Annotated in this window: 53 protein-coding genes, 1 pseudogene and 1 riboswitch (1 of these 55 running past the window's edge); of the genes and pseudogenes, 32 read left to right on the top strand and 22 right to left on the bottom strand. The window is 72.1% G+C overall.

Features of this window, described 5'->3' with window-relative positions:
* Positions 1–310: the final stretch of a WXG100 family type VII secretion target gene (locus tag BM127_RS12780; protein ID WP_091199056.1), read on the top strand. Its footprint begins 1,331 nt before the window's first position; the window shows 310 of its 1,641 coding nt (coding positions 1,332–1,641); its start codon lies beyond the left edge, outside the window; it ends in the stop codon at positions 308–310.
* 21 nt (positions 311–331) lie between these two features.
* On the opposite strand, the gene ppk2 is transcribed toward BM127_RS12780, so the two are convergent.
* Both ppk2 and BM127_RS12790 read right to left on the bottom strand, forming a co-directional pair.
* The gene (gene ppk2, locus BM127_RS12785; RefSeq protein WP_091199059.1) at positions 332–1,162 is read right to left on the bottom strand and encodes a polyphosphate kinase 2; all 831 of its coding nucleotides are present in this window, start codon (positions 1,160–1,162) and stop codon (positions 332–334) included.
* 123 nt (positions 1,163–1,285) lie between these two features.
* Positions 1,286–2,134, bottom strand: a complete 849-nt coding sequence (locus BM127_RS12790) for a mechanosensitive ion channel family protein (protein WP_091199061.1) — start codon at positions 2,132–2,134, stop codon at positions 1,286–1,288.
* Positions 2,135–2,324: 190 nt separating this feature from the next.
* Here BM127_RS12790 and BM127_RS12795 point away from each other — a divergent pair, with 190 nt between their 5' ends.
* The 5 genes from BM127_RS12795 to BM127_RS12815 all read left to right on the top strand — a co-directional run bounded on the left by BM127_RS12795 (position 2,325) and on the right by BM127_RS12815 (position 7,692).
* Positions 2,325–3,017: a GAF and ANTAR domain-containing protein gene (locus BM127_RS12795; protein ID WP_091199063.1), complete on the top strand. Its 693-nt coding sequence runs from the start codon at positions 2,325–2,327 to the stop codon at positions 3,015–3,017.
* A gap of 53 nt (positions 3,018–3,070) precedes the next feature.
* Positions 3,071–4,063, top strand: coding sequence for an aldo/keto reductase (locus BM127_RS12800; RefSeq protein ID WP_091199065.1), 993 nt, complete (start codon positions 3,071–3,073; stop codon positions 4,061–4,063).
* Positions 4,064–4,155: 92 nt separating this feature from the next.
* Entirely contained in the window at positions 4,156–4,833 is a 678-nt protein-coding gene (locus BM127_RS12805) for a response regulator transcription factor (protein WP_091199067.1), read from the top strand.
* 54 nt (positions 4,834–4,887) lie between these two features.
* Positions 4,888–7,185 carry an aminotransferase class III-fold pyridoxal phosphate-dependent enzyme gene (locus BM127_RS12810; protein ID WP_091199069.1) on the top strand — a complete coding sequence of 766 codons (2,298 nt, stop codon included), beginning with the start codon at positions 4,888–4,890 and terminating at the stop codon, positions 7,183–7,185.
* 36 nt (positions 7,186–7,221) lie between these two features.
* The gene (locus BM127_RS12815) at positions 7,222–7,692 is read left to right on the top strand and encodes a PPOX class F420-dependent oxidoreductase (RefSeq protein WP_091199073.1); all 471 of its coding nucleotides are present in this window, start codon (positions 7,222–7,224) and stop codon (positions 7,690–7,692) included.
* A 6-nt stretch (positions 7,693–7,698) separates the two neighbouring features.
* Here the strand turns inward: BM127_RS12815 and BM127_RS12820 are convergent, their stop codons facing one another.
* Together BM127_RS12820 and BM127_RS12825 are read right to left on the bottom strand one after the other, a co-directional pair.
* Positions 7,699–8,403 carry an ANTAR domain-containing protein gene (locus BM127_RS12820; protein WP_091199075.1) on the bottom strand — a complete coding sequence of 235 codons (705 nt, stop codon included), beginning with the start codon at positions 8,401–8,403 and terminating at the stop codon, positions 7,699–7,701.
* A 64-nt stretch (positions 8,404–8,467) separates the two neighbouring features.
* Positions 8,468–9,052, bottom strand: coding sequence for a sigma-70 family RNA polymerase sigma factor (locus tag BM127_RS12825; protein ID WP_091199077.1), 585 nt, complete (start codon positions 9,050–9,052; stop codon positions 8,468–8,470).
* A gap of 90 nt (positions 9,053–9,142) precedes the next feature.
* On the opposite strand from BM127_RS12825, the gene BM127_RS12830 reads away from it, so the two are divergent.
* From BM127_RS12830 to BM127_RS12850, 5 genes are all read left to right on the top strand, one after another.
* On the top strand, positions 9,143–9,574 hold the full coding sequence (locus tag BM127_RS12830) for a MarR family winged helix-turn-helix transcriptional regulator (protein ID WP_091199078.1): 432 nt from the start codon (positions 9,143–9,145) through the stop codon (positions 9,572–9,574).
* 200 nt (positions 9,575–9,774) lie between these two features.
* Positions 9,775–10,365, top strand: coding sequence for a rhomboid family intramembrane serine protease (locus BM127_RS12835; protein WP_198554374.1), 591 nt, complete (start codon positions 9,775–9,777; stop codon positions 10,363–10,365).
* A 51-nt stretch (positions 10,366–10,416) separates the two neighbouring features.
* Positions 10,417–10,920 (top strand): hypothetical protein, encoded by a 504-nt coding sequence (locus tag BM127_RS12840; RefSeq protein WP_091199080.1) that lies wholly within the window; start codon positions 10,417–10,419, stop codon positions 10,918–10,920.
* A gap of 70 nt (positions 10,921–10,990) precedes the next feature.
* On the top strand, positions 10,991–12,091 hold the full coding sequence (locus tag BM127_RS12845; protein ID WP_091199081.1) for a YihY/virulence factor BrkB family protein: 1,101 nt from the start codon (positions 10,991–10,993) through the stop codon (positions 12,089–12,091).
* Complete coding sequence (locus BM127_RS12850; protein ID WP_091199082.1) at positions 12,088–13,035, top strand: SDR family NAD(P)-dependent oxidoreductase; 948 nt, start codon at positions 12,088–12,090, stop codon at positions 13,033–13,035. The genes BM127_RS12845 and BM127_RS12850 overlap by 4 nt, the downstream gene beginning before the upstream one ends.
* A gap of 25 nt (positions 13,036–13,060) precedes the next feature.
* Here BM127_RS12850 and BM127_RS22285 read toward each other — a convergent pair whose 3' ends face one another.
* Positions 13,061–13,237 (bottom strand): hypothetical protein, encoded by a 177-nt coding sequence (locus tag BM127_RS22285; RefSeq protein WP_175507394.1) that lies wholly within the window; start codon positions 13,235–13,237, stop codon positions 13,061–13,063.
* 240 nt (positions 13,238–13,477) lie between these two features.
* Between BM127_RS22285 and BM127_RS12855 the strand changes: the two genes are divergently transcribed.
* Complete coding sequence (locus BM127_RS12855) at positions 13,478–14,089, top strand: flavodoxin family protein (protein WP_091199211.1); 612 nt, start codon at positions 13,478–13,480, stop codon at positions 14,087–14,089.
* A 22-nt stretch (positions 14,090–14,111) separates the two neighbouring features.
* Here BM127_RS12855 and BM127_RS12860 read toward each other — a convergent pair whose 3' ends face one another.
* On the bottom strand, positions 14,112–14,777 hold the full coding sequence (locus tag BM127_RS12860) for an HAD family hydrolase (protein ID WP_157829595.1): 666 nt from the start codon (positions 14,775–14,777) through the stop codon (positions 14,112–14,114).
* Between the two features lie 138 nt (positions 14,778–14,915).
* Here BM127_RS12860 and BM127_RS12865 point away from each other — a divergent pair, with 138 nt between their 5' ends.
* From BM127_RS12865 to BM127_RS12875, 3 genes are all read left to right on the top strand, one after another.
* Positions 14,916–15,584, top strand: a complete 669-nt coding sequence (locus tag BM127_RS12865) for a hypothetical protein (RefSeq protein ID WP_091199087.1) — start codon at positions 14,916–14,918, stop codon at positions 15,582–15,584.
* Between the two features lie 101 nt (positions 15,585–15,685).
* A complete protein-coding gene (locus tag BM127_RS12870) occupies positions 15,686–16,312 on the top strand; it encodes a helix-turn-helix transcriptional regulator (RefSeq protein ID WP_157829594.1) in 627 nt (208 codons plus the stop codon).
* Positions 16,309–17,274, top strand: coding sequence for a TIGR03557 family F420-dependent LLM class oxidoreductase (locus BM127_RS12875; protein ID WP_091199091.1), 966 nt, complete (start codon positions 16,309–16,311; stop codon positions 17,272–17,274). Before BM127_RS12870 ends, BM127_RS12875 begins: the two co-directional genes overlap by 4 nt.
* On the opposite strand, the gene BM127_RS12880 is transcribed toward BM127_RS12875, so the two are convergent.
* Positions 17,271–17,750 (bottom strand): hypothetical protein, encoded by a 480-nt coding sequence (locus BM127_RS12880; protein WP_091199092.1) that lies wholly within the window; start codon positions 17,748–17,750, stop codon positions 17,271–17,273. The two genes, BM127_RS12875 and BM127_RS12880, sit on opposite strands and share 4 nt — an antisense overlap.
* A gap of 110 nt (positions 17,751–17,860) precedes the next feature.
* Between BM127_RS12880 and BM127_RS12885 the strand changes: the two genes are divergently transcribed.
* Genes BM127_RS12885 through BM127_RS12895 form a run of 3 tightly spaced genes read left to right on the top strand, consistent with a single transcriptional unit; the run spans position 17,861 to position 20,201 of the window.
* Complete coding sequence (locus tag BM127_RS12885) at positions 17,861–19,042, top strand: zinc-dependent alcohol dehydrogenase (protein WP_091199094.1); 1,182 nt, start codon at positions 17,861–17,863, stop codon at positions 19,040–19,042.
* Between the two features lie 2 nt (positions 19,043–19,044).
* Entirely contained in the window at positions 19,045–19,998 is a 954-nt protein-coding gene (locus BM127_RS12890) for an iron-containing redox enzyme family protein (RefSeq protein WP_091199096.1), read from the top strand.
* Positions 19,995–20,201, top strand: coding sequence for a CDGSH iron-sulfur domain-containing protein (locus BM127_RS12895; RefSeq protein ID WP_231263170.1), 207 nt, complete (start codon positions 19,995–19,997; stop codon positions 20,199–20,201). The genes BM127_RS12890 and BM127_RS12895 overlap by 4 nt, the downstream gene beginning before the upstream one ends.
* On the opposite strand, the gene BM127_RS12900 is transcribed toward BM127_RS12895, so the two are convergent.
* The 4 genes from BM127_RS12900 to BM127_RS12915 form a co-directional block, all read right to left on the bottom strand.
* Positions 20,198–21,808 carry a phytoene desaturase family protein gene (locus BM127_RS12900; protein WP_091199099.1) on the bottom strand — a complete coding sequence of 537 codons (1,611 nt, stop codon included), beginning with the start codon at positions 21,806–21,808 and terminating at the stop codon, positions 20,198–20,200. The genes BM127_RS12895 and BM127_RS12900 overlap by 4 nt on opposite strands.
* Positions 21,805–22,242 carry an SRPBCC family protein gene (locus BM127_RS12905; RefSeq protein ID WP_091199101.1) on the bottom strand — a complete coding sequence of 146 codons (438 nt, stop codon included), beginning with the start codon at positions 22,240–22,242 and terminating at the stop codon, positions 21,805–21,807. Before BM127_RS12905 ends, BM127_RS12900 begins: the two co-directional genes overlap by 4 nt.
* Before the next feature lie 63 nt (positions 22,243–22,305).
* Positions 22,306–23,016, bottom strand: coding sequence for a GAF and ANTAR domain-containing protein (locus tag BM127_RS12910; RefSeq protein WP_091199104.1), 711 nt, complete (start codon positions 23,014–23,016; stop codon positions 22,306–22,308).
* The gene (locus tag BM127_RS12915) at positions 23,013–23,387 is read right to left on the bottom strand and encodes an ANTAR domain-containing protein (RefSeq protein ID WP_091199106.1); all 375 of its coding nucleotides are present in this window, start codon (positions 23,385–23,387) and stop codon (positions 23,013–23,015) included. Before BM127_RS12915 ends, BM127_RS12910 begins: the two co-directional genes overlap by 4 nt.
* A gap of 171 nt (positions 23,388–23,558) precedes the next feature.
* Here BM127_RS12915 and BM127_RS12920 point away from each other — a divergent pair, with 171 nt between their 5' ends.
* Positions 23,559–24,533 (top strand): helix-turn-helix transcriptional regulator, encoded by a 975-nt coding sequence (locus BM127_RS12920; protein WP_091199108.1) that lies wholly within the window; start codon positions 23,559–23,561, stop codon positions 24,531–24,533.
* A 206-nt stretch (positions 24,534–24,739) separates the two neighbouring features.
* Positions 24,740–25,471 carry a sigma-70 family RNA polymerase sigma factor gene (locus BM127_RS12925; RefSeq protein WP_157829593.1) on the top strand — a complete coding sequence of 244 codons (732 nt, stop codon included), beginning with the start codon at positions 24,740–24,742 and terminating at the stop codon, positions 25,469–25,471.
* A gap of 9 nt (positions 25,472–25,480) precedes the next feature.
* Here the strand turns inward: BM127_RS12925 and BM127_RS12930 are convergent, their stop codons facing one another.
* From BM127_RS12930 to BM127_RS12940, 3 genes are read right to left on the bottom strand one after another with little or no spacing between them, the layout of a single operon-like run.
* Positions 25,481–26,905, bottom strand: a complete 1,425-nt coding sequence (locus tag BM127_RS12930; RefSeq protein ID WP_091199111.1) for an NAD(P)/FAD-dependent oxidoreductase — start codon at positions 26,903–26,905, stop codon at positions 25,481–25,483.
* 7 nt (positions 26,906–26,912) lie between these two features.
* Positions 26,913–28,268: an aspartate aminotransferase family protein gene (locus tag BM127_RS12935; protein WP_091199113.1), complete on the bottom strand. Its 1,356-nt coding sequence runs from the start codon at positions 28,266–28,268 to the stop codon at positions 26,913–26,915.
* Positions 28,261–29,790 carry a CoA-acylating methylmalonate-semialdehyde dehydrogenase gene (locus BM127_RS12940; RefSeq protein WP_091199115.1) on the bottom strand — a complete coding sequence of 510 codons (1,530 nt, stop codon included), beginning with the start codon at positions 29,788–29,790 and terminating at the stop codon, positions 28,261–28,263. Before BM127_RS12940 ends, BM127_RS12935 begins: the two co-directional genes overlap by 8 nt.
* 106 nt (positions 29,791–29,896) lie before the next feature.
* Here BM127_RS12940 and BM127_RS12945 point away from each other — a divergent pair, with 106 nt between their 5' ends.
* Genes BM127_RS12945 through BM127_RS12955 form a run of 3 tightly spaced genes read left to right on the top strand, consistent with a single transcriptional unit; the run spans position 29,897 to position 33,352 of the window.
* Positions 29,897–31,525: a PucR family transcriptional regulator gene (locus tag BM127_RS12945; protein ID WP_231263171.1), complete on the top strand. Its 1,629-nt coding sequence runs from the start codon at positions 29,897–29,899 to the stop codon at positions 31,523–31,525.
* A 50-nt stretch (positions 31,526–31,575) separates the two neighbouring features.
* The gene (locus BM127_RS12950) at positions 31,576–31,899 is read left to right on the top strand and encodes a cupin domain-containing protein (protein ID WP_091199117.1); all 324 of its coding nucleotides are present in this window, start codon (positions 31,576–31,578) and stop codon (positions 31,897–31,899) included.
* A 25-nt stretch (positions 31,900–31,924) separates the two neighbouring features.
* Positions 31,925–33,352 (top strand): gamma-aminobutyraldehyde dehydrogenase, encoded by a 1,428-nt coding sequence (locus BM127_RS12955; protein ID WP_091199120.1) that lies wholly within the window; start codon positions 31,925–31,927, stop codon positions 33,350–33,352.
* A gap of 170 nt (positions 33,353–33,522) precedes the next feature.
* Here BM127_RS12955 and BM127_RS12960 read toward each other — a convergent pair whose 3' ends face one another.
* Positions 33,523–34,089 (bottom strand): carboxymuconolactone decarboxylase family protein, encoded by a 567-nt coding sequence (locus BM127_RS12960; RefSeq protein ID WP_091199122.1) that lies wholly within the window; start codon positions 34,087–34,089, stop codon positions 33,523–33,525.
* Positions 34,090–34,152: 63 nt separating this feature from the next.
* Positions 34,153–34,326, bottom strand: a complete 174-nt coding sequence (locus BM127_RS12965) for a CsbD family protein (protein WP_091199124.1) — start codon at positions 34,324–34,326, stop codon at positions 34,153–34,155.
* Positions 34,327–34,435: 109 nt separating this feature from the next.
* Between BM127_RS12965 and BM127_RS12970 the strand changes: the two genes are divergently transcribed.
* The 3 genes from BM127_RS12970 (at position 34,436) to BM127_RS12980 (ending at position 37,998) form a co-directional block, all read left to right on the top strand.
* Positions 34,436–34,825, top strand: a complete 390-nt coding sequence (locus BM127_RS12970) for a hypothetical protein (RefSeq protein WP_091199126.1) — start codon at positions 34,436–34,438, stop codon at positions 34,823–34,825.
* Between the two features lie 59 nt (positions 34,826–34,884).
* On the top strand, positions 34,885–35,679 hold the full coding sequence (locus BM127_RS12975; RefSeq protein ID WP_091199128.1) for a SurA N-terminal domain-containing protein: 795 nt from the start codon (positions 34,885–34,887) through the stop codon (positions 35,677–35,679).
* 150 nt (positions 35,680–35,829) lie between these two features.
* Positions 35,830–37,998 carry an ATP-binding protein gene (locus BM127_RS12980; RefSeq protein WP_175507395.1) on the top strand — a complete coding sequence of 723 codons (2,169 nt, stop codon included), beginning with the start codon at positions 35,830–35,832 and terminating at the stop codon, positions 37,996–37,998.
* A gap of 68 nt (positions 37,999–38,066) precedes the next feature.
* On the opposite strand, the gene icmF is transcribed toward BM127_RS12980, so the two are convergent.
* The 4 genes from icmF to BM127_RS13000 form a co-directional block, all read right to left on the bottom strand.
* Positions 38,067–41,324 carry a fused isobutyryl-CoA mutase/GTPase IcmF gene (gene icmF / locus BM127_RS12985; protein WP_091199132.1) on the bottom strand — a complete coding sequence of 1,086 codons (3,258 nt, stop codon included), beginning with the start codon at positions 41,322–41,324 and terminating at the stop codon, positions 38,067–38,069.
* Between the two features lie 75 nt (positions 41,325–41,399).
* Positions 41,400–41,891, bottom strand: a complete 492-nt coding sequence (locus tag BM127_RS12990) for a MarR family winged helix-turn-helix transcriptional regulator (RefSeq protein ID WP_091199134.1) — start codon at positions 41,889–41,891, stop codon at positions 41,400–41,402.
* 9 nt (positions 41,892–41,900) lie between these two features.
* The gene (locus BM127_RS12995; protein ID WP_091199136.1) at positions 41,901–42,656 is read right to left on the bottom strand and encodes a helical backbone metal receptor; all 756 of its coding nucleotides are present in this window, start codon (positions 42,654–42,656) and stop codon (positions 41,901–41,903) included.
* The gene (locus BM127_RS13000; RefSeq protein ID WP_091199138.1) at positions 42,649–43,872 is read right to left on the bottom strand and encodes an FAD-binding domain-containing protein; all 1,224 of its coding nucleotides are present in this window, start codon (positions 43,870–43,872) and stop codon (positions 42,649–42,651) included. Before BM127_RS13000 ends, BM127_RS12995 begins: the two co-directional genes overlap by 8 nt.
* Positions 43,873–44,003: 131 nt before the next feature.
* Here BM127_RS13000 and BM127_RS13005 point away from each other — a divergent pair, with 131 nt between their 5' ends.
* Positions 44,004–45,152, top strand: coding sequence for an aldehyde dehydrogenase family protein (locus BM127_RS13005; protein WP_091199140.1), 1,149 nt, complete (start codon positions 44,004–44,006; stop codon positions 45,150–45,152).
* Here BM127_RS13005 and BM127_RS13010 read toward each other — a convergent pair.
* Together BM127_RS13010 and BM127_RS13015 are read right to left on the bottom strand one after the other, a co-directional pair.
* Positions 45,106–45,555 (bottom strand): GNAT family N-acetyltransferase, encoded by a 450-nt coding sequence (locus BM127_RS13010; protein WP_091199142.1) that lies wholly within the window; start codon positions 45,553–45,555, stop codon positions 45,106–45,108. The genes BM127_RS13005 and BM127_RS13010 overlap by 47 nt on opposite strands.
* Positions 45,552–46,451, bottom strand: a complete 900-nt coding sequence (locus BM127_RS13015) for an alpha/beta hydrolase (protein WP_091199144.1) — start codon at positions 46,449–46,451, stop codon at positions 45,552–45,554. The genes BM127_RS13010 and BM127_RS13015 overlap by 4 nt, the downstream gene beginning before the upstream one ends.
* A gap of 40 nt (positions 46,452–46,491) precedes the next feature.
* Positions 46,492–46,601: riboswitch (TPP riboswitch) on the top strand.
* Here BM127_RS13015 and BM127_RS13020 point away from each other — a divergent pair.
* From BM127_RS13020 to BM127_RS22290, 5 genes and pseudogenes are all read left to right on the top strand, one after another.
* A complete protein-coding gene (locus BM127_RS13020) occupies positions 46,591–47,673 on the top strand; it encodes a thiamine ABC transporter substrate-binding protein (RefSeq protein WP_091199146.1) in 1,083 nt (360 codons plus the stop codon). (Overlaps the previous riboswitch by 11 nt.)
* A gap of 145 nt (positions 47,674–47,818) precedes the next feature.
* The gene (locus BM127_RS13025; protein ID WP_091199148.1) at positions 47,819–49,456 is read left to right on the top strand and encodes an ABC transporter permease; all 1,638 of its coding nucleotides are present in this window, start codon (positions 47,819–47,821) and stop codon (positions 49,454–49,456) included.
* A complete protein-coding gene (locus BM127_RS13030; RefSeq protein WP_231263172.1) occupies positions 49,453–50,472 on the top strand; it encodes an ABC transporter ATP-binding protein in 1,020 nt (339 codons plus the stop codon). Before BM127_RS13025 ends, BM127_RS13030 begins: the two co-directional genes overlap by 4 nt.
* Before the next feature lie 21 nt (positions 50,473–50,493).
* Positions 50,494–51,540, top strand: a complete 1,047-nt coding sequence (locus BM127_RS13035) for a phosphatase PAP2 family protein (RefSeq protein WP_231263173.1) — start codon at positions 50,494–50,496, stop codon at positions 51,538–51,540.
* Between the two features lie 470 nt (positions 51,541–52,010).
* Positions 52,011–53,047: pseudogene (locus tag BM127_RS22290) on the top strand (hypothetical protein); the annotation flags it as partial.

Below are 53,047 nucleotides of genomic sequence, written 5' to 3' on the forward strand. Positions count from 1 at the left end.
CGAGTTCTTCATCGGGCCGGAGTCGCTGGTGCTCGTCGCCGCCGAGCTCGAGGGCCCCGGGCGTCGGATGACCCGCACCTCCCATGACGTGGCGGCAGTACGCCTGTCCGCCGGCGATCTCGGCAAGGTCCCGCAGGCGCCCGACTTCGCCCAGGCCGTACGCCGGCTGGTCGCGAGCATCGGTGACGGCCTGCGCGCGAGCGGCACGGCGGTCGGCCACGCCGCCGACAGCCTCCGCGCCACCGCTCGCGACGCAGCGCGCACCGACGACGCGGTCCACTCCGGCTTCGACCGGGCTCGCCTCGACTGAGACGTCCGGGGCCAAGCCCTCCTAGAACACCCCCGGCACGAACGACTGCTCGTGCATCGGCGTACGCACGTAGGGCACGTCGCGGACCTCCGGCAGCACGACCGGATCCGGCGCAACGTCCTCGTAGTCGAACTGTGAGAGCAGGTGCGTGATGCAGTTGAGCCGCGCCGCCCGCTTGTCGTCCGACGGCACGACGAACCAGGGAGCCTGCTTGATGTCGGTGTGCTGGAAGGTGGTGTCCTTCGCCATCGAGTAGCGGACGTAGTGCTCGCGCTCGGCGAGGTCCATGTCGGAGAGCTTCCACCGCTTGAGCGGCTCGGCGTTGCGGGCCTCGAAGCGCCGCTGCTGCTCCTCGGCGCTGACGGAGAACCAGTACTTCAGCACCACGGTCCCGGACCGCACGAGCATCCGCTCGAACTCCGGGCAGCTGCGCAGGAACTCCTGGTGCTCGTCCTCGGTGCAGAAGCCCATCACCCACTCGACGTTGGACCGGTTGTACCAGCTGCGGTCGAACAGGACCATCTCGCCGGCGGCGGGAAGGTGCTCGACGTAGCGCTGGAAGTACCACTGGCTCCGCTCGCGGTCCGTCGGCTTGGGCAGCGCGACGATCCGCACGGTGCGCGGGCTGGTGCGCTCGGTGATCCGCTTGATCACGCCACCCTTGCCCGCGGACCCGCGGCCCTCGAAGATCACCAGGACCTTGAGGCCCTGCGACTGCACCCAGTACTGCAGCAGCACCAGCTGCTCCTGCAGGCGCTCCATCTCGGCGTCGTACGCCGACGCCCGCAGGCGGCCCTTGCTCGTGTAGCGGTCGTCGTCGGTGCGGTCGGGACTGTCCGGGGCGTCGCCCATGTCGTGCCTCCTGGAGTCGGCGCGCCCATCGTGATCCCAGGAGGCGTGTCCCTGCAAGCGACGAAGGACCGTCCGACCCCATGACGGCGTCGGACGGTCCTTCGGCGGGTGGTGCAGGTCGTGTCAGCGGTGCGGCGGCGCCGGGGGCGGCATGTGCTGGGTCGCCTCCGGGTCGTACGCCCGGTCGGTCGTCGTCCCGGCGGTGGCGCCGGAGTAGCCGGCCCCGGTCGTGGAGTAGCCCGTCGCTCTGTCGTGACTGCTCATCTCGGCCTGGGCACGTTCCTTGCCGAGCTGCGCGTCCTGCTTGGCCTGGCTGGCCGCCTGGGACCCCTTGTCGCGCGCCTGCCGGAGCAGGTCGGCCGCCAGGTCGCGACCACCGAGACCGAAGGCGAGGGCGAGCCCGAGAGCAAGCGCGAACATGATGGCGGTGAAGGCGATCCGCACGATCTCCGGGGCGATCTGCAGCTGCTCGAGGATCATGAAGAAGGCGATCGTCATGATGACGGCGGGGGCGACGGCGCCGACGATCTTGCCGGTGGGGGTGTCGCCCATGAAGCGGACGACCGCGGCTGCGACCGCGCCGGAGACCAGCGCTGCGACGACGAAGATGAGGATCGCCACGATCACGTTGGGCAGGTAGGCCAGCACGTCGTTCATGAAGCTCGTGGCCGCGGGGATGCCCAGCGCGCCGATGGCGGCCGTGATGAAGAAGATGAAGATGAACCAGAAGACGATGCGCGAGATGCCGTTGGCGGGCGAGGCACCCGGAAGCACCGCGTCGACGTACCTGCGAGCCGAGCTCTCATGGAGCCGGCGGTCGATGTGGGCCTTCTCGAGAAGCTTGCCGACCAGACCGGCGACGACTTTCGAGATGAGGTAGCCGACCAGCAGGATGAGCAGGAAGCCCACCAGGTGGGGCAGGAAGTCGAAGATCCCGTCCGTCGTGTTCTGGAAGCTTTCGCCGATGTCCATGGGAGTGTCCTTTCGTTCGGTTACTCCCGACTCTGACCCCCTACTTTGGTCGCAGAACACACCCCAGGGGTGCGGATAGTTCGTGGGAAATCGGGTAGGTAGAAGCCTCCTCGGGAGGTGGCCGCGAGCCTCGGTTCTTGGCTACGATCTCACCCGTTCGAGCGCGGCAGATGCGTCCTGGGAGGGAACGATGAGCGGCGTGGTGCACCGGATGGGCGTCTTCAAGGAGCTTGCCCAGGCACTGGGCGAGACCCCCGACGAGGAGCAGAAGGTCACGCTGGCCGTGCATGCTGCCACGTCCCTGGTGGAGCTCTGCTGCCATGCCGGCTTCACCGTCAACGACCAGGGCGGGTTGTCCACCCGGGCGAGCAGTGACGACGTGGTCCGACGCGCCAACGAGCTCCAGCAGGAGCTCGGTGAAGGTCCCTGCCTCGACGTGATGCGAGAGCTGGACACCGTGGTCGCACCGGACCTCGCCGCCGACCGGCGCTGGCCGGTGTGGGCCCCGCGGGTGCACGACGACCTCAAGGTCGGTTCGATGATCTCGGTGCTCGTCTACACCGGGACCCAGTCCTACGGGGCGCTGAGCATGTACGCCCACCGTGGCGGACGGTTCGATGCCGACGACGTCGCGATCGCACAGACCTTGGCCGTCCAGCTCGCCGCGGTCCTCACGACGAGCCGCGAGATCGACCAGCTCGGCATGGCGCTGCACAGCCGGACGATCATCGGCCAGGCGACCGGTCTCGTCATGGGGCGGTTCGGCGTCGACGCCAGCCAGGCCTTCGACTACCTGCGCCGCGTGTCCTCGCACTCCAACCAGAAGCTCGTCGAGGTCGCCCGCACGGTCGTGTCCACCGGCGATCTGCCTGACCTCGTCTGAACGGCCGTCAGGTCCCCGAGCGCCCCACCCAGCCTCCTGCAACACTCCCTCCCATGCAGCAGCGAACTCTTGGACGTACGAACCGGCCGGTCTCCGTCGTGGGCCTCGGCACCTGGCAGCTCGGCGCGGACTGGGGTGAGGTCACCGAGAGCGACGCGCGCGAGGTGCTGGAGGCCTCGGCCGAGGCCGGCGTGACGTTCTACGACACCGCGGACGTCTACGGCGACGGTCGCAGCGAGCAGCTCGTCGGCGCCTTCGTCGCCGCACACCCCGACGCCGGCTTCACCGTCGCGACCAAGATGGGTCGCCGCGAGGAGCAGGTGCCGGCCAACTACGTCGAGGCCAACTTCCGCGCCTGGCTCGACCGCTCGCGCCGCAACCTCGGCGTCGACACCATCGACCTCGTCCAACTGCACTGCCCGCCCAGCGCGGTCATCGACGACGACGCGACCTACGACGTCCTCGACCGGCTCGTCGAGGAGCAGGTCATCGCGGCCTACGGCGTCAGCGTCGAGACCGCCGACCAGGCGCTCAGCGCCATCGCTCGTCCCCACGTGGCGAGCATCCAGATCATCCTCAACGCCTTCCGGATGAAACCGCTCGACGCGGTGCTTCCCGCCGCCGAGGCCGCCGGGGTCGGCATCATCGCCCGCGTGCCGCTCGCCTCCGGCCTGCTGTCGGGCAAGTACGACCTCGACACCACGTTCGCCGCCGACGACCACCGCACCTACAACCGCGACGGCAGCGCCTTCGACGTCGGCGAGACCTTCTCCGGCGTCGACTACGCCACCGGGGTGGAGGCGGCGCAGGAGTTCACCCAGCTCGTCAAGGACAGCGGGCTCGACGTCACTCCGGCCCAGGCAGCCATCGCGTGGGCGTGGCAGCTCGCCGGCGTCTCGACCGTCATCCCCGGCGCCCGCAACGTCGCGCAAGCGCAGTCGAACGCGGCCGCCGGTGACGTCGTACAGCTGCCGCCGCCGTTGCTCACCGCGGTCGCCGACCTCTACGACCGGAAGATCCGCGCGCAGGTGCACGACCGCTGGTGACCCGGCCACCGCTGCCGCAGTGTGGCAAACGGTGGACCTCTCGTTGAGCTCCGTTGCGCGAGCCGTGCCCGACCGATCCCTACGGTGGACGGATGCACGTGCTGGTGGTCGAGGACGACGCCGACGTCGCTGCTCCACTGGCCCACTTCTTCACCGCCAGGGGCTACGACGCCGCGGTCGTCGCGCACGGCCGGGAGGCCCTCGCCCACGTCGAGCGGACCGTCACCGATCTGGTGCTCCTCGACCTGACCCTGCCCGACATGGACGGCCTTGATGTCTGCGGCGCCATGCGCGGCCACGGCTTCGACGGCGGCGTGATCATCCTCAGCGCCCGCAGCCAGGAGATGGACGTGGTGGCCGGCCTCGACGCCGGCGCCGACGACTACCTCGCCAAGCCGTGCTCCATCGCCGAGCTCCAGGCCCGGGTGGGGTCGGTGCTGCGCCGCATCGAGCGCTCCTACGTCCTGCCCCGCCCCCGCCGCTCGGTCGAGAACTTCCTCGAGGTGCGTGACCACGAGGTCGCCTACCGCGGCGTGCAGATCGCGACCAGCGGCCGGGAGTACGACGTCCTGGCGATCCTCCTCGCCCACCGCGACCGGGTCGTGACCCACGACGCCCTCATGGACGAGGTCTGGGGCAGCGACTGGTCCGGATCCCCGATGGTCCTCTCCAGCGCGATCGGCCGGATCCGTGAGCGGCTCGCGGCGGCGGGCGCCCCCGACCGGATCGTCAACGTGCGCGGCATCGGCTTCCGGCTCACCTCCTCCTGACGGCCTACTCTTCGCAGGACGCTGCCGGCGGTGGCGGCGAGCGGAAGGACGCCGATGGCCACGGACGTGCTGGACGAACAACCCCCTCGGTTCTCGCTCGAGCACCTCCGCCGCGTCGCTGCGGACCACTGGGGAGTCGAGTCCGACGACGTCGTCGGACTCTCCAGCGAGCGCGACCTCAACGCCCGCATCGGCGCCGGCCACGTCCTCAAGGTCTCCAACCCGGCGGAGTCGCGCGCGCTGGTCGACCTCGAGGTCGCGGCGATGCGCCACGTGGCGGCCACCGACCCCGACCTGCCGATCCCCGACGTCGTTCGCCTCCTCGACGGGACTGACGTGGCAGTGGTGCCGGACGAGGGCGGACGCCCGTGCCTCGTCCGCCTGATCACCACGGTGCCCGGGGCGCCGCTCGAAGGAGACGTGGTCACCGAGGACCTCGCCGAGCAGGTGGGTGCCGCGACGGCCCGGATCGCCCACGCACTGCGGGGTTTCTTCCACCCGGCGGCCGGGAGCCGGGTCCTCGACTGGGACGTACGCGCCCTGCCGCGCGTCGCGGCGAAGGCCCAGCAGGCCGGTGTCCTGCCCGAGGGGGATCCGTTGCGCGACGTCGTCGCGCGGGTCGCGACCAGCCTGGCTGCCCTGCCGCGGCTGCCCAGCGGGGTCCACCACGCCGACGTGACCCTCACCAACCTGCTGGCGACGAACGGCCGGATCACGGGGGTCATCGACTTCGGCGACCTGCACCACACCGCCGACGTGGTCGACCTCGCGATCGCGCTGACCGCGGTCGTGCGCAACACCAGCGACACCCAGGTCTGCTCCCTGTGGGAGCTCGCCGGCGCCGTCCTCCGCGGCTACCAGCGCCACCGCCGGCTCACGTGGGACGAGGTGGAGGTGCTCGGCGACCTGGTGCTGTCGCGGCTCGCGCTCAGCTCGATCATCTCGCGCGGTCGCGCCGCTGCACACCCCGACAACACGGCGTACATCACGCAGTACGACGACTCCAACGCCCGTACGACGCACGCGCTGGCGCAGCTCTCGCCCGGTGAGCTCGCCCGGCGGTTCCACCGCCTCGCCGGGACCGCCACCGCGAGCGCCGACGCGGCCGCGCTGGGGGAGCGGCGCGACGCCGTCATGGGCGGCCCGGTGGCACCGCTGTTCTACGACCAGCCGCTGCACCTCGTCAGCGGTGAGGGCGCGTGGCTCACCGACGCGTCGGGCCGTCGCTTCCTCGACGCCTACAACAACGTCGCCGTCGTCGGCCACGCCGACCCGACCGTCGTGTCCCGGGTCGGTCGCCAGCTCGGACGGCTCAACACCCACTCGCGCTACCTCCACCCGGAGGTCGTCGAGCTCGCCGAGCGGCTGGTGGCGACGATGCCGGCCGGGCTCGACACCGTCCTGTTCACCACGTCGGGCACCGAGGCCAACGAGCTCGCCTGGCGGCTGGCCACCGAGGTCACCGGCGGGTCGGGAGCGCTCATCGTCGAGCACTCCTACCACGGCTCGACGCGGTGGATGGCCGACCTCAGCTCCAACGAGTGGCCACCGGGACACCGTCCCGATGCCGTCGGCCTCTTCCGCGCGCCGCGCGCACACGGGGACCTCGGGCTGCAGGCCACCACGGACCTGGTGCGTGCTGCGGCAGGCGACGTCGCGACCCGCGGACACCGCCCCGCCCTGCTCCTGGCCGACTCCGGGTTCACCAGCGAGGGCGTGCACGACGCGCCGCCGTCCTACTTCGAGGGCCTGCGGGCGGGGGCCCACGCCGAGGGTGCGCTCTACCTCGCCGACGAGGTGCAGATCGGCTACGGCCGGACCGGTCCCGGGCTCTGGCGCTTCGCGCAGTCGGGCGTGGTGCCCGACCTCGTCACGCTCGGCAAGCCCATGGGAGCGGGCTATCCCATCGGTGCGGTGATCACGCGGCGCGACATCGTCGACCGGTTCGCCTCGCGCTACGAGTACTTCTCGACGTTCGCTGCCACCCCGGCCGCGGCCGCGGCCGGCAACGCCGTGCTGGACGTCCTCGAGGACCGAGGACTGCCGGAGCGCGCGCTCGTCACCGGTGCCCACCTCGGGGAGAGGCTTCGTGACCTCGCCGCGTCGACCGACCTGCTCGGGGAGGCGCGCGTCATGGGGCTCGTCGCGGGAGTCGACGTCACCGCCCCGCGCCCGACGGCGCAGCGCCTGCTGCAGCGCCTCGTCGCCCGCGGTGCACTCGCCGGCCTGACCGGGCCGCGCGGCGACGTGCTGAAGGTGCGACCGCCGCTGGTCTGGGACCACTCGCACGTCGACCACTTCGTCGGCTGCCTGGCCGCCGCCGTAGACGACGTACGACGCCGTGCGGGATGACCGCACCCGTTCGGGCGCAGGGCTAGCCTCGACGTCATGTCTCCCCAGATCGCGACCAACACCGACGTCGGCCTCGAGCAGCTGCTGGACTTCGTACGCACCCGCCACCACATGGTGCTGATCACCCGCCGTGCCGACGGCTCGCCGCAGTCGTCGCCGGTGACGGGCGGGGTCGACGACAGCGGCCGGATCGTCATCGCCACCTACCCGCAGCGGGCCAAGACGAGGAACGCCCGCAAGCGCCCGGATGTCTCGGTGCTCGTGCTCTCCGAGGAGTGGGACGACGCGTGGGTCCAGGTGGACGGGACGTGCGAGGTGCTCGACGCGGTCGACGGACCCGAGGCCCTCGACGGCTTCGTGGAGTACTTCCGCAACATCGCGGGCGAGCACTCCGACTGGGACGAGTACCGCGCGGCCATGGTGAAGCAGGACAAGTCGCTCCTGCGGATCACGCCGACCCGCTGGGGTCCTGTCGCGACCGGCGGCTTCCCGCCGCAGGACTCCTGAGACCGGTCAGCGGCCCTGGTTGTGCAGGTCGATGACCACGCGCGCGACCTTCGTGACGTGGATGCCTGCCCGTCGAGCGGCGTCGTCGAGCGCCCCGCGAGCGTCGTCCAGGCTGGTTCCGCGTCGTGCGGCGAGGATGCCGGTCGCGACCTCCACGCTCGTGTCGTTGCGCAACCGCCCGGGGGCGTCGCGTGCGTCGTCGCGCGTGGTGAACGCGAGGTCGGCGTTGGTCACCGCACCCGGCGCCCACGCCCTCAGCACGTCGGCGAGCGCCTGGTGCTTGCCGACGAAGGTGCCTTCCGAACGACCGTAGAGGTTGACGGTGCCGCTGATCTCGCCGGCGTTGCGGATCGGGAAGGTCAGCGTGCTGGACACACCGGCGGCCGCGCCGACCACAGCGAGGGCCTGCCACCTCTCCTCGCTGAACAGGCCTCCGTCGGAGGTGGCGATGCCGTGCCCCAGGTGGATGGCGGCCTCGCACGGGCCGGTGTCCAGGTACTGGACGGCGTCGAGCGCCGCGATCTCGGCATCGGTGGCCACCAGGGTGAACGTCAGCCCGTGCACGTGGGAGGCCACGCTGATCCCGGCCAGGTCCGGGGTGATGGTCTGGGCCCGCGCCGCCAGGTGGGTGAGCTGGTCGGACAGGCTGCCGTCGTCCAGCGCGGCGTCGAGCTCGCCGATCGCCTCCAACGTCTCGGGGATGAACTCCATGACCCACCAGTACCCGACAGCGGGCGGCCCATTCAAGCCACCAACGGGTGAGCCGCCACTCGGATCAGGCGATCTCGATGAGTGAGGCGTCGACCTTCTCCCGCAGCAGCCTGAGCGCGTTGCGGATCCGGGTCTTGGTCGTGCCCAGGGGGGCCTGCATCAGCTGCGCGACGTCCGCGTAGGTGTGGCCACCGAAGTAGGCCAGCTCGATCGCCCGTCGCTGGGTGGGCGGCAGCTCCATCAGCGCGGCGAAGATCGATCGCGTCCGGAAGTGCGAGCTGGCCTCCTGGAAGGTGCTGTCCGTGGTGCCCGCCTCGCTGCCCTCGCCGTGCCACGAGGTGTCGCGCCTCCGGGCCGCGCTGCTCGACCGGACCCGGTCGACCGCGCGGTGGTGCGCCATCGTCGAGATCCAGGCACCCGCCGAGCCGCGGGAGGGGTCGAAGCGCGAGCAGCTGCGCCACACCTCGATCATCGTCTCCTGGGCGACCTCCTCGGCCTGGTGGTGGTCGCGGACGACGCGCAGGGTGATGCCGTACACGCGCCCGCCGACCTCGTCGTAGACCTCGGTGAAGGCGTCCGTGTCGCCCGCCGCGGCGCGCAGCAGGGACGCGGTGAGCGGGTCGGGGTCGTGGTGGCGAGGTGTCGGCATCGTGGCTCTCCAGGAATGAGTCGTCCGAAGACGCCTTGTGCGCAAGTAACTTGGGAACAAGATAGCGGTGTTTCGTGAGAGAATGCACGAATGGCCGAGAACGAGGCACCTCCTCTGGTGGACCAGCTGTGCTTCGACCTCTACGCCGCCTCGCGCGCCGTCACCGCTGCCTACCGACCGGTCCTGGCCGAGCTCGGGCTCACCTACCCGCAGTACCTCGTCCTGATCGTGCTCTGGGAGCGGGAGAGCTGCACCGTGCGCGACATCGCCGACACCCTGCGCCTCGACCACGGCACCCTCACACCGCTGCTGCGTCGGATGGAGGGCGCCGGGCTGGTCGCGCGGCACCGCGACCACAACGACGAGCGCTTCGTGGTCATCTCGCTGGCGGAGAAGGGCAGCGCCCTGCGCGCGCACGCCAACCGCATCCACTGCGACATGAAGGACGCACTCGCGCTCAACGAGCAGGAGTTCAGCGACCTGCAGCTCACCCTGCGCACGCTGACGACGCGCGTCAGCTGACCGGCGGGTGCCCGGAAGTGCCGAGCCCGGTCGTCCTGTTGCACGACGACCGGGCCCGACACCGGCCGATCCGGCCGACTGTTTGACCGGACGGCCTCGACCTCGCGACTTGCGATCGGGAGGCCGTGCTCCCTCTGTACCCCGGGTATGCACTTTCAACGCTCGCGCGCGCCTTTGCCTCGTTTGCGACCATGGGAGGCATGCAGACCACCACCCGCGAGCCGGCCTGGCAGCAGGCGGCCGTGCTGACCGGCGCGTTCGTCGCGGTGCTGTGGGTGCTGGAGATCTTCGACGCGGCGACCGGCCACCCCCTCGATGCCTACGGCGTCCAGCCGCGCACCGAGGACGGCCTCGTCGGCATCGCCACCGCGCCGATGCTGCACTTCGGGTTCGACCACCTCATCAGCAACACGGTGCCGGTCCTGGTCCTCGGCTTCCTGGCCCTCGCGACCGGGATCGGACGCGGCCTGCTCGCGACCGCGATCATCTGGGTGGTGGGCGGCCTCGGCGTCTGGCTCTTCGCCCAGCCCGGGAGCAACCACGCGGGCGCCTCGATCCTGATCTTCGGGTGGATCGTCTTCCTCATCGTGCGCGGGTTCCTCAACCGGCGCTCGACCGAGATCCTCATCGGCGTCGCGGTCTTCCTGCTCTACAGCGGCGCGCTGCTCGGGGTCCTGCCCGGCCAGCCCGGTGTCTCGTGGCAGGGCCACCTCTTCGGTGCGATCGGCGGTTTCCTCGCCGCCCGTCTCCTGACGACCCGCGCCCGCGATGAGGCACGCGTCACGTACTGAGCAGTAACAAAACCCGGACGCGGCCTGATCGAGGCTCCTAGCCTGCTCCTCATGCGCGCCTCCTCCCGTCTCCCGGCCCTGCTCCCGGCCCTGCTCCCGGCCCTGCTCCCGGCCCTGCTCCCGGCCCTCCTCGTGGTCCTGCTCGGCCCCGCCCTCGCGGCCTGCGCCGGCGACACGGAGTCCGCGCCCGTCGAGGCGCAGTCGGTCGCGCAGCAGGAGGACGCGGCACTCGCGCAGTGGCGCGCGGAGGTCGAGGACGAGCTCGGCACGGACACGTTCGACCTCGCCACGCTGCAGCAGGACGCTGTCGTCGACTGCGGACGCACCGATGCGTCGTCGTGGACGGTCGCGCTGGCACTCAGCGGCGACGTGGCGACGTCGGCCCTGACTCGGATCGGGCTCGAGCACACCTGCCCCGACGTCGTACCCGTCTTCGACGAGGCGGTCGCCACCGTCGAGACCGCGGCCGACCCGCTGGACCTGGTCTGCGGCCCCGGCGTGGAGCTGAGCTCGGTGGACGCGATGACCGCCGACCTGGCCTGCGCCCACCGCTGATCCGTGCGTGCGTCCCGCCGCTGTTCGGTGTGACGCCGGGTGAAGACGGCGTCGGTGGGTACGGGGACGCATGGCACGCACCTCAGTCCCGACCCCGTCCCGCACCGACCCGGACCAGTCGGGCAAGCCCGACTCGCCGCGCGACCTCACCAAGCCCTCCTGGGGCTACGTGGCGCGCAAGACCTGGCGTGAGTTCTCCGACGACCAGTGCACAGATCTCGCTGCGGCCCTGACCTACTACGCCGTCCTGGCCCTCTTCCCGGCAGCGCTGGCGATGCTGTCGCTGGTGGGCCTCGTCGGGCAGGGGCCCGACACGGTCGATGCCCTCCTCCAGGTGCTGCGCAGCGTCGGGGCCGGTGGAGCGGCCGACACCCTCGAGCCCACTCTCGTCGAGCTCAGCAGGTCCTCGAGCGCGGGGTGGGGGCTCGTGCTCGGCCTGGCGGCGGCGCTCTGGTCGGCGTCCGGCTACGTCGGGGCGTTCGGTCGCGGGATGAACCGGGTGTACGAGGTGGAGGAAGGTCGACCGATCTGGAAGCTGCGGCCGATGATGCTCCTGGTCACGCTCGTGACAGTCGTGCTCACCGCGCTGGTCGCGCTCAGCCTCGTGCTCACCGGACCGGCCGCACAGGCGGTGGGTGACGTCGTCGGGCTCGGCTCGACCGCCGTCCTGGTGTGGAACATCGCCAAGTGGCCGGTGATGCTGCTGGTCGTCGTGCTGATCGTCGGTCTGCTCTACTACGCCACCCCCAACGTCAAGCAGCCGAAGTTCCGCTGGATCAGCGTCGGCGCGGCGCTGGCGATCCTGGTGTGGCTCGTGGCCTCGGCCGGCTTCGGCTTCTACGTCGCGAACATCAGCAGCTACGACAAGACCTACGGGTCGCTGGCGGGGGTCATCGTCTTCCTGCTCTGGCTCTGGATCACCAACCTCGCGCTGCTCTTCGGCGCCGAGCTGGATGCCGAGCTCGAGCGGGCGCGGGAGCTGCAGGCAGGGATGCCGGCCGAGCGGGAGATCCAGCTCCCCCCGCGCGACACCCGCAAGATCGACAAGGCGGCCGCGAAGCAGGAGGCGGACGAGCTCCGCGGGCGCCGGATCCGGGAGACGCACGGACGCGACGCCGACCCCGACGACGCCGGCAGCCGCCCCCGTGAGACCGACAGCTCCACCCGATGAGCCCCTCCTCCCGCGTCGTCCTGGTGACCGGTGCGTCGAGCGGCATCGGGGAAGCCGTCGCGCGACAGGCCGCGGCCCGCGGCGACCACGTCGTGCTGCTCGCCCGTGGGCGTGGCGCGCTGGAACGGGTGGCCGCGGACTGTGAGCGTCTCGGCGCTGCCACCACCCTCGTCACGGCCGCCGACGTCGGCGACGACCGGCAGGTGTCCGCCGCTGTCGCTGCCGCCGTCGCGGCCCACGGACGCCTGGACGTGGTGGTCAGCTGCGCCGGTGTCGTGGCCTACGGCCGCATCACCGACGTGCCGGTGGAGGTGTTCGACGGCGTCATCACGACCAACCTCCTCGGCCCGCTCAACCTGGCTCGGCACGTGCTCCCCGTGCTCCGCGACCAGGACTCCGGGAGCGTGGTGCTGGTCGGCTCCCTCATCGGCCACATCGGCGTGCCGGACATGGCGGCGTACGTCGTGAGCAAGTGGGGCCTGCGCGGCCTCGTCCGCCAGCTGCGGGTCGACAACCGCGACCGCCCGGGCGTGGGCTTCGGCTACGTGGCCCCCGGGGGAGTGGACACGCCCATCTACCGGCAGGCGGCGACGTACGGCGACGCGGTGGGCCGCCCGCCCTTCCCGGTGGCCTCGCCGGAGAAGGTCGCTGGACGCGTGCTCGCCGCGGCAGACCGTTCGTGGCGCGGCGGCCAGGTCGGCGTCGCCAACCAGCTCATCCGCTTCGGGTTCAGGACGCTCCCGTGGGCCTACGACCGGCTCGTCGGACCGCTCTTCGCGGTCGCGGCGCAGGACCAGGTCGCACCGGTGGTGCGGGGACCCGGCAACGTGCTGGAGTCCCGGCAGGAGGGCAACCGCCTGCGGGGCGACCAGGGCAATGCCCTGCTCGGGACGATCCTCAACGTCGTCGAGCTCGGTCGCCGTCGCCTGCGCCGCGGCCACTGACCGCGGCCGCGGCGCCGGGAGCGACTCACGTGTCGGTGGCCGGTCCAGACTCGGTCGCACCGCCCTCGGAGGTCCACCCCTCGTCCTCGCCCGTGTCGTGGGCGGGATCGTCCTCGGTCCCCGGGCTGTTGCTCGGGTCCGTGTCGAGGTGGGTCTGGGGGTCGTCCTGCGTCTCGGGAGCCGTGTCGTCAGGGGTGGTCATGGCGTCTCCTTCGTGGGGGGTGTGTGCGGTCAACCATCCTGTACCCCGAAGCCGTCGAAAAAAGTCCGGGCCGGTGCATGCGGCGCCGGTCGGTGGGTACCTCGGAGCACGTCGAGGTCGCCTCGCCGCGACCTCGACGGCCAGCAGCGAGACCCGTCGGGGACCTGACGCCGTACGCCGTGCGAGGGGAGCCGACGGGTCTCGCACATGCTCGGCCCCGCCCTCGGGTACGGGTGCGCCATGACCGACCTGACCCTCCTCGTCCTCAACTGCACCCTCAAGTCCTCGCCCGCCGAGTCGAGCTCCGAGCTCCTCGGGTCGCAGGTGCTGGCCGCCTTCGCCGAGCTCGGCGTCACCGGCGCGGTGGAGCGCGTCGTCGACCACGACGTGCGCTTCGGGGTCAGCACCGACGAGGGCGACGGAGACGGGTGGCCGGCGCTGCGTCAGCAGATGCTCGCCGCCGACATCCTCGTGATGGTCACCCCGATCTGGATGGGCCAGCCCGGATCCGTCTCGAAGATGGTGCTCGAGCGGCTGGACGCGGAGCTGTCGGAGACCGACGACGAGGGTCGCCCCCTGACCTTCGGCAAGGTGGCCGGGATCGGCGTCGTCGGCAACGAGGACGGCGCGCACCACGTGACCGCGGAGCTGGCCCAGGCACTCAACGACGTCGGCTTCACCCTTCCGGCGCAGGCGGCGACCTACTGGGTGGGCGAGGCGATGCAGTCGGTCGACTACAAGGACGTGACCCCGACGCCGGAGAAGACCGACGGGACCACCCACGTGCTGGCGCGCAACGCGACCCACCTGGCGACCCTGCTCGCCCGGTCGGGCTACCCCGCGGGCGGCTGAGCCGGCGCAGCCACGAGGGCGCTCAGCGGGTTCGGAGAGGGCTGTGCGCCAGCTGCGCCAGCAGGTCGTCCGGTCCGTCGTACACCCACGAGGCCCCGGCCGACACGAGGCGTTCGGCCGCGATGCCGCCGCTGCGCACGCCGATGCACGGGATGCCCGCCGCCTCGGCCGCGAGTGCGTCCCACGTCGCGTCGCCGACGGCCACCGCGCTGCTGCCACCGGCGCGAGCAGCGGCGGCCAGGACCAGGTCCGGCGCCGGCTTGCTCGCCAGGTCGTCGGACGCGGTGACGACGGCGGCGAGGTGACGTCGTACGTCGACGAGGTCGAGGAGCTCGTCGACGAGGTCCTTCTCGGACGAGCTGGCCAGTGCCAGCCGGTGCCCGCGCGACGCCAGGGCCTCGACGACCTCGGAGGCCCCGTCGAGCGGTGAGATCGTGCGGAGCGAGGCGCGGAAGTAGTGGTCGTGCAGCGCCCGGACGTCGTCGCCGACGGCTGCCTCCGCCGCGTCGCCGGCGACGTGTGCGACCAGGCGGTCCCCACCCATGCCGATGGCCTCGTGGATCCGCACGGCGCTGACGAACCGGCCGACGTCGTGGAAGGCCGCGTGCCACGCGGTCACGTGCTCGTAGACGGAGTCGACGAGCGTGCCGTCGAGGTCGAGGACGACTGTCTGCGGTTCGTGGGCCACGGGGTGGACGTACCCCCACGCGCGAGCTCGTATGCATCCCTCCGGTCGCACGCCCGGTCGGGTGTGGTGGTGCGGCACCGAGTGAAGGAGCATGGAAGACGTCCGGGGGGATCCCACCGCTTGTCGAGGGGGCACGTCATGGAACTACTGCCCCAGAGCAGAGAAGCGCTGGATGAGTACGTCGCGCTGTCGGTCGACGACGTCGAGGGCCTGCTGAGGGTCATCGAGGGCTGGGCGGTGAAGGCCGTCCCGGAGTGCGTCGCACTGAGCGTCACGCTGCTCGACGAGGACCTCACCTTCACCCTGGTCGATGCCGACAGCACTGCCGAGCGGTCCACGCCCTACCCGTCTGGCGCGTCCGAGCCGGTGTACGGCGAGTCCGGAGCGGCCTACGCCCTCGACGAGAGCGGGTGGGCCGACATGGCACGCGAGCGGGCCTTCGCCGGGATCGCCAGCACCGTCTGCCTGCCCGTGGTCGAGCAGGGTCGCGCCGTGCTCAACATCGACCTCTACGCGTCCACCGCTCACGCCTTCCGTGACCGGGTGGACGGGCTGGTGGCAGCTCTCGGCGCCTGGCAGGCGGGAGCAGTGACGAACGCGGACCTCGGCTTCGACACCCTGCGCCGCGCCGAGGCGGCCCCCGAGCGCCTGCGCGAGCAACGCCTCTTCGACGTCGCGGTGGGGCTGGTCGCGGCCCGGGTCGGCGTGACCACGGAGGACGCGCTCGACCTGCTGGCAGCGGCCTCCGAGATCGCCGGCCTGCCGCAGGCGCAGGTGGCCCTCGTGGCCCGCACCCTTCTGGGCTAGAAGCCGATTGCGGCTCGCGCGCATGTTCCCCCCCACCGGGGGTACCGGAGGCCATGGACAGACACAGCGCAACCGGGGCCCGCCACGTGAAGGTGGCGATCATGGACGAGAGCGAGCTCGTCGTTCAGGGCCTTCGCACGATGCTCGAGCCGCACGCGGCCTACGTCACCCTCGTGCCGCACCGCGCCGAGGGCGCCGCGGCACTGGTCGACCTCACGCTCTACGAGCCCGCCGCCCACCGCCGTACGCCCGGCGTCCGCGGCGTCCCGCAGCGGTTCCCCACGCGCATGGTCGCCTTCGGCTGGGACTGCACCCCCGAGGCCGTGTCGACCGAGATGTCGCGCGGCGCTGCCGGCTTCGTCAGCAAGTTCCTCCCCGCACGCCGCCTCGTGTGGAACCTGCTCCAGATCTCCGAGGGTCGCGTCGTCGTCGACGCCTGGACCGGGCAGTCGGCGGCTCCCCAGCCGCCCGCCGAGAAGTGGCCCCTCACGCAGCGCGAGACCGAGGTCCTCTCGATGATCGCGTCCGGTCGCGCCAACCGGGAGATCGCGGAGGAGACCAACCTCAGCATCAACTCGGTGAAGTCCTACATCCGTGGCGCCTACGCCAAGATCGAGGTCTCTTCTCGCTCGCAGGCGGTCCTGTGGGCGATCCAGCACGGGCTGCTGATCCCCGGCGAGAAGACCACCGTCCGGCCGCGAGCGATGTCGCACGCTGCAGGCGCATGACCCGCTTCGGCTACTTCCTCTCCTGCGAGGAGTACGCCCCCGACGAGCTGCTCGACCAGGCGCGCCTGGCCGAGCAGGCCGGGTTCGACGCACTCTGGATCAGCGACCACTTCCATCCGTGGACCAATGCCCAGGGCCAGTCCCCGTTCGTCTGGTCGATGATCGGTGCGGTCTCGCAGGTGTGTGACCTCCCGGTGACGACGGCCGTGACCTGCCCCACCGTGCGCACCCACCCCGCGATCATCGCCCAGGCCGCCGCCACGTCCGCCGTCCTGCTCGGCGAGGAGCGCTTCACGCTCGGCATCGGCACGGGGGAGGCGCTCAACGAGCACGTCCTCGGCGACGTCTGGCCGCACACCGACCTCCGCCTCGAGATGCTCGAGGAGGCGGTCGACGTGATCCGCCGGCTCTGGACCGGTGAGGTCGTCTCCCACGAGGGACGCCACTACACGGTCGACACGGCGCGGATCTACACGTTGCCGGACACGCCGCCCCCGATCTTCATGAGTGCCTTCGGGCCCAAGGCCCTCGAGGTGGCGGGCCGGATCGCGGACGGCTTCATCACCACCAAGCCGGACGGCGAGGCGGTCGACCGCTTCCGTGCCGCGAAGGGTGACGACGCCCCCACCCAGGCAGGCTTCAAGGTCGCGTGGGGTCCCAGCAGGGACGAGGCGATCGACACCGCCTACGGCATCTGGCCCAACGCGGGCGTGCCCGGTGAGCTCAGCCAGGTGCTGACGAGCCCGCAGCACTTCGAGCAGGCCAGCGAGCTGGTGACCCGAGAGGCGTTCGCCGAGAAGGGTGCCTTCGGCCCGGACGTCGCCGAGCACGTCGAGGCCTACGCGCCGTTCGTCGATGCGGGCTTCGACGAGGTGTACGTCGCCAACATGGGGCCGCACTACGCCGACATGCTCGCGGCCTACGGCTCCGACGTCCTCCCCGAGCTCCGCCGCAAGAACTAGCCGGCGTCGTACTCCGGGTCGCCCTCGACGGCGGCCGGCCGGGCCTCGTGGCCCTCGCGGCCCCGGCTGCGGCGCAGCTCCTTCATCTCGGCCTCGAAGACGTGCCGCTGTCCCTCGACGAGCTCGTCGAGTGCGCGCTGGTGCAGGGCCTTGATGCGGGCGTAGAAGCCGTCGTCGAAGAGCTCGACCATCTGGAACGACCACATCCCCGGGAGCGGGTTGGCGCCCAGCACGTCGCGGTCGAGCGCTGCGGCGAGGTCGTCGTGCCCGGCCGCCCGCAGGTGGTCGTACGCCTCCTCCATCGTGCTCTCGCCACTGCCCATGAGGCGGTGGAAGGCGAAGAGGTGGCCCCGCGCGTCCTCGACGTGGTCCAGGGCCGCGGAGAGCTTGCCCAGCGCCTCGACCGTCGCATCGCTGACCCCCTCGGGGCGGCGGTGCTCAGGAGCGGGCTGGTCGGCTGCGGGGCGGTCGGGCATCTGTCCAGCATGGCAGCGGGTGGTGACGGCCGCCACGCTCGAAGGGCTGGTCGCGCGCATGCTCACGCCCGCCAGTGGGCACTGCAGGCCATGGACAAGGGATTCGCGTCATGAAGGCCGTCACCTGGCAGGGCAAGCAGGACATGCAGGTCATCGAGGTGCCTGACCCGGTCGTCGAGCAGCCGACCGACGTCATCGTGGACATCACCTCGAGCGGACTCTGCGGCTCCGACCTCCACCTCTACGATCCACTCGCGCCGTTCATGACGGCGGGGGACATCGTCGGCCACGAGCCCATGGGCGTCGTGCGCGAGGTCGGCTCGGCCGTCGAGACGCTGCAGGTGGGCGACCGCGTGGTCGTCCCCTTCAACATCAGCTGCGGCGCCTGCTGGATGTGCGAGCGCGGCCTCTTCAGCCAGTGCGAGACCACGCAGAACCGCGACACCGGCACGGGCGCGAGCCTGTTCGGCTACAGCAAGCTCTACGGCCAGGTCCCCGGCGGCCAGGCCGAGATGCTGCGGGTCCCCTTCGGCGACACGCTCCCGATCAAGGTGCCGCACGGCCCGCCCGACGACCGCTTCCTCTTCCTCTCCGACGTGCTGCCGACAGCGTGGCAGGCCGTCGAGTACGCCGACGTCGAGGAGGGCGGCACGCTCCTGGTGGTCGGCGCCGGCCCGATCGGCGACATGGCGACCCGGATCGCCCTGCACCGCGGGCTGCGCGTCATCACCGTCGACTCCGTGCGCGAGCGACTGGCGCGCGTGCAGGGGCGCGGCGCCGAGACCATCGACCACAGCGAGCTCGACGGGATCGGTGACCGGGTCCGCGAGCTGACCGACGGGCGCGGTGCGGACGCCGTCATCGACGCAGTGGGCATGGAGGCGCACGGCTCGCCCGTCGCCGAGACCGCCCAGAAGGCACTCGGCCTGCTGCCGAAGAAGGTGCAGGAGAAGGTGATGCTCAACGTCGGCTCCGACCGTCTGGCCGCCCTCCTCAGCGCCATCGACTCGGTGCGGCGTGGGGGCACGATCAGCATCTCGGGCGTGTACGGCGCACCCACGGACCCGCTCCCCATGTTCGAGCTCTTCGACAAGCAGGTGCAGCTGCGGATGGGCCAGGCCAACGTGCGCCGGTGGAGCGACGACATCCTCGCCCTCCTGCAGCAGGACGAGGACGTCCTCGGCGTCGACACCTTTGCGACCCACCACCTGCCGTTGACCGACGCACCCGAGGCCTACCGGAAGTTCCGGGACAAGGAGGACGGCATGGTCAAGGTCGTGTTCACGCCGTGAGGATGCCCAAGCCCCGCGGCCCCCTGAGCGAGTGGGTCGTGGCACGCCTCGCCGACAGTGGTGCGCACCCCGTCGGAGCGGCGCCCCTGGCCCACGTCACGGACGACGAGGCGATCGCCCTGTGGTCCCTCCACGAGCTGTCCTACCGCGGCTTCGAGGACGCGTCCGACGATGCGGAGCGCGACCCCGAGGTGCTCGTCGTACGCCATGGTCTCGAGCGGGCGCTCGAGCAGAGGCTCCGCGCCCGGTGGGACCACGCCGGGACGGACGTGCCGGAACCCGCCGGCGTGCCGGACGCGCTCGAGGCCCTGGTGGCCGCTGACGACGGCCCGTCGCTCGCCGACCACGTACGCCGTCGGGCCGACACCGACCAGGTCCTGGAGATGCTGCGCCAGCGCTCGGTCTACCAGCTCAAGGAGGCCGACCCGACGACGTGGGTCGTGCCGCGGCTCCCGACCCGTGCCAAGGCGGCGCTGATGGAGCTGCAGTTCGACGAGTACGGCGGTGGCAACCCCAACCGGCTGCACGCCCACCTCTTCGCCAAGGGACTGGAGTCGGTCGGCCTGCGCTCGGAGTACGGCGCGTACGTCGACGACGCCCTGCCGGAGACGCTCGAGCTCAACAACGCGCTCTCCATGTTCGGCATGCAGCGACGGCTCCGGGGCGCGGCGATGGGACACCTCGCGGCCTTCGAGATGACCAGCTCGATCCCGGCTCGCAAGATCGCCCAGGGGTTGGGGCGGCTCGGCCTGGAGGGGGCGATGGTCGGCTACTACGACGAGCACGTCGAGGCCGATGCCGTCCACGAGCAGCTGGCCGCACGTGACATCTGCGGCACGCTCGCCGAGGACGAGCCCGACCAGGTCGGCGAGATCCTGTTCGGCGCGTTCACCTGTCTCGACCTCGAGTCGAGGGTGGCCACGGCGCTGTTCGACGCGTGGGGAGTCGAGCGGTGAGCGAGGACTTCGACCACCCCGACATCGTGCTCGAGCCCCACGGCCCGATGCTGGTCCGCGGGGCGTCGACGATCCGCGATGCCGAGGGCACCCTCCACAGCGTCGACCGTCCCGTGGTCGCCCTGTGCCGCTGCGACAAGTCGAGCCGACTGCCGTGGTGCGACGGCACCCACAAGGTGATCCCGCGCCGGAGGACCAGCTAGGTCGTCCGGCGTCGCGGCACCGCGCGGGTGCGGTGCTGCCACAGTGCGGCACGCGCGGCGTTGGCTCCTGCGGCGCCGTGCACGCCGCCGCCGGGATGGGCGGAGGCCGAGCCCAGGAAGAGGCCGGTGACCCCCGTGGCCGCGCGTCCGCGCATGGCGGGGACGGGACGGAAGACCAGCTCCTGGTGGAGCTGTGAGGTCCCGCCGTTGACAGCGCCGCCGATGAGGTTGGCGTTGCGGGCCTCCAGGTCGTGCGGCCCCAGCACGCGGCGTGCCATGACGAGGTCGCCGAACCCGGGGGCGCGCGCCTCGATCCGCGCCTGCATGCGGTCGGCGAAGCGTTCGCAGTCGTCGTGGTCCCACCGTCCGCTGATCTCGCCGCCGGCGTCGCCGCGGGTCGCGCCGGGCTGGGGGACGTGGGTGTAGGCCCAGAAGGACTCGGTCCCGGCCGGTGATCGCGACGGGTCGCTGGTGGTCATCTGACCGGTCAGGAGGAAGGGCTTGTCGGGCACCACGCCCGAGGACACCTGGGCGAGCGTCTGCGTCATCTCCTCGACGGAGTCGGCGATGTGCACCGTCCCCGGCACGTCGATGGGACTGTTGGTCCAGGGCACCTGGCCGGACAGCGCCCAGTCGACCTTGACGGTCCCGGGATCGAGCTCGAAGTCGCGCATCCCCCGCACGAGCCGTGGCGGGAGGTCGTCGGCGTCGACGAGCCCCCCGAAGAGGTGCGGGGCTGCGACGTCGGCGACGACCGTCCGTGCGTCGTACCTCTCACCGTCGCGGGTCTCGACGCCTGTCACGCGGCGGTCCCGTACGACGACCCTGGTCACCTCCGCGTCGAGCACGAGGTCACCGCCGAGGCTCGTGAAGCGTGCGACCAGTGCGTCGGTGAGCGACTGGGCGCCGCCGCGCGGCACGGGGAAGCCGACCGTCTGTCCGAGCATCGTCATCAGGACGCCGAAGACGCCCGAACCGGGCGAGGAGAGCGGGAAGTCGGCGTGCCCGGCGTTGCCGGCGAGGAGCAGCCCTCCCGCCTCACCGCCGAAGAGCTCGCGACCGAGCGAGGCGACCGGGGTCGCGAGGCGTCGCACGGTGTCGAGCCCGCCGGCCTTGACGATGGCAGGCAGCAGGCGCGCACCTGCGCGGACCGGGGGGAACGGTGTGGTGAGGCCGTCGATCAGCGACGGGCCGATGCGGTCCCACGTGCGGCACAGCTCCAGCCACGCGTGGCTGTCGCCTGGGTGGAGGGCCTCCAGTCCTGCGGCCGTGCGGGCGCGGTCGCGGTGCAGCAGTGCCCACTGACCGTCGCCGAAGGGATGACCGAGCACGGCGGGTGCGTGCTCCCAGACCAGCCCGTGGTCCTCGAGCTGGAGTCCGGTCATCGCCCGCGAGGCGAGCGCCAGCGGGTAGAAGGCGCTGAACGTGTCGTGGACGAAGTCGGGGTGCACCTCGCGGTCGCTGCGGACCGCCCCGCCGGCGGTGGCCTGGGCCTCGAGCACGAGCACGCGCCAACCGGCATCGGCCAGGAGGTTGGCCGCGACGAGGCCGTTGGGTCCTGCGCCGATGACGACGGCGTCGTACGCGCGGCCCGCGGCCGGGCTCACTGGGTCCGACCCTCCACCACGTAGGCGAGACGTTGCAGAGCCTCCAGGTTGCGGGCGTGCAGCTGCACGTCCTGGACCCGCTTCGGGATCAGCGCACCGGGGCCGGCCGTCGCCTGCTCCACCATCGTGACGACGGTCGAGGGCCCCTGGGGCTCGAGCGTGATCTCGACGTGTGCCTGACCGGCCGGCCAGCCCCGCGCGAGGAGGAGGATGCGCCGGCCCGGGTCGACCTCGAGGACCTCGGTCGTGTCGTCGATCATCAGCGGCCACGCACCGACGCTGTGGTGCAGCTGGGACCCGACGGCGGGCCAGGAGTCGTCGACGTCACGCATCCGCGCGGCGCCCACCACGAACAGCGGATAGAGCCAGCCGTCGGCCAGCACCGACCAGACCTGCTCGCGGGTGGCTGCGATCGTCCGGGTGGTCGTGCTCATGAGGTCCTCGTCTCCATGTCGTGGGTGTACCCCCGGCCCACCGGGTCCATGCGGAGCACGGTCTCAGGCGGGAAGCGCGCCGGTGGTCAGGACGTGCTCGGCGACCACGTTGATCTTCGTACGACGACTGCGCGCCGCGGTCCTCAGCGCGTTGAAGGCGGCCACTGCGTCGATCGACCTGCTGGCCATGAGGTAGCCGACGGCGCGCTCGATCAGCACGCGGTGGTCCAGGGCGAACTGCAGCTGTCGCGCCATCTCGCCGGCGGTGTGCGCCTGGACCGCCGCGGACAGGGTCGTGGCGATGACCTCGGCGTAGTGGGTGAGAGCCGCGACCTCGCTGGGGTCCCAGTCGTGCGGGCGGTCCATGTAGACGTCGAGGGTGCCGACGGGCACACCACCGAGGCGCACGGGGACCCCGAGGACTGCGCGCACCGGTTGGTCGGCCAGCGCCCGTGTCAATGTCGGCCACCGCTCGGTCTCGGCCGCGACGTCGCTGCTGGCGACCACCTGCGCGGTCACGAACGCCTCGGTGCAGGGACCCTCGCCCGCGTCGGCCTCCGTCGTCTCCAGGATGCGTCCGGGACGGTCACTGGCCGCGACGTAGCGGAGCAGGTCCTGCTCGTCGGCGATCAGCACCCCGGCGCCGGCGACCCCGAACAGGTCGACGCATGCCGTCAGGACAGCCTGCAGCGCCGAGATGACACTGCCGTTGTCCTCACGGGAGAGGGAGAGCCGACGCAGGCTCAGGGCTAGCGCGGCCTCATCGATGCTCATGGAGCAGCATCATCCCCTGTCGTCGTCCCGACCGGCCAGCCGGAGGGCGGGAGGTGGTGGACGAACGTCCCCAGCAGGGTGAGCGACTCGGCATCGGCCGACCCGTCGTGGGTCGAGACCAGGACGCGCGCGACCTCCCTGACCTTGGTGTTGCTGTCCTGCGAGACGCGCAGGATGGTGCGCCAGGCCTGCTCGGTGCTGCAGCTGAAGCGGGCCGACACGAGGCCGATGGCCATGCCGATGTCGCGCTGCGACTTCATCGCCTCGTGGAGGTGGGCGACCTCGTCGCGCAGCGTCTCGGGAGCCCCCGAGTCGTCCGTCGCCTGCTGAGGCTGGGAAGGCTCGCCGGAAGGAAAGTGTTTGCCAGACATGCGCGTCACCTTTCAATGACGTCAGGTCCGCGGACACAGGGCGGAGCACTAAGTGAACGACCCCACTCTACTCCTCGCAGGCTTCCTCCCTAGGGGTGAGTGCGCGGCGGATGGACTAGCATTTCCCCGACTCGAGCCAAGGGTCGCCGACTCCTTCCCCGGGAGGTTCACGTGCCGCACACGCGCGCGCGTCGCGGTCTGCCCGACGTCTTCGGCTTCGAGGGCTCCGGCGACGAGGCCCGACACTGGCTCGACACGGTCTACGGCACCAACCTCCACCTGACCGGTCCGCTGGGTGGCGTCCGGCACCACCGCACCGACCACGGTGTCGTGGCCTTCGACCACATCAGGATCGACGCGTCGTTCACGTTCGACTCCGACCCGATGCCGGTGCTCGTGGTGGTGGACGTGCTGGCCGGCACCGAGGAGTGGATCAGGGACGGTGTCGCCGACCGGGGCCACGACGGCGACTCCGTGATGGCCTCGGGCTGGGACATGCCCTTCTCCGGCAACGGCGACTTCCCGGACCTGCGCACCACGTCGCTGAGTGCCCAGGCGTTGATGGCCGCGATCACCGACGTCGACCCCGACTACCCGTGGGAGCACATCACCTTCACGTCCTACGTCCCGCGCTCCCCGGCAGCCGGCGCACGCTGGCGCGCCACCGTGGACCAGGTCATCTCGATGCTTCCCGACGACGCCACGGCGGCCCAGCAGGATGCAGCCGCGCTCCTCCTCGGTCACACGTTGCTGCACACCTTCCCCAACAACGTCGTCGTACGCGCGACGCTGCCGGGCACGGACCACGACGCCGCGGACGACTCACCCTCCACCGTGCGTCGCGCCGCCCGCATCATCGAGGCGCACGCACTCGAGGAGCTCAGCCCCGGCGATCTCGCACGTGAGTGCGGAGTGACCCCCCGCGCCCTGCAGTACGCCTTCCGCAAGCACCTGGGCTGCACGCCCCAGGACTACCTCCGACGGGTCCGGCTCGACCTGGCGCGACGCTCGCTGCGCGACGGGTCGCAGTCCGTGAGCGACGCTGCCGCCACCCACGGCTTCTTCAACCCGGGTCGCTTCGCCTCCGACTACCGGCAGGTCTTCGACGAGAATCCGGGCCAGACGCTCCAGCGTTCGAACAACTGATCGTCCGCGGTTCGCTTTGCGGCTGTCGCACTGGACTAGACACCGCCATAGTCGTAGAACTTGCTGGAGACCACGGTGAGCGCCCTGCCCGCATGGAAGGAACCGATCCCGTGGTTCCCGTTTCGCTCGTTCTCGACTCCCCGCCCTCTGCCACGCCTCGTACGCCGGTCACCGACAGCCCTCGTGCACGTCGGACCCAAGGCATCGTGTCCGGTCTCCAGGAGACCCTGGCCGGCACGCCCGATCGGCATGCGCTGACCCACGACCTGATCGAGGCCAACCTCGGCGTCGCCCGGTCCATCGCCAGTCGCTACCGCAACCGCGGCATCGACCTCGACGACCTCGAGCAGGTCGCCCTGCTCGGCCTGACCAAGGCGGCCCAGCGCTTCGACGCCGACGCCGGCCACGACTTCATGTCCTATGCGGTGCCGACGGTACGCGGCGAGATCCGCCGCCACTTCCGCGACGCCGGGTGGATGATCCGTCCTCCGCGCCGGATCCAGGACCTCCAGGCGCGCATCTCCGCCGCCCAGGGGGAGCTCGAGTCCGCGCTGGGACGCTCACCGCGGTCCAGCGACCTGGCCGCCCACCTCGGGGAGAACCTCGACGACGTCGTGGAGGCGCTGGGAGCCGACGGCTGCTTCACGCCGACGTCGCTCGACCTCACGGTCGCCGACGGCTCCTCGACCCTCGGGGAGCTGATCGGTCGCGACGACGCCGACCTCGCCAGGACCGAGGCGCGCATCGTCCTCGAGCCGGTCGTCGCGCAGCTCTCGGAGCGTGACCGCCGCATCCTGCACCTCCGGTTCTTCGACGGGCGCACCCAGCAGGAGATCGCCGAGGCGGTGGGCCTCACGCAGGCCCAGGTGTCACGAGTGATCGCCCGGATCCTCGCCGACCTGCGCGCCGACCTGCTCGGGACGTCGACGGCCGCCTGAGGCCACGCCTCAGGAGTCGAACCCCAGCCCGGCCGCGTCGAGCACCCGGAGGTAGGCGTTGCGCCTGCCCTCGCGGTGGTCGGCGCGGTCGAGCGACCAGCGCGTCAGGTTGATCCCGACCGACGCGAGCGGCTCGGGCGGGAACGGCAGCGGCCGCTCGCGCACCATCCGCAGCTCCGTGCGCTCGGTCGGCGCTCCCGCGAGCAGGTCAAGGAGCACCTCGCCGGCGAAGCGGGTGGCCGCGACACCCAGCCCGGTGAAGCCGGTTGCGTGGGCGACGCGGCCGCCGTGGGTCAGGCCGTAGAACGCGGTGAACTGGGTGCAGGTGTCGATCGCGCCGGCCCACCGGTGGGTGAACATGACGTCCTCGAGCTGGGGGAAGGTCGCGAGGAAGTGCGACGCCAGCCGCGCGTGGCTCTCCGGGCGGTCCTCGTGCCGGACGCTGACCCTGCCGCCGGCGGGGTAGACGGCGTCGTACCCGCCCCACAGGATGCGGTGGTCGGCGCTCAGCCGCGCGTAGTGGAACTGGTGGGCCAGGTCGCCGAGCCCCTGCCGCCCGGCCCAGCCGATCGACGCGAGCTGGTGCGGACTGAGCGGCTCGGTCATCAGGACGTAGTCGTAGACCGGGACCGTCATCAGCCGGTTGCGCCGCAGCAGCGACGGGAACACGTTGGTGGCGAGGACGACGTGCTCGGAGGTGAGCGTCGCCCGGTCGGTGAGCACCTCGACCGCCCCGGACGCCCCGCCCGACCTGCTGCGCCGCAGGCCGGTGACGGCCGTGTGCTCGTGGATCTCCACGCCGAGGTCGGCGGCCACCCGGGCCAGCTCCCGCGCGAGGCGGGCAGGGTGCACCAGCGCGCAGCCGTCGGCGTCCTGCCGTCCGGCGAGGAAGAGCGGGCTGTCGACCTCGGCGCGCACCTGGGCGCGGTCGAGGGCGTCCGGCTCGTCGTGCAGCCACGCGACCTGGTGCTCCTCGACAGCGACCGACAGCATGCCGGTGCGCTCCCACTGGCAGTCCAGGCCGAGCTCACGGACGTCGGCCTCGAACCCGTCGAGGTTCTCGGCGCCGAGCCGCGCCAGGACGTCGTACTCCTCGGGCCAGCGGCTGCGACCGTTGTCCTCGCCGTGGGTGAGCGAGGCGTCGACGAAGCCGCCGTTGCGGCCCGACGCCGCCCACCCGAGGGTGTGCGCCTCGAGCAGGACCACCCGGCGGCCCGGGTCGCGACGCTTGGCGTGCACCGCGGACCACAGGCCGAGGTAGCCGCCGCCGACGATCGTCAGGTCCGCCGTCGTGGACGCGGTCAGCTCGGGGTGGGGCGTCGTGGCGCCCAGGTCCTCGAGCCAGAAGACGGCCTGCGCGCTGCCCGCGAGGGACCGCTCGACCAGGCGCGGGTCGGGGGCGTGCCGCTCGTACGCCGTGCGGTGCGCGGCCACGTCCGGGTCAGCCCGCCGCGGCGGTGAGCGCAGCGTCGAGGATGGCCAGGCCCTCGCGGACCTCGTCGTCGGTGGTGGTGAGCGGCGGGACGACGTGGATGCGGTTGAAGTTGGCGAAGGGCAGCATCCCTCGCTCCTGGCAGCCCTTCACGATCGCGCCCATCTCGGGGCTGGATCCGCCGTAGGGCGCCAGCGGCTCGCGTGTCGACCGGTCGCTGACCAGCTCGAGCGCCCAGAACGCTCCGGTGCCGCGCACCTCGCCGATCCGCTCGTGCTTCTCCGCGAGCGCGCGCAGGCCGGGGCCGATCACGTCCTCGCCGAGACGCTCCGCGCGACCGACGACGTCCTCGTCCTCCATCGTGCGGATGGTGGCGACCGCCGCCGCGCACGCGAGCGGGTGGCCGGAGTAGGTGAGACCGCCGGGGTAGGTGCGGTGCGCGAAGGTCGCGTGGATCTCGTCGCTGATCGCCACGCCGCCGAGCGGGACGTACCCGGAGTTCACGCCCTTGGCGAAGGTGATCAGGTCGGGCACGATGCCGCCGTGCTCGACGGCGAACCAGCGTCCGGCGCGGCCGAAGCCCGACATCACCTCGTCGGCGACGAGCACGATGCCGTGGCGGTCGCAGATCTCCCGGACGCCGGCGAGGTAGCCCGGCGGCGGGATCATGATGCCTGCGGTGCCGGGGATCGCCTCGAGCACGATCGCCGCGATCGTGCCGGGGCCCTCCAGCGAGACGACCTGGTCGAGGTGCTCGAGCGCGCGCTCGCACTCCTCGGCCTCCGTCCTCGCGTGGAAGGCGCTGCGGTAGAGGAACGGCCCGAAGAAGTGGACCGTCCCGGCGGAGCCGTGGTCGCTGGCCCAGCGGCGCGGGTCGCCGGTCATGTTCACCGCGAGGTGCGTGCCTCCGTGGTAGCTGCGGTAGGTCGTCAGCACCTTGTGGCGGCCGGTGTGCAGCCGCGCCATGCGTACGGCGTGCTCGTTGGCGTCGGCGCCACCGTTGGTGAAGAAGACGTGGTCGAGGTCGCCGGGGGTGTGGCTGGCGATCAGGCGGGCGGCCTCGGAGCGGGCGCCGTTGGCGACGGCCGGGGCGACGGTGCACAGGTGCGCCGCCTGCTCCTGGATCGCCGCCACGATGCGCGGGTGCTGGTGGCCGAGGTTGGTGAAGACCAGCTGCGAGCTGAAGTCGAGGTAGCGCCTGTCGTCGGCGTCCCAGACGTGGCTGCCCTCGGCGCGGGTGATCACCATGGGGGAGATCTCGGCCTGGGCGGACCAGGAGTGGAAGACGTGCGCCCGGTCGAGCTCGTAGGCCCGCGCGGCGTCGTACGTGCTGCTCAGGTCCGAACGTGTCGTGGTCTCAGTCATTGCGCGGGAATCCCAGCTCGAGTCCGCCCTCGGGGCGGTTGGCGGGGTCGATCCACCGGGTGGTGACGACCTTGCCGCGGGTGAAGAAGTGGACGCCCTCGGTGCCGTGGGCGTGGGTGTCGCCGAAGAGCGAGCGCTTCCAGCCGCCGAAGGAGTAGTAGGCGACGGGGACCGGGACGGGCACGTTGACACCGATCATCCCCACGGTGACGTCTGCCTCGAACCGGCGGGCCGCACCGCCGTCGTTGGTGAAGACGGCGGTGCCGTTGCCGTACTCGTTGGCGTTGACGAGCGCGACGGCCTCGTCGTACGACCCGACGCGGACGACCGACAGCACGGGGCCGAAGATCTCCTCGCGGTAGATGTCCATGTCGGGGGTGACGTCGTCGAAGAGCGTCGGACCGAGCCAGAAGCCCCCCTCGCCGCCGCGGGCCGCGACGTCGCGGCCGTCGACGACGACCTTGGCGCCGGCCGCCTCGCCGGAGTCGATGAAGGAGCTGACCCGGTCGCGGTGGGCCTTCGTCACGAGCGGGCCCATGTCGGCCTCCTTGCCCGACGCGTCCTCTCCCGTGGCCCCACGGCCGCCGTCGCCGATGAGCAGCGTGCGCGTGCGGTCGGCGATGCGGGCGACCAGCTCGTCGCCGATCGGGTCCACCGCGACGAGCACGCTGATGGCCATGCAGCGCTCGCCGGCGCTGCCGTAGCCGGCGTTGACCGCGGAGTCCGCAGCGAGGTCGAGGTCGGCGTCGGGGAGGACGACCATGTGGTTCTTGGCACCACCGAGGGCCTGGACGCGCTTGCCGTGACGGCTCGCCGTCTCGTAGACGTACTCCGCGATCGGGGTCGAGCCGACGAAGCTGATCGCCTGCACGTCAGGGCTGGTCAGCAGCGCGTCCACCGCGGTCTTGTCGCCGTGGAGGACGTTGAAGACGCCGTCCGGCAGCCCCGCCTCCTGCCACAGCGCGGCGATCCAGTTGGCGGCGCTAGGGTCCTTCTCGCTGGGCTTGAGCACGACCGCGTTGCCGGCTGCGATGGCGATCGGGAAGAACCACATCGGCACCATGGCCGGGAAGTTGAAGGGGCTGATGATGCCGACGACGCCGAGCGGGACGCGCTTGGAGTGCACGTCGATGCCGGTCGAGGCCTCCTCGCTGTGCCCGCCCTTGAGGAGGTGGGAGATGCCGCACGCGAACTCGACGACCTCGAGGCCGCGGGAGATCTCGCCCATCGCGTCGGAGTGCACCTTGCCGTGCTCGGCCGTGATGATCGTGGCCAGCTCGTCCTTGCGGGCGTTGAGCAGCTCACGGAACGCGAACATCACCTGCGTACGCCGCGCCAACGAGGTGGTGCCCCACCCGCGGGACGCACGGGCCGCGGCGGCGATGACGTGGGTGGCGTCGGCCTCGCTGGCGAGCGCGACGCGACCGGTCACCCGGCCGGTGGCGGGGTTGGTCACGTCGGCCCAGCCGGTGGGGGAACCGGTCAGTGCGGCGCCGTCGACCCAGTGCACGATGTCAGTCATGCTCCTCATCCTGTGCCGCGCCGGGCGTGCGCGCGGGTGTCGGATCGTCGGTATTGCGCCCAGCATCCTGACGATCCGTCAGTCCCGCTCCGCGTAGGCTGCGGTCGTGACCGACGTGACGCCTGGTGTGACGCTCCAGGAGGCACTCGCGCTGCCCACCTTCCGCCGGGCGGCCCCCGACGTCGTCGCCGGAAGGTCCGGGCTGGACCGTCCGATCCGGTGGGTGCACGCCACCGAGCGCCCCGACGTCGGTGCCCTCCTGCGCCCCGGTGACCTGCTGCTCACCATGGGAACCGGGCTGCCGCCCGACGAGGACTCCGCGGGGCTGGTCGCCTTCGTGGACGACCTGGTCGAGGTGGACAGCGCGGGCCTGGTCGTCGAGCTCGGCCGTCGCTGGGGGAGCGCCGTTCCCGCGGCGCTCGTGGAGGCGTGCGAGCACCACGGTCTACCGCTGGTCGTGCTCGGGCAGGAGACGCGGTTCGCCGCCCTGGCCCAGGAGATCGGGGAGCGGGTGGTCGACCAGCAGCTCACCGAGCTGCGCGAGGCGCAGCGGGTCCACGAGACCTTCACGGAGCTGAGCTTCAGCGAGGCCGGTCCCGCCGAGATCCTCCAGGCGGTGCAGCGGCTCGCCGCCGGGCCGGTCGTGGTCGAGAACGCCCAGCACCGCCCGCTCGACTACCTCCCCGGACCCGCCGACGTCGGCGGCTTCCTGGACGGCTGGCCCGCACGGTCGCGCCGGGTCGAGGTGGCCGGACGGACCGGGTGGGACGCCGGCAACGGCTGGCTCGTCACCCGGCTCGGCACTGCCGAGCAGGCGTGGGGCCGGCTGGTGATCGGGTCGCCCGCCGCCCCGTCGCAGCGGCTCGTCGCGGTCGCCGAGCGTGCCGCCGCAGCGCTGGCGCTGCACCGCCTCCACGACCGCGACCGCGGCACCCTCATGCGGCGTACGCACCTGGAGCTGGTGGCCGGTCTGACCGACGACCCCGACTCCGAGGAGTCGATCCGCCGCTGCGAGCTGGCCGGCTTCCCGGTCCGCAGGCGGACCTTCGTCGGGGTGGTGGTCCGCCCGCGCGTCGACGGCGCCTCGCCGGCCGACCTCGACGAGGTCGCCGCCACGGTCGTGCGCGCGGCCCACGGGCTGCGCCTGCCCGCCCTGGTGTGCGAGGTCGAGCGGGACCTGCGGGTGCTCGTGTCGCTGGCTCGCTCGGCCGACGCGGAGGACCTCGTCGACCGGGTGGCGGCGCGCGTGCTCGCCCACCACGACGTCGTCATGGCGGCCGGACGGTGGGTGAGCGAGCGCACCGGGATCGCGCGCACCCTCACCGAGGCCGGCCAGGTCGCGGATGCCGCTCCTCACTCGCGTCGTGAGGCCGACCCGGTCGTCCACCGCCTCGCCGACCTCCACCTGCGCGGCCTGCTCGGCCTGTTCGGTGAGGACGACCGGCTCCGGCTCTTCGTCGAGCGCGAGCTCGCGCCGCTCAAGCGGCACGACCGCGCCGACGGGTCGCGCACCGACCTCCTGGCCGCGCTGCGCGCGCTGCTGCTCCACCCGGCGAGCAAGACGGAGGCCGCCGCGAGCCTCCACCTGTCGCGCGCCGCGTTCTACGACCGGCTGGCGAGGATCGAGTCGCTCCTGGACGCCGACCTCGACGACCCGGACGTCCGGGTCTCGCTGCACGTCGCCCTGCTGGCCGACGAGCTGTCAGACGATGTGTCCGGCCCGGGTGGCAAGTGACGACAGATCGTCGGCCTGCGCTGGTCCCGTCGCCGGGGGACGATGACGACATGTTCCGTGTCCTCGACGTCGATGCCCCCGTGCCGACCACACCGCTGGCCCCGGCGACCGTCGTCGACGGGGCACCCGAGGCCGGCTCGCGCGCGCTGGCCGCGGTGGCCGGGGTCGAGGTCGGGGTCTGGGAGATGAGTCCCGGCACGGCCACCGACGTCGAGGTCGACGAGGTGTTCGTCGTGCTGTCCGGCGCGGCCACGGTGTCCTTCGAGGACGGCGAGTCCGTCGATCTCGCACCCGGCTCCGTGGTCCGCCTTCGCGCCGGCGAGCACACGACCTGGGTCGTCCGCGAGACCCTCCGCAAGATCTATGTCGCCTGATGTCCGTCGCTGACAGGGAGCCCACATGAGCGAGACGATCCGCAACTACATCGACGGTGAGCTCGTCGAGTCCGCCACCGAGGTCTTCATCGACCTCGTCGACCCGGTCACCGGGGAGGTGGACGGCCGGTCGCCGGTCTCGACGGCAGCCGAGATCGATGCCGCGTACGCCGCAGCGGAGCGCGCGTCGGCGTCGTGGAAGCGGCTCACGCCCGGTCGTCGGCAGGCCTACGTGCTCGACCTCGCCGCCGCGATCGCCGAGCGGCGCGACGAGATCAGCGAGGTGCAGGCCCGCGACACCGGCCAGCCGGTGCGCTACATCGCCAGCGAGGAGGTCGACCAGGGCGTCGACCAGCTCCGCTTCTTCGCCGGCGCGGCCCGCCTGCTGGAGGGGAAGTCGGCGGGGGAGTACCTCGATGGCCACACCTCCAGCATCCGCCGCGAGCCGATCGGCGTCGTCGGCCAGGTGACGCCGTGGAACTACCCCTTCGCGATGGCGATCTGGAAGATCGCCCCGGCCCTCGCGGCCGGCAACACGATCGTGCTCAAGCCGAGCGACACCACCCCGCGCTCGACCGTCCTGCTCGCCGAGATCGCCGGCGCGATCCTCCCGTCGGGTGTCTTCAACGTCGTCAACGGTGACGCCACGACCGGCCGGTTGCTGGTCGAGCACCCGACGCCCGGCCTCGTCGCCATCACCGGCTCGGTGCGTGCCGGCACCGAGGTCGCCCTGTCGGCGGCGCGTTCGCTCAAGCGCGTGCACCTCGAGCTCGGCGGCAAGGCGCCGGTCGTCGTGATGGCTGACGCCGACCTGCCCCGGGCCGCGGAACTGATCGCGGCGGCCGCGTACTTCAACTCCGGCCAGGACTGCACCGCTGCCACCCGCGTGATCGTGCACCGCAGCGTCCACGACGAGCTCGTCGACCTGCTGGTCGCGGAGGCGGAGGGCACCCGTCCCGGCCCGCCGTCGGACGCCGAGGCCGACTACGGCCCGCTCAACAACGCCGCGCACCTCGCCAAGGTCGAGGCGTTCCTCACCGACCTGCCCGAGCACGTGACCGTACGCACCGGCGGCGCGCGCCACGGCGACACGGGCTTCTTCTTCGCGCCGACCGTCGTGACCGGCGTACGCCAGGACGACCGCCTCGTGCAGGACGAGGTCTTCGGGCCGGTGCTCACGGTTCAGCCCTTCGACGACGAGTCCGAGGCGATCGCGATGGCCAACGGGGTGCCGTACGGCCTCGCCGGCAGCGTGTGGACCCGTGACCACGGCACCGCCGACCGGCTGACCCGTGAGCTCGACTTCGGGTGCGTGTGGGTCAACACCCACATCCCGTTCGTCTCCGAGATGCCGCACGGCGGGTTCGGGGCGTCGGGCTACGGCAAGGACCTGTCGGGCTACGGCTTCGACGACTACACGCGCATCAAGCACGTGATGACCGCGCACTACTGACCTCTGCGCCTGGGCCGCCATCGCCCGGGTTCCGTCCTCGCGGGTTCGTCCTGTCCGACACGCCGTGCGCGTCCGACAGGACGAACCCCGCTCCCGGGGGGCCGGCCACGCGGGCGGCTGCCGGTGGTTCGGCACTTTGTCCTGTCCGACACACCCGGCCGGATCGGGCGCTAGTGGTCCGGGACGCCCACGTCGTAGACGTCGAGGAGCTGGGCGAGGGTCCGGTAGTAGCCGACGAGGACCACGAGCTCGGTGATCGTCGTGGTGCCGAGTACGCCCGCCAGGTCGTCGTACTCCTCCGTGGTGAGGCGCGAGCGGTCGGCGAGCAGCCGCCGACACAGTGCGTACGCCGACGCCTCGACCGCGTCGGTCGTCGTGAACGTCCCGCCGGCGACGGCGGCGAGCTCGTCGTCGGTCAGGCCGACGGCACGGCCGACCCGCTCGTGGGCGTGCTGCTCGAAGGCGCTGCCCGTGGCGGCGGCGACCGCGAGGATCGCGATCTCGCGTACGCGGTCGGTGAGGCCGGTGGCGTAGCGCACCGCGCTGCCCAGCTCCTGCAACGGGGCACCGAGAGCGGGCTCGTGGACCATCACCCCGAAGGGACCGGTCAGCGCGCCGGTATGGGTGGTCAGGGCGAAGTGCTGCGTGCCGCTGCCGCGCGGTCCGCCGACGATGTGGTCGTGCAGCGCGCGCTGCTCGGCGGTCATGTCCGCGGGGGTCAGGTCGGGCAGTCGCATGCGGTGATCTCCTCGTGACGGCGCCCGGCGCGGAGGCCGGGCGCCCTCATGATGCCTGTGAGGTCACTTCTTGAAGGCGTCCTTGACGTTCTCGCCGGCCTGCTTGACGTCGGAGGCGGCCTGGTCCTTCTTGCCCTCGGCCTTGAGCTCGTCGTTGTTCGTGACGTCGCCCGCGACCTCCTTGGCCTTGCCGGCGATGTCCTGGGCGGCGTTCTTGGCCTTGTCGGCGATACCCATGGTGGGCTCCTTCTCTCGGTGTGGTGGTGCTGTCGGGAGTTGGTCGCGCGGAGCCGGGACTTCGTCACGCGGGTGTGAGTCAGATCTCCTGCTCGGGCATATTGGCCCCATGCGTTTCACCGAGCACGAGCTGACCGTCGCCGTGACGTCCGCCGCCAAGGTCGTGGCCGGCGGCAAGGCGCGCCGCCGCACCACGGACGAGGCGGCGTGGGAGGCGATGAGCAAGCTCGACCGCTACCACCTGCTCGAGGCCGTCGGCAGCCAGGTGCTGCCCGTGATGCTCGCGCTGCCCGACATCGAGGTCGAGGCGGGCACCCGACCGACCTTCACCGACGAGCAGATCGTCGCCGCGGTCGAGCAGACCCTCGGCGACAGCGGCGTCGGACGGCTGCGGCAGAAGGTGGCGGTCGCCGCCCGCCTCACGCTCGTGCGTACGGCGCTGGCGCAGCTGCCGGTGCGCCAGGACCCGGACGCGCTGATCGTCCCCGACCACCTCTGAGCCGCCCGTCGGGGAACCCTGAGAGTCGCGCTCAGGTTGGGTGCGTACCGTCGGGTGCGATGACTTCCCTGATGCGTACGACCCGAACCCGTGTCGCCCTGGGCGCCCTCGCGACGACCGCACTGCTCACCCTCTCCGCCTGCGGCGGGGGAGACAGCGACTCCGCGAGCGCCGACAAGGACGCCTCCGCCAGCCCCTCGACGAGCGAGAGCGCCGACGCGGACGCTCCCGCGGGTGCCGAGCCCGACCTGGAGGGGATCCCGGACGTCGTCGCCGAGGTCAACGGCGAAGAGGTCACCAAGGACGAGTTCGTCCCGATCTACGAGTCGCAGTACGCCCAGGCTGCCCAGCAGGCGCAGACGACCGGCCAGGCCCCCGACGAGGAGGCGCTCAAGAAGCAGACCGTCGACAACCTCGTGGACACCGAGCTGCTCGCCCAGGAGGCCGAGTCGCGCGGCATCGAGGTCAGCGACGAGGACGTCGACGCCGAGCTCGCCGACATCGCCGAGCAGAACCAGATGGGCTCCGCCGACGAGCTGCTGGCCGCGGTCGTCGAGCAGGGGGTGACCGAGGAGCAGGCGCTCGAGCAGGTCGAGACCCAGCTGATGGTCGAGCAGCTCGTCGAGGACGAGGACGGTCCGCTCGAGCCGACCGACAAGGAGCTCCGCGCCCTCTACGCGCAGGTCAAGCAGCAGGCGGCCCAGTCGGGTGGCGGCGCTGCCCAGCAGATCCCGCCGTTCGCCCAGGCCCGGGCCCAGCTCGTCGAGCAGGCCACCTCACAGAAGGTCGGCGAGGTCGCCCAGACCCTGGTCGAGGGGCTCCGCGAGGACGCGGACATCACGATCAACCTCTGATCGAGTGGTGCGCACCGGCCTCGCGCCACGGATCACCTGCGCTGAGGTCGCGCGACCACTGGTTCCGCGCCGGACGAACCTGCGTCTCCGGACGACCAGTTCTGCGATGTTGCTCTCCCGTTCCCCCCGTGTGGCACTAATGTGGACCCCGTGCCCCTGAGCCGTGTGAGCCCGCACCCACGCGTCGAGTCACGGATCGGTCCTCCGTCCGCGACCGACAGCGCTGCGCTCGCGCCGCGGTGGGCGCTGGCCTGCGCTGTCGCCTACGCGGTCCTGGCGGTCCTGGCGCGCCTCACCGTGGTGGACGGCCAGACGGTGAGCCTGGTGTGGCCGGGCGCCGGTGTCGCCATCCTCTGGCTGCTCGCGGAGTCGCCGCAGCGTCAGTGGCGGGTGCTGGTGCCGCTCGGCCTGATCCATTCGTCCGTGGCCTGGTTGACCGACGCGCCTGCCGCCGTGGTCGTCCTCGGGTCCCTGTCGCTGGTCTGCCAGACCTGGGTGAGCGTCGCGCTCGTCCGCCGGTGGTGTCCCACGCTCCTCGGCGCGGGCGGCACCGAGAGCTTCCGCTCACCCCGTTCGCTGGCCTACGTGTGCGGAGCAGCCGCCCTCGGCAGCCTGCTGGGAGCCCTCATCGGCACCCTGGGCGTGTGGTTCGTCTCCGGTGACGGGTGGGACGCCTGGGTGCCGCAGGCCTGGTTCGGCCGACAGTTCACCGGCATCGTGGTCTTCGGGTGCGTCGGGCACCTGGCGTGGGAGTGGTACACCCAGCGCGTCCCTCGACGCACGCAGGGGGGAAGCCGACGCGAGCTGGTCGTGCTCTGGGCGGTCTCCACGGTGGTGGTGCCGCTCGTCTTCCTGCAGCCGCTGCCGCTCGTCTTCCTCGTCATGCCCCTCGCCGTCTGGTCCGCGGCGCGGTTCCCGACCTTCGTCGCCGCGCTCCACGCGCTCGCACTCGGGGTGGGCGGTCTCCTGCTGACGTTGGTGGGGCTCGGCCCGTCGGTGGACCTGAGCTCGGCCCCGTTGCACCAGACGCTCGTCGCGCAGGTGTTCCTGGTCGCCGTGCTGCTGACCGGCCTGTTCGTCGGCACGCTGAGCGACCGCATCGACGAGCTGCTGGTGCGGATGGGCGAGGCGCGCGCGCGGGCGGCCGAGCAGGCCGAGCTGCTCGGGGAGATGACCGAGAGCATGGACGAGGGGCTGATCGTCCTCGACCGCGACGGCACCATCGAGCGCAGCAACGGCGCCAGCCGTCGTCTGGCCCACCGGGTGTGCCCGGGTGGCACGGATGCCGAGGCCCTGGCTGGTCTGGTGGAGCTCGTGCTGCACCCGCCCGCGGCGGACGCGAGCTCCGCGCGCGCCGAGCTCGGGGTGGGGGACGTGCAGCTGCAGCTGGAGTCGGGCGAGGACCTCGTGCTGGCCGTGTCACGGGCCGACCTGGCGAACCAGCAGAGTGACGACGGCCGTTCGGGTGTCCTGCTCGTGCTCGGGGACGTGACCGCTCACCGCAAGGGCCTCCGTCCGCTGGTGAGCTTCGCCTCGACGGCCGCGCACGACCTCCGGGGTCCGCTCACGGCCGTACGGGCATGGCTCGAGCTGGCTGCGCACGACCTTCCCGCCCAGAGCGACGTGCTGGCGTCGGTCAGGCGCGCGGAGCAGTCCGCGATCCAGATGGCCGGCCTGATCGACGACCTGCTGGCGCAGGCCGTGGCCGAGGCGGGGGACCTGGTGGTGACCGACGTCGACTTGGCCGGACCGGACGGGACCCTGGCCCGGACGTCAGCGCTCCTCGGTCCCGATGACGTGCTCGAGATTCCGGACGACGGGCTGCCTGCGGTGCGCGGCGACGAGGTTGCGCTCAGGCAGCTCTTCGCCAACCTCGTCGGCAACGCCGTCAAGTACTCCCGCCCGGGCGTGCCGGCCCAGGTGCGGGTGAGCGCACGACGACGCGGCTCCCGCGTGGTGATCGACGTCGAGGACAACGGCGTCGGCATCGCCGAGCGCGAGCGGCAGGTGATCTTCGAGAGGTTCCACCGCGCTGCCGCCACCCGCGCCGAGCACGGCGGGACCGGCATGGGGCTGGCCATCTGCCAGACCATCGTGCAGCGTCACGGTGGCTCCATCGAGTGCCTCGCGGCCGACCCCGGGCCGGGATCTGTGTTCCGTCTCGACCTGCCGGCGGCGACGCCCGAGGTGACGGCGGCGACGCCCGAGGTGCTGGCGGCGACGCCAGAGCTGACCGTGGTCAGCGACCTGCCTGCGCCGACGCCCGACGCGCCGACGCCCGAAGCGCTGACGCCCGACGACGAGCGGGCCACGGCCTAGGTCGCACCTCCCGGGTGGGTTTGCGACGCGACCGTCGACCCTGCTCGCTTCGCTCGCGTCGGCGAGGCTCAGACGTTCCGGCGGTACTGGCCGCCGACCTCGAAGAACGCCTCGGTCACCTGCTGCAGCGAGCACACCCGCGCCGCGTCCATCAGGACCGCGAACACGTTGTCGCCGGAGATCGCGGCGTCCTTGAGCCGGGCCAGCGCCTCCTGCGCCTCGGCGCCGTGGGTGGACTGGAAGGCGCGCACGCGGGAGAGCTGGGACTCCTTCTCGGCCTCGGTCGCGCGGGCGAGCTCGATCTCCTTGGGCTGGGCGTCGGCAGCCGACTCCTTGACGAAGGTGTTGACCCCGATGAGGGGCAGCGAGCCATCGTGCTTGCGGTGCTCGTAGAGCATCGACTCGTCCTGGATCCGGCCCCGCTGGTAGCCGGTCTCCATCGCCCCGAGCACGCCGCCGCGCTCGTTGATCGAGTCGAACTCGGCCAGCACGGCCTTCTCGACGAGGTCGGTGAGGTCGTCGATGATGAAGGACCCCTGGAGGGGGTTCTCGTTCATCGCCAGGCCCCACTCGCGGTTGATGATCAGCTGGATCGCCAGCGCGCGGCGTACGGAGTCCTCCGTCGGGGTCGTCACGGCCTCGTCGTAGGCGTTGGTGTGGAGGCTGTTGGCGTTGTCGTAGATCGCGATCAGCGCCTGCAGCGTGGTGCGGATGTCGTTGAAGTCCATCTCCTGCGCGTGCAGCGACCGGCCGCTCGTCTGGACGTGGTACTTCAGCTTCTGCGAGCGCTCGGAGGCGCCGTACTTCTCCTTCATCGTCACCGCCCAGATGCGGCGGGCGACGCGGCCGAGCACGCTGTACTCGGGGTCCATGCCGTTGGAGAAGAAGAACGACAGGTTGGGCGCGAAGTCGTCGATCTTCATGCCGCGCGCGAGGTAGGCCTCGACGTAGGTGAAGCCGTTGGCGAGGGTGAAGGCGAGCTGGCTGATGGGGTTCGCCCCGGCCTCGGCGATGTGGTAGCCGGAGATCGACACGGAGTAGAAGTTGCGCACCTGCTGCTCGATGAACCACTCCTGGATGTCGGCCATCATCCGCAGGCAGAACTCGGTGGAGAACAGAGCGGTGTTCTGGCCCTGGTCCTCCTTGAGGATGTCGGCCTGCACGGTGCCGCGGACGTTGGCGAGTGCGTACGCCGCCAGCTCGGCGCGCTCCTCGGCGCTGGGCTGGCGCGACTCCCGCTCGGTGAAGGCCTCGACCTGCTGGTCGATCGCAGTGTTGAGGAAGAACGCGAGCACGGTGGGGGCAGGGCCGTTGATGGTCAGCGACACCGACGTCGTCGGGGCGACCAGGTCGAAGCCGTCGAAGAGCTCCTTCATGTCGTCGAGCGTCGCGACCGAGACGCCGGACGTGCCGACCTTGCCGTAGACGTCGGGGCGCGGGTCGGGGTCCCGGCCGTAGAGGGTGACGGAGTCGAACGCGGTGGAGAGGCGGGTCGCGTCGTTGCCGTGGCTGAGGATCTTGAAGCGGCGGTTGGTGCGCGCCGGGTCCCCCTCGCCGGCGAACATCCGGGCCGGGTCCTCGTTGTCGCGCTTGAACGGGAAGACGCCCGCGGTGAAGGGGTAGTAGCCCGGGAGGTTCTCGTTGCGCCAGAACGTCACCAGCTCGCCGTGGTCGGTGAAGCGCGGCAGTGAGACGCGCGGGATCGGGTTACCGCTGAGCGACTCCTTGGTGAGCTTGGTGTGGATCTCGCGGTCGCGCACCACGACGACCTGCTCGTCGCCGGAGTAGGACTCCACGACGGACGGCCAGCCGGCGATCTGGTCGGCGACCTCGTGGGGGACGGCCTTGCGGGCCTCGTCCAGCAGCTGGTCGAGCGCCTTGGTTTCGACACGGGCTCCTTCGTCGCCCTGCTCAACCAGCGGCGTCGAGAGCTGGTCGGCGACGTACTGCACGCGCTGGAGGTTGCGCGCCGCCTCGGCCAGCTCGGACGTACGCGCGTGGTAGCCGCGGACCGTCTCGGTGATCTCGGAGAGGTAGCGGACCCGGTCGGCCGGGACGACCTGCCGGATGCCGGAGGAGTGGCGTACGTCGACGTGCGGCAGCGTGCCCTCCTGCACCTCGAGCCCGGCGCCGGCGAGCTCGGCACGGAGGTGCTGGTAGAGCGCGGTGACGCCGTCGTCGTTGAAGGTGGCCGCGCTCGTGCCGAAGACCGGCATCTCGTGGGGCTGCTTGCCGAAGGCGTTGCGGTTGCGGACGAGTTGGCGGCCCACGTCGCGCAGTGCGTCCTTGGCTCCGCGGCGCTCGAACTTGTTGATCGCGACGGTGTCGGCGAAGTCGAGCATGTCGATCTTCTCCAGCTGCGACGCGGCGCCGAACTCCGGCGTCATGACGTAGAGCGAGTGGTCGACGAGCGGCACGATGCCCGCGTCGCCCTGACCGATGCCGGGCGTCTCGACGATCACCAGGTCGTGGCCCGCGGCCTTCATCACGTCGATCACGTCGGCGAGGTGCTCGGGCACCTCGTGGGCACCGCGCGTGGCGAGGGAGCGGAAGAACACCCGGTCGCCGTCGAGCGAGTTGGCCCGGATCCGGTCACCGAGCAGTGCGCCCCCACCCTTGCGGCGGGTGGGGTCGACCGCGATGACGGCGATCTTGAGCTTGTCCTGCTGGTCGGTGCGGAAGCGGCGTACGACCTCGTCGGTGAGCGACGACTTGCCCGAGCCACCGGTGCCGGTGATGCCCAGGACGGGCACGACGCGGCGCGACGCAGCGGCGCGGATCTCGGCGAGCATCGCGTCGTCGAGGCGGCCGGCCTCGGCTCCGGTGAGGGCGCGCGCGACGGCGAAGCGGTCCCCCGTGAGGACCTGCTCGGCGCTCACCGCGCCGGCTGCCCACAGGTCGACGTCGCAGTCGGCGACGACGGAGTTGATCATCCCGACGAGGCCCATCTTCTGGCCGTCCTCGGGGGAGAAGATGGTCACGCCGGACTCGCGCAGCCGGGTGATCTCGGACGGCACGATCACGCCGCCACCGCCGCCGACGACCTGGACGTGGCCGGCGCCCTGGGCGCGCAGCGACTCGACGAGGTACTCGAAGTACTCCACGTGCCCGCCCTGGTAGGACGAGACCGCGACGCCCTGCACGTCCTCCTCGAGCGCGGCGGTGACGACCTCCTGCACGGAGCGGTTGTGGCCGAGGTGGATCACCTCGCAGCCCTGGCTCATGAAGATCCGCCGCATGATGTTGATCGACGCGTCGTGGCCGTCGAAGAGCGCGGAGGCGGTGACGAGGCGGATCGGGTTCGTGGGCGTGTGCAGGGCGGCCATCCCCAGATAGTAGGACATCCAAGTATTACTCGGAAGTCACAAGCCCGAGCGCGCGCCGGCCGGGACGCCGCCCGCTCAGAGGGACTCGCCGAGCCCCGTCCGCAGCGCGGTGAGCCGGTCGGTCAGCTCGCGTACGTCACGCTCCGGAAGGCCGGGCGTCTCGAAGACCGCGCCGTTGAGCGCGAGCGTCGCCTCGTCGACCGCGTCGCGGCCGGCATCGGTGAGGACCGCCAGCACGACCCGCTTGTCGGCGTCGCCGCGCACGCGCTCGACGTACCCCTGGGCCACGAGCCGGTCGACCGCGCTGGTGACGCTGGTCGGGTGCACCTGCAGCAGCGAGCCGAGCCGCGACATCGGCATCGCCGCCTCGCGGGCGAAGGACAGCAGGCGCAGCACCTCGTAGCGGGCGAAGGTGAGCCCGCGCGGTCGCAGCACGGCGTCGATGCGCTCCAGCAGCAGCTGCTGGGCGCGCACGACGGAGGTCACCATCGCCATCCCGTCCGCAGCGTCGGCCCAGCCGTGGGCCACCCACTGCCGGTGGGCCTCGCCGATCGGGTCGCGGGTCATGGCTGGAGGTTAGCCACCGATCGCCGCCAGCACGGCGTGCGCCTCGACCATCGCCGGGCCGTACCAGGTCAGCAGCCGCCCCGAGACCAGCTGCGTCGGCGTGCGGAACGCCTCCGGTCCGTCGTCGGCGGTGAAGACGTAGGGCTCGTCCGGCAGCAGCACGACGTCCGCCCCGGCGCCGTCGATCTCCGCGGACGTCACCGTCGGATAGCGCCCGTCGCGCGCTGCCGGACCATGGGCCAGCACGTTGGTGATCCCGGCGCGGGTGAGGAGGTCGTCGGTGTAGGTGGAGGACCCGACGACCATCCACGGGTCTCGCCAGATCGGGACGGCGACGGACAGCCGCCGCGGGGCGGGCGTCGACCAGAGCGCGCGGGCCTCCGTCAGCCAGTCAGGGTCATCGAGGCCCAGCGCCGCGGTCAGGAGACGTGACATCGCGTCGAGCGACTCCTCGACGGTCTCGATCCGGGTGACCCACACGCTCACGCCGGCGTCGCGGAGTCGGCGTACGTCGAGCTCCCGGTTCTCCTCCTGGTTGGCGACGACGAGGTCGGGGGAGAGGGCCCGGATCGCGGCGAGGTCGGGGTTCTTGGTGCCGCGGACGCGGGCCACGTCGAGGTCGGCGGGGTGGGTGCACCAGTCGGTCGCCCCGACGAGCCGGTCCGGCGCAGAGGCGGCGAGCGCCTCGGTCAGGGAAGGGACGAGCGAGACGATGCGGGTGGCGGGCGCGGTGAGCGGTACGTCGGCGCCGAGGTCGTCACGCACGACCTACCCCCTTGCGCCACGCGCTGTAGGAGGTGAGGCGCTGGTCGGTCGGACGCTCGAGCCACGGCCACGGGAACAGGTGCGCGACGTCCACGGACCGGGAGTGACGGCCGAAGCCCGGGACCGGGGCGAAGGTCACGGCGACCGGCGTGCCGGCCAGCTCCTCGGGAGGGCGCCCGAGACGGACGTCCACCTCGCGTCGCCCGGCCAGGTCGGCCAGGCACTCGGCGAGGAACACCAGCCGCTTGCCGGAGAGGCGCAGCGAGCGCAGCAGGGGCTCGTCGAAGACGAAGACCACCGGCAGGTCCGGGTGGGCGGCGAGGGCGGGGTCGGCGTCGCCCAGGGACTCGGCGGTCAGCCAAACGGCCTCCGGGTCACCGGTGCGTACGACGCCCTCCGGACCGGCGCCCGGTCCACCGGCGCCCACGTCGGCGGAGGTGCGCGGTCCCGGTGTGGCATCGGGCCAGCCCTGGATGGGGCACGCGTCCCGCAACGGGCACGAGCGGCACAGCTGGGGGGCGCGCTTCTCCACCTGCCAGCGGCTGAACCCGTAGGGCTTGCCGGTCCCGGCGCCCACGGTCCACTGCCAGCCCAGGCGGTTGGCGGCGCGGGAGCCGTCGAGCAGGTGCCGGAAGAAGTCGTCCTCCCCCTCCCGCCAGCTCCGGCCGTGCCGGACGGTCCAGTGCGAGGCCCACCACATGCGCGTCTGGTTGACCAGCCAGCCCTCGCCCTCCAGCTCCTCGCGCAACCACGACGTGCACGCCATCTCGTCGCTCCACGCAGGCGACCCCTGCGACCCCTGCGGCCGCGGCGGGTGGAAGCGCAGCGGCTCGGCCAGGCCGGCCGGCGTACGGGCATAGAGGTGCCGGGCGAACTCCTGCCACAGCAGCTCGTCGCGGTAGCGCCGGCGGTCGGACGTCGGGGCATCGGCCACGGCGTCCCACGCGTCCGGCAGGGTGACGAGACCGTGCCGGATGTAGGGAGACATCCGGGTGGCGCCGCGCCGCTGCTCGGGCAGCACCGTCGAGCGGGAGCGCGCATAGCCCGCGACGTCCAGGGTCGCCAGCGCTGCGTCGGCGGCCGCCTGCCCGCCCCGGTGCCCGCCGGCCCGGACGTCGTCTGGCCCCTCGAGGCTCAGCCGCCCCAGGTGCGCGCCGACCCAGGCCAGGACCGCCGCGCGGTCGTCGACGTCAGGAAGGGGCGGGAGGGAGGGCACCCCCTCACCCTGCCAGCCGGCACCGACACGGCCGGCGCCTCCGGACCGCGACGGCGTGCTCCCCAGGACACGTCCGCCTTCGGGCGACCGGGTGAGGGGCGCCGACCTCGCGACGTGGTGGAGTTGTCCTTATGAGCAAGCACGCCGGTTCGCAGCAGGGGCTGCCCGTCGACGGCGTGGAGCGCGCGACCACCGAGGGATGGACCTTCCCGGCCCGCAACCCGGCCGACGGACAGCTGCTGTGGCAGGTGCCCGACGCCGGGATCGCGGACGTCCACGCCGCGGTGCACGCGGCCTGGCGCGCCTTCCACGAGACCCAGTGGAGCACCGACACGGCGCTCCGGGCCGAGGTGGTGCTCCGGTTCCAGGAGGCGCTGGTCGCCCGCTCGGACGAGCTGGCCCTGCTCCTCGCTGCCGAGACCGGCGTGCCGATCGCCCTGCGCGCAGCCCACGTCGACGCTCCGATCGCCGGCCTGCGCGCCGACCGGCAGCAGGAGCCGCCCGGCGTCACGGCGGTGATCACGCCGGCCACCTCGCCGCTGGCCGTCGCGATCGAGGAGATCGGACGCGTGCTGGTCGCCGGTGGCACCGTCGTGCTCAAGCCGGCCCCCGAGGCGGCCAGCGCGGCCCTCGAGCTCGGCCGGATCGGCCTCGACATCCTGCCGCGCGGTGTGCTCAACGTCGTCTCCACGCGCGACGTCGACGTCGCGATCGCGCTCACCCTCGACGACCGCGTCGACGAGGTCTCCCTCACCGGCTCGGCCGTCACCGCGGAGCGGGTCCAGGTCGCGGGCGAGCGCGCGGGCAAGCGCGTACGCCTCGACGTCGGCGGTCCGCGCACCATCCACGCTCCCGACGACGGCGACCTGGCTGCCGTCGTCGCGGCCGCTGCCGTCAGCGTCGCCGCCAACGCCGGCCAGGGGTGCCGCCTGCCGTCGAGCGTCGTCGTGCCGGCGCACCGTCACGCCGAGGCGGTGGACGCGGCCGTCGCGACGATGGCGGAGGTCGTCGTCGGTGACCCGGCCGGGCCGGACACGCTCTGCGGCCCACTGCGCTCGACGGTCGCCCGCGCCCGGGTCCTGCGCTACCTCGACCTCGCGCGCGCGGAGGGCGGCACCATGGAGGTCGGCGGACGTGCCCTCGACCGCGACGGCTGGTGGGTCCCGCCGACCGTCATCAGCGGGCTCGACCGTCAGTCGCGGCTGGTGCGCGAGGAGGTGCTCGGCCCCGTGCTCATGGTCGTGGCCGACCGGCGTTCCGCGTCATGGGGACATGCATGATCCCGTCCTCGTCGAACTCAGGACCCGTCACCTCGAAGCCGTACGCCGCGTAGAAGCCGGTCAGCCCGGTCTGCGCGTCGAGCCGCACCTCGCGTGCGCCGCACACCGCCATCGCCTCGTCCATCAGCAGCCCGGCGAGGCCGCGTCCGCGGGCCGACGGCGCCACGACGACCCGTCCGATCCGCGCCCAGTCGCCGTCGTCAAGGACGCGGAGGGTGCCGAGGACCGCGTCGTCCTCGAGCAGCACCACGTGCCGGGTCGCCTCCTCGAGGTCGCGGCCGTCCAGGTCGGGGTAGGGGCAGTCCTGCTCGATGACGAAGACCTGCTGCCGCAGCCGCCACACGTCGTACGCCGTCCGCGGGGCGAGGCCGTCGAAACCGACGGTCAGGACACGGACGCTCATCGCAGGAAGTCCACGACCTGGGTGAAGGCGCGCCGCGCCTCCGGGATGAGGGGCAGCAGGCCGTAGACGTGGATCAGGTCCGGCTCCTCGATCGACGTCAGGTCCCAGCCGGCCTCCGCTGCGCGTCGCGCCAGCAGCCGGCAGCCGGGGTGGAGGAGGTCGCGCGTGCCGTAGAGCATGAGCGCCTTCGGCAGTCCGGCCAGGTCGGCCAGGGCTGGGGACACCTCCGGTCGGCCGAGGTCGTCGGTCGAGCCCGCCCACCACAGGGCGTACGCCTGGAGCTTGCTGTAGAAGAGCCACGGGTCGATCGCGTCGACCTCGCGGGTCTCGGGGGTAGAGGTGGTGAGGTCGACCCACGGCGCGTGGAGCACCAGGTGGCTCGCCGGTGCCAGGCCCCGGTCGCGCATCGACAGCGCCATCGCGAGCGCGAGGCCACCGCCGGCCGAGTCGCCGGCCAGCACGATCCCGCCCTCCTCCCCGGCCCAGCGCGCAGCGTCCGCGACCAGGGCGTCGTGGGAGTCGGCCCAGGTGTGCTCGGGCGCGAGCGGGTAGTCGGGCAGGACGACCCGTGCGCCGATCGCCTCGGCCAGCCGGGCGGCGTACCGCACGTGCACTGCGTCGATCGGCGCCATGAACGCGCCACCGTGGACGTAGTAGAGCGTGCGGTGCACGCGGTGGTGGCGCGGCGTCAGGACGTAGGACGGGAACCCGATGTCGGTGACGGTGACGTCCCAGCTCTTCGCGAAGCCGGGCGTCCCCCGGGTCGGGAGGCTGCGCACCTGCGCCCGGTGGTCCGCCTCGACGCGGGCCCGCTCGGCGGGTTCGCTCTCGAGGTCGCCGGCCTTGCGGAGCCGGGGGATGACGGAGGCCAGCAGTGCGTGGCGGAGGCTCGGCATGGGCCGAGCGTAGGGGCATGGCGCACGGGGCTAGGCTGGACCCACAAGACAGGGGAGCACGCGCAGGCGTGCTGAGAGTGCGGACCAGCCGCAGACCCTACGAACCTGATCCGGTTAGCACCGGCGATAGGGAGTCACCATGCACCGACCATCCGTCCGCGCTGCCCTCACGACGGTGCTGGCCACTGTGGCCCTCGCCGGCTGCAGCCTCGCCGGCACCGGCGACGAGGCCCAGGACCCGGCGACCTCGTCGTCCGACGGCGCGGCCGCCGAGGCCGGCGGCCCCGTCGTCCTCGCGACGCACGAGTCCTTCACCCTGCCCAAGAAGCTCGTGCGGCAGTTCGAGGCCGAGACCGGCTACGAGCTGGAGGTCCGCGCCGCCGGCGACGCAGGGACGCTCGCCACCAAGCTCAGCCTCACCGCCGACAACCCGATCGCCGACGCCGCGTTCGGCATCGACAACACCTTCGCGTCCCGCCCGCTCGACGAGGGCGCCTTCGCCGAGGTCACGCCGACGCTGACCCCGCCGGCGGAGTACGCCCTGGCCGAAGGCGGCGACCGCCTCGTCCCGATCGACTCCGCGAGCGTGTGCGTCAACGTCGACACCGCCTGGTTCGACGCCGAGGGCATCGAGGCGCCGCGGACGCTGGCCGACCTCACCGACCCGGCTTACGCCGACCTGCTCGTGACGCCCGGCGCGTCGACCAGCAGTCCGGGGATGGCGTTCTTCCTGGCGACGGTCGCGGAGTACGGCGACGACTGGCCGGCGTACTGGACCGACCTGCTCGCCAACGGTGCCAAGGTCGTCGACGGCTGGGAGGACGCCTACTACGGCGACTTCACCGCCGGCTCGGAGACGGGCACCCGCCCGATCGTCGTGTCCTACGACTCCTCGCCGGCCTTCACCGTCACCGACGGGGCGACCACGACTGCGGCGCTGCTCGACACGTGCTTCCGCCAGGTCGAGTACGCCGGTGTGCTCGCCGGTGCGGACAACCCGGACGGCGCCGAGGCGCTGATCGACTTCCTGCTCGGCGACGCCGTGCAGAGCGCGCTGCCGGAGTCGATGTACGTCTTCCCGGTCATGCCCGACGCCACGGTGCCGGCCGACTGGGCGGAGTTCGCGCCGCAGCCGACCGACCCGTACGAGGTCACGCCCGAGGAGATCTCCGCCAACCGCGAGCAGTGGCTGACCGAGTGGACGGACGTCATCTCGAGGTGAGTGTGGCCTTGGTTTCGACACGCTCGTTCCTCGCTGCTCAACCAGCGGGGTGCCGGCGCTGGTCGAGCAGGGACCAAGTCCCGGCGGGTCGCCGCCGCTGGTTGAGCAGGGACGAAGTCCCGTGTCGAAACCGAGGGACTGCGCGATGAGGCGCCTCCTCGCCCTGCTGGCGCTGGCGGCCGGCCCGGTGCTCGTGCTCGGCGTCCTCTTCGTGCTGCCCGTCACCGGCATGGTCTCCGAAGGCTTCTTCGTCGACGGCAGCTTCGCGCCGGGTGCGGTGCTGGAGGTCCTGGCCCGTCCGCGGGTGCACCGGGTCGCATGGTTCACGGTGTGGTCCTCGGGGGCCGCGACGCTGCTGGCCGTCGTACTGGGCCTGCCGGCGGCGTACGTCCTGCACCGGCTCGCGCTGCCGGGCCGGGCCGCGGTGCGCGCGGCGCTGCTGGTGCCGTTCGTGCTGCCGACCGTCGTCGTCGGCGTCGCCTTCCGCCAGCTGCTGGGGGAGGGCGGCCCGCTCGGGTTCCTCGACCTCGACGGCACCCCCGTCGCGATCATCTGCGGCCTGGTGTTCTTCAACCTCGCGGTCGTGATCCGCACCGTCGGTGTCGCCTGGGAGTCGCTCGACCCGCGCCCGGGGCAGGCAGCCGCCGCGCTCGGCGCCTCGCCGTCGCAGGTGCTGCGCACGGTGACCCTGCCCGCGCTTCGACCGGCGATCGTGGGCGCCGCGACGATCGTCTTCCTCTTCTGCGCGACCGCCTTCGGGATCGTGCTCACCCTCGGCGGTGTGCGCTACTCGACGGTCGAGACCGAGATCTACCTCCTGACCACCACCGTCTTCGACCTGCAGGCCGCCGCCGCGCTCTCGGTGCTGCAGATCGTCGTGGTGGTGGCCCTGCTGGCCCTCGCCGCACGGCTCCGCGCGACCCCGGACCCGACGGCGCACCGGACCGTCACGCCCGTGCGCGCCGTACGACGCGGAGATGCCCCAGCGGTCGTCGCGACGCTGGTCGTCCTCGTGGCGATGCTGCTGCCGATCCTCACCCTCGTGCTCGGTTCGCTGACGGTGGGCGACGGCTGGGGGTTGGCCAACTACCGCGCGCTCACCACGACCGGCGACAACCAGGCCCTCCTGGTGCCGGTGACCGCGGCGCTGGTGACGAGCCTGCGCACGGCCGTCGACGCGACGTGGATGGCGCTGCTGGTGGGCGTCTCGGTCGCGCTCATCGTCACCCGCCGCTCGCACTCGGTCGCCGAGCGGCGCGTCCGGTCGACGCTCGACGGCTTCTTCATGCTGCCGCTCGGGGTCAGCGCGGTGACCCTCGGCTTCGGCTTCCTGATCACCCTCGACCAGCCCCCGCTCGACCTGCGCGACTCGCCGCTCCTGGTGCCGATGGCGCAGGCGCTCGTCGCGCTGCCGCTCGTCGTCCGCACGCTGGCCCCGGTCCTCGGCGGCATCGACGACCGCCAGCGGCAGGCCGCCGCCTCCCTGGGCGCGTCGCCGCTGCGCACGCTCGTCACCGTCGACCTGCCCGTGGTCTGGAAGCCCATGCTCGCGGCGAGCGGCTTCGCCTTCGCCGCGTCGCTGGGGGAGTTCGGCGCGACGTCGTTCCTCGCCCGTGACGACAGCCCGACGCTGCCGGTAGTGATCTTCCGGTTGATCGGCCACCCGGGCGAGATGAACTACGGCATGGCACTCGCCGCCTCCGTGGTCCTGGCCGCCGCGACGACGCTGGTGATGCTCGCGGTCGAGCGGCTGCGCGTGCCGGGCGTGGGGGCGCTGGCATGACAGGGTCGACGACGATGCTCCAGCTCACCGACGTCACCGTCCGCTACGGCGACACCGTGGCCGTCGACGACGTGACGCTCGACCTCGCAGCCGGCCAGGTGCTCGCCGTGCTCGGTCCCTCCGGGTGCGGGAAGTCGACCCTGCTCCGGGCGGTGGCCGGGCTCGAGCCGCTCACGTCGGGCTCGATCGGGTGCGACGGCGCCGACCTCGCCGGCGTACCGACCCACAAGCGCGGCTTCGCGCTGATGTTCCAGGACGGCCAGCTCTTCGCCCACCTCACCGTCGCCCGCAACGTGGCCTATGCCCTCAAGCTCCGTCGTACGCCCTCCGCCCGGGTCGCCGCGCGGGTGCGGGAGCTGCTGGAGCTGGTGGGCCTCTCTGGCTACGACGACCGGCTGCCCGGCACGCTCTCGGGCGGGGAGCGGCAGCGCGTGGCCCTCGCGCGGGCGCTCGCCGTCGAGCCGCGTCTGATCCTGCTCGACGAGCCGCTGTCGGCCCTCGATGCGACGCTGCGTGAACGGCTGGCCGGCGACCTGCGCGAGATCCTGCACGCCGCCGGCACCACCGCGCTCCTGGTCACCCACGACCACGAGGAGGCGTTCGCGCTCGCCGACCGGCTCGCGGTGATGCGCGACGGCAGGGTGGTGCAGTCCGGCGCGATCGACGAGGTGTGGCGTGCACCGGTGGACGAGGAGACGGCCCTGTTCCTCGGCTACGCGCGAGTGCTGCGCGGCACCGCGGCTGCGAGCGTGCTGGCTGCGGCCGGCCTGCCCGCCGCGCCCGCGGTCGCCGTACGCCGCTCCGCTCTGGTCGTCGACGAGGCCGGCGAGGTCGCCGCGACCGTCGAGTCCGCCCGCGTGACGCCGGAGCAGGTGCGCCTGAAGGTCGTCGCGGACGGCCTCGGCGCGATCGACGCGGTGGCACCGCTGGGCACCCGCGTGTCGCCCGGCGACGCGGTCCGGTTGAGCGTGGATGTGACACGTCTCGCCGTCCTGCCGATCCGGCCCCCCGCTTGACCGCTCCCTACACTGACCTCCGTGTACAGACCGGCCTATGCCCTGCTCGTGGGAGTCGCCGCCATCATGGGTGTGCTGGCTCTGACGGCGTCGTTCGCGCTCGACCGACCCCTGGTCGACCCGGAGGGCTTCCTCGGTCCGTCGTGGCTGCGGCTACCGCTGCTCGTGCTCGGCGCGTTCCTGCTGGACCTGCTGCCGCGCACGCTGTGGGGCTCGCGGATGAAGGTCGCGCTCATGCCGGCCATCGCCAAGGAGCGGGTGCGGACCCACTGGGACCGGGAGCGGATCACCCTCGTGGTGCTCGGCCTGGTCTCCTTCTACATCACCTACGTCTGCTACCGGAACCTCAAGTCGTTCCTGCCCTTCATCATGGGCGAGGACAAGTACGACCGGGAGCTGCACCTCATCGACCGGGCGATGATGTTCGGCCACGAGCCGGCGACGATCCTGCACACGATCTTCGGCACCGGGATCTCGGCGCACTTCCTCTCCACGATCTACCTCTGGTTCCTGCCGCTCGTCCCGCTCGCCCTCGCGGCCTGGCTGGTCTGGTCGCGCAACATCACCTTCGGCTACTGGTTCGCCACCTCGCAGTGCCTGGCCTGGGCACTGGGCACCGCGTCCTACTTCGCGCTGCCGACGCTCGGCCCCGGCTTCCAGTACAGCTACCTCTACACCGACCTCCCCGACACCGGGTCGAGCGCCCTCATGGAGGCGCTGTCCTACGGTCGTGACGGAGTGCTGCGCCGCGGTGCGGAGGGAGCCGTCCAGTCGGTGGCCGGTTTCGCGTCCCTGCACGTCGCGATCACCCTGCTGGTCGCGCTGATGGTGCAGTACACGCTGCGCAACCGGATCCTGCACATCATCTTCTGGGCCAACTTCGCGATCACCGTCGTCGCCACCCTCTACTTCGGCTGGCACTACATCGCCGACGACCTCGCCGGCGTCGTCATCGCCCTCTTCGCCTTCTGGCTCGGCGGGCTCGCGAGCGGGCAGAAGTTCGACCGGCACGGGTTGGCGTCCCACCCGACCTCGACGACCTCCCAGGTGCCTGTCGACGCCGAGTAGGCGGTCGTCCCTTTGCAGGAGTCCCCGCTGAGGCGGTGACTCCCGCGCAGGTCGGCCGTTGCAACGGCCGATCAGCGCCGGACTCCGCCCACCCGTGGGGCTGGAGACGCTGGTGGGACCGTTGGGAGTACGCCGGCCGGGGTCTGCGGCGCCTGGTGAGGGTGGCGGCGGACGACATGCGGGTGCGCGATCTGGATGTCGTACGCCGCCAGGGTGACCGGATGCCTCGCGGGGGTGGCGGCAGATCGCGATGAAGGCGGGTGGTGCGAGGCAATGTGCCGCCACCTCAGTGGCGGCCCGACGGGGCCGCGATGAATTACAACCTTGTAGTTCGTCAAGTCGACACGCCGACGGAACGGCAAAATGTTGCGCAAAGTGTTCCCAGTGTGACGAAAGTTCACTAGCGTGCCTCAAGTTGCCCGTGCGAAGGGGAAGTCGCACGGGCCCTGAGACCCCTGAGGTGAACCTCCGTGCCCGTCGCCCCACTGCAGCACCCCGCGACACGTCGTACGACGTCGCGCTGGGCGACGGCCGTCGTGCTCGTGGCCGGGCTGGCCTGGGGCGGGCACGGCGCCGCGTTCGCGGACGAGGACGGGCGTACGCCCGGAACCCCGACCGAGGCCGACGTCGCCGCAGCCCAGGAGCAGGCCGCCGACAAGGGCCGCGACGTTGCTGCTGTCCAGGCGGACCTGATCCGGGCCGACCTCGCCCTCGAGGCAGCCGGGGACGCCGCCGCGCAGGCCGCGGAGGCCTACAACGGCGCCCGGTGGCGCGCGGAGCAGGCCACGCAGGAGGCCGCCGAGGCACAGTCCGCCGCCGACACCGCCCAGGCCGACGTCGAGGCGCAGCGTGAGCTCTACGCCGACACCGTCGTGCAGTCCTACGAGGAGGCGTCCCAGGTCCAGGGCCTCTCCGCCGTTGTCGAGGCCGACGGCATCGAGTCCCTCATCGACCGCAGCGTCACGATGGGCAACACGTCGGCGGCGCTCGACGCGCAGTACGACTCGTTCATCGCCTCGTCCGCGGTCGCCGACGTGACGGCCAGCTCCGCCGCCCAGGCCTCGGAACGGGCCGAGGCCGCTGCGCTCGAGGCCGAGCAGGCCCGCGACGCCGCCGAGCAGGCCGAGTCCGCCGCCGGCTCGCAGGCCGCGGCGGTCGCCGCCACCAAGGCCGACCTGATCACTGAGCTCGCCGAGCTCGAGGGCATCAGCGTCCGGCTCGCCCAGAAGCGACAGTCCGCGCTCGAGGAGGCAGCCGCCGCGGCTGCTGCCGCCGCGGCGCAGGCGGAAGCGGAGGCCCAGGCGGAAGCGGAGGCCCAGGCGGAAGCGGAGGCCCAGGCGGAAGCGGAGGCCCAGGCGGAAGCGGAGGCCCAGGCACAGGCCCAGGTACAGGCACAGGCCCAGGCGGAGGCCCAGGCCCAGGCAGAAGCGGAGGCCGAGGCCGAGGCGCAGGCAGAGGCGCAGCAGCAGGCAACGCCGACACCCACCCCGACGCCCACCCCGACCCC

Source organism: Nocardioides alpinus, assembly GCF_900112035.1.
Lineage (GTDB): Bacteria > Actinomycetota > Actinomycetes > Propionibacteriales > Nocardioidaceae > Nocardioides > Nocardioides alpinus.

Coding starts and splice junctions, on each gene's coding strand:
- BM127_RS12935 (WP_091199113.1), bottom strand. CDS start 28,268: ATGACTGAGACCACGACACGTTCGGACCTGAGCAGCACGTACGACGCC.
- BM127_RS12910 (WP_091199104.1), bottom strand. CDS start 23,016: ATGAGCATCGATGAGGCCGCGCTAGCCCTGAGCCTGCGTCGGCTCTCC.
- BM127_RS12840 (WP_091199080.1), top strand. CDS start 10,417: ATGCGCGCCTCCTCCCGTCTCCCGGCCCTGCTCCCGGCCCTGCTCCCG.
- BM127_RS12975 (WP_091199128.1), top strand. CDS start 34,885: ATGACTTCCCTGATGCGTACGACCCGAACCCGTGTCGCCCTGGGCGCC.
- BM127_RS12970 (WP_091199126.1), top strand. CDS start 34,436: ATGCGTTTCACCGAGCACGAGCTGACCGTCGCCGTGACGTCCGCCGCC.
- BM127_RS12915 (WP_091199106.1), bottom strand. CDS start 23,387: ATGTCTGGCAAACACTTTCCTTCCGGCGAGCCTTCCCAGCCTCAGCAG.
- BM127_RS13030 (WP_231263172.1), top strand. CDS start 49,453: ATGACAGGGTCGACGACGATGCTCCAGCTCACCGACGTCACCGTCCGC.
- BM127_RS13015 (WP_091199144.1), bottom strand. CDS start 46,451: ATGCCGAGCCTCCGCCACGCACTGCTGGCCTCCGTCATCCCCCGGCTC.
- BM127_RS12870 (WP_157829594.1), top strand. CDS start 15,686: ATGGACGAGAGCGAGCTCGTCGTTCAGGGCCTTCGCACGATGCTCGAG.
- BM127_RS12940 (WP_091199115.1), bottom strand. CDS start 29,790: ATGACTGACATCGTGCACTGGGTCGACGGCGCCGCACTGACCGGTTCC.
- BM127_RS12845 (WP_091199081.1), top strand. CDS start 10,991: ATGGCACGCACCTCAGTCCCGACCCCGTCCCGCACCGACCCGGACCAG.
- BM127_RS12885 (WP_091199094.1), top strand. CDS start 17,861: ATGAAGGCCGTCACCTGGCAGGGCAAGCAGGACATGCAGGTCATCGAG.
- BM127_RS12855 (WP_091199211.1), top strand. CDS start 13,478: ATGACCGACCTGACCCTCCTCGTCCTCAACTGCACCCTCAAGTCCTCG.
- BM127_RS13010 (WP_091199142.1), bottom strand. CDS start 45,555: ATGAGCGTCCGTGTCCTGACCGTCGGTTTCGACGGCCTCGCCCCGCGG.
- BM127_RS12890 (WP_091199096.1), top strand. CDS start 19,045: ATGCCCAAGCCCCGCGGCCCCCTGAGCGAGTGGGTCGTGGCACGCCTC.
- BM127_RS12790 (WP_091199061.1), bottom strand. CDS start 2,134: ATGGACATCGGCGAAAGCTTCCAGAACACGACGGACGGGATCTTCGAC.
- BM127_RS12965 (WP_091199124.1), bottom strand. CDS start 34,326: ATGGGTATCGCCGACAAGGCCAAGAACGCCGCCCAGGACATCGCCGGC.
- BM127_RS12875 (WP_091199091.1), top strand. CDS start 16,309: ATGACCCGCTTCGGCTACTTCCTCTCCTGCGAGGAGTACGCCCCCGAC.
- icmF (WP_091199132.1), bottom strand. CDS start 41,324: ATGGCCGCCCTGCACACGCCCACGAACCCGATCCGCCTCGTCACCGCC.
- BM127_RS13005 (WP_091199140.1), top strand. CDS start 44,004: ATGAGCAAGCACGCCGGTTCGCAGCAGGGGCTGCCCGTCGACGGCGTG.
- BM127_RS13020 (WP_091199146.1), top strand. CDS start 46,591: ATGCACCGACCATCCGTCCGCGCTGCCCTCACGACGGTGCTGGCCACT.
- BM127_RS12955 (WP_091199120.1), top strand. CDS start 31,925: ATGAGCGAGACGATCCGCAACTACATCGACGGTGAGCTCGTCGAGTCC.
- BM127_RS12805 (WP_091199067.1), top strand. CDS start 4,156: ATGCACGTGCTGGTGGTCGAGGACGACGCCGACGTCGCTGCTCCACTG.
- BM127_RS12800 (WP_091199065.1), top strand. CDS start 3,071: ATGCAGCAGCGAACTCTTGGACGTACGAACCGGCCGGTCTCCGTCGTG.
- BM127_RS12830 (WP_091199078.1), top strand. CDS start 9,143: ATGGCCGAGAACGAGGCACCTCCTCTGGTGGACCAGCTGTGCTTCGAC.
- BM127_RS12850 (WP_091199082.1), top strand. CDS start 12,088: ATGAGCCCCTCCTCCCGCGTCGTCCTGGTGACCGGTGCGTCGAGCGGC.
- BM127_RS12815 (WP_091199073.1), top strand. CDS start 7,222: ATGTCTCCCCAGATCGCGACCAACACCGACGTCGGCCTCGAGCAGCTG.
- BM127_RS12835 (WP_198554374.1), top strand. CDS start 9,775: ATGCAGACCACCACCCGCGAGCCGGCCTGGCAGCAGGCGGCCGTGCTG.
- BM127_RS12810 (WP_091199069.1), top strand. CDS start 4,888: ATGGCCACGGACGTGCTGGACGAACAACCCCCTCGGTTCTCGCTCGAG.
- BM127_RS12825 (WP_091199077.1), bottom strand. CDS start 9,052: ATGCCGACACCTCGCCACCACGACCCCGACCCGCTCACCGCGTCCCTG.
- BM127_RS12905 (WP_091199101.1), bottom strand. CDS start 22,242: ATGAGCACGACCACCCGGACGATCGCAGCCACCCGCGAGCAGGTCTGG.
- BM127_RS12990 (WP_091199134.1), bottom strand. CDS start 41,891: ATGACCCGCGACCCGATCGGCGAGGCCCACCGGCAGTGGGTGGCCCAC.
- BM127_RS12820 (WP_091199075.1), bottom strand. CDS start 8,403: ATGGAGTTCATCCCCGAGACGTTGGAGGCGATCGGCGAGCTCGACGCC.
- BM127_RS12865 (WP_091199087.1), top strand. CDS start 14,916: ATGGAACTACTGCCCCAGAGCAGAGAAGCGCTGGATGAGTACGTCGCG.
- BM127_RS13025 (WP_091199148.1), top strand. CDS start 47,819: ATGAGGCGCCTCCTCGCCCTGCTGGCGCTGGCGGCCGGCCCGGTGCTC.
- BM127_RS12960 (WP_091199122.1), bottom strand. CDS start 34,089: ATGCGACTGCCCGACCTGACCCCCGCGGACATGACCGCCGAGCAGCGC.
- BM127_RS12795 (WP_091199063.1), top strand. CDS start 2,325: ATGAGCGGCGTGGTGCACCGGATGGGCGTCTTCAAGGAGCTTGCCCAG.
- BM127_RS22285 (WP_175507394.1), bottom strand. CDS start 13,237: ATGACCACCCCTGACGACACGGCTCCCGAGACGCAGGACGACCCCCAG.
- BM127_RS12880 (WP_091199092.1), bottom strand. CDS start 17,750: ATGCCCGACCGCCCCGCAGCCGACCAGCCCGCTCCTGAGCACCGCCGC.
- BM127_RS12950 (WP_091199117.1), top strand. CDS start 31,576: ATGTTCCGTGTCCTCGACGTCGATGCCCCCGTGCCGACCACACCGCTG.
- ppk2 (WP_091199059.1), bottom strand. CDS start 1,162: ATGGGCGACGCCCCGGACAGTCCCGACCGCACCGACGACGACCGCTAC.